This window comes from Streptomyces eurocidicus, from assembly GCF_002891295.1.
GTDB lineage: Bacteria > Actinomycetota > Actinomycetes > Streptomycetales > Streptomycetaceae > Streptomyces > Streptomyces eurocidicus.
On record NZ_LGUI01000003.1, the window covers coordinates 283278 to 338147 of the forward strand.

Annotated in this window: 55 protein-coding genes and 1 pseudogene (2 of these 56 running past the window's edge); 22 read left to right on the forward strand and 34 right to left on the reverse strand. The window is 70.6% G+C overall.

The window, feature by feature from the left end:
- Both folP and AF335_RS11055 read right to left on the reverse strand, forming a co-directional pair.
- Positions 1-362, reverse strand: the start of a protein-coding gene (folP, locus tag AF335_RS11050) for a dihydropteroate synthase (protein WP_102918168.1). The gene continues 550 nt to the left of window position 1, outside the view; the window shows 362 of its 912 coding nt (coding positions 1-362); it begins with the start codon at positions 360-362; the stop codon falls past the left edge of the window.
- Positions 363-512: 150 nt separating this feature from the next.
- Positions 513-2366 carry a phosphatidylglycerol lysyltransferase domain-containing protein gene (locus AF335_RS11055; protein WP_102918169.1) on the reverse strand — a complete coding sequence of 618 codons (1854 nt, stop codon included), beginning with the start codon at positions 2364-2366 and terminating at the stop codon, positions 513-515.
- Positions 2367-2535: 169 nt separating this feature from the next.
- On the opposite strand from AF335_RS11055, the gene AF335_RS11060 reads away from it, so the two are divergent.
- Positions 2536-3645, forward strand: a complete 1110-nt coding sequence (locus AF335_RS11060) for an alpha/beta hydrolase (RefSeq protein ID WP_102918170.1) — start codon at positions 2536-2538, stop codon at positions 3643-3645.
- Positions 3646-3658: 13 nt separating this feature from the next.
- On the opposite strand, the gene folE is transcribed toward AF335_RS11060, so the two are convergent.
- From folE to dacB, 6 genes are all read right to left on the reverse strand, one after another.
- Entirely contained in the window at positions 3659-4264 is a 606-nt protein-coding gene (gene folE, locus AF335_RS11065; protein WP_102918171.1) for a GTP cyclohydrolase I FolE, read from the reverse strand.
- Positions 4265-4399: 135 nt separating this feature from the next.
- Positions 4400-6394 carry an ATP-dependent zinc metalloprotease FtsH gene (gene ftsH / locus AF335_RS11070; protein WP_102918172.1) on the reverse strand — a complete coding sequence of 665 codons (1995 nt, stop codon included), beginning with the start codon at positions 6392-6394 and terminating at the stop codon, positions 4400-4402.
- A 263-nt stretch (positions 6395-6657) separates the two neighbouring features.
- Complete coding sequence (gene hpt, locus AF335_RS11075) at positions 6658-7197, reverse strand: hypoxanthine phosphoribosyltransferase (protein ID WP_102918723.1); 540 nt, start codon at positions 7195-7197, stop codon at positions 6658-6660.
- A 92-nt stretch (positions 7198-7289) separates the two neighbouring features.
- Positions 7290-8312, reverse strand: coding sequence for a tRNA lysidine(34) synthetase TilS (gene tilS / locus AF335_RS11080; protein ID WP_102918173.1), 1023 nt, complete (start codon positions 8310-8312; stop codon positions 7290-7292).
- A 190-nt stretch (positions 8313-8502) separates the two neighbouring features.
- Positions 8503-9675 carry a zinc-dependent metalloprotease gene (locus AF335_RS11085; protein ID WP_102918174.1) on the reverse strand — a complete coding sequence of 391 codons (1173 nt, stop codon included), beginning with the start codon at positions 9673-9675 and terminating at the stop codon, positions 8503-8505.
- 86 nt (positions 9676-9761) lie between these two features.
- A complete protein-coding gene (dacB, locus tag AF335_RS11090) occupies positions 9762-11168 on the reverse strand; it encodes a D-alanyl-D-alanine carboxypeptidase/D-alanyl-D-alanine endopeptidase (RefSeq protein WP_342353953.1) in 1407 nt (468 codons plus the stop codon).
- 152 nt (positions 11169-11320) lie between these two features.
- On the opposite strand from dacB, the gene AF335_RS11095 reads away from it, so the two are divergent.
- Positions 11321-11818: an inorganic diphosphatase gene (locus AF335_RS11095; RefSeq protein WP_087926944.1), complete on the forward strand. Its 498-nt coding sequence runs from the start codon at positions 11321-11323 to the stop codon at positions 11816-11818.
- A 196-nt stretch (positions 11819-12014) separates the two neighbouring features.
- Here the strand turns inward: AF335_RS11095 and AF335_RS11100 are convergent, their stop codons facing one another.
- Positions 12015-13697, reverse strand: coding sequence for a threonine/serine exporter family protein (locus AF335_RS11100; RefSeq protein ID WP_102918176.1), 1683 nt, complete (start codon positions 13695-13697; stop codon positions 12015-12017).
- A gap of 131 nt (positions 13698-13828) precedes the next feature.
- Positions 13829-14524: a DedA family protein gene (locus tag AF335_RS11105; protein ID WP_102918177.1), complete on the reverse strand. Its 696-nt coding sequence runs from the start codon at positions 14522-14524 to the stop codon at positions 13829-13831.
- A gap of 225 nt (positions 14525-14749) precedes the next feature.
- On the opposite strand from AF335_RS11105, the gene AF335_RS11110 reads away from it, so the two are divergent.
- The gene (locus AF335_RS11110; protein WP_087926947.1) at positions 14750-15115 is read left to right on the forward strand and encodes a YbjQ family protein; all 366 of its coding nucleotides are present in this window, start codon (positions 14750-14752) and stop codon (positions 15113-15115) included.
- Between the two features lie 82 nt (positions 15116-15197).
- Complete coding sequence (gene gad, locus AF335_RS11115; RefSeq protein WP_102918178.1) at positions 15198-16613, forward strand: glutamate decarboxylase; 1416 nt, start codon at positions 15198-15200, stop codon at positions 16611-16613.
- Positions 16614-16837: 224 nt separating this feature from the next.
- Here the strand turns inward: gad and AF335_RS11120 are convergent, their stop codons facing one another.
- The 4 genes from AF335_RS11120 to AF335_RS11135 form a co-directional block, all read right to left on the reverse strand.
- Positions 16838-17434: a PadR family transcriptional regulator gene (locus tag AF335_RS11120; RefSeq protein WP_102918179.1), complete on the reverse strand. Its 597-nt coding sequence runs from the start codon at positions 17432-17434 to the stop codon at positions 16838-16840.
- A gap of 79 nt (positions 17435-17513) precedes the next feature.
- Positions 17514-18095, reverse strand: coding sequence for a DinB family protein (locus tag AF335_RS11125; protein WP_102918180.1), 582 nt, complete (start codon positions 18093-18095; stop codon positions 17514-17516).
- 118 nt (positions 18096-18213) lie between these two features.
- A complete protein-coding gene (locus tag AF335_RS11130; protein WP_102918181.1) occupies positions 18214-19671 on the reverse strand; it encodes an aldehyde dehydrogenase family protein in 1458 nt (485 codons plus the stop codon).
- A gap of 86 nt (positions 19672-19757) precedes the next feature.
- Positions 19758-20621, reverse strand: a complete 864-nt coding sequence (locus AF335_RS11135) for a helix-turn-helix domain-containing protein (protein WP_102918182.1) — start codon at positions 20619-20621, stop codon at positions 19758-19760.
- A 313-nt stretch (positions 20622-20934) separates the two neighbouring features.
- Between AF335_RS11135 and AF335_RS11140 the strand changes: the two genes are divergently transcribed.
- Entirely contained in the window at positions 20935-21429 is a 495-nt protein-coding gene (locus tag AF335_RS11140; RefSeq protein ID WP_102918183.1) for an ATP-binding protein, read from the forward strand.
- 12 nt (positions 21430-21441) lie between these two features.
- Here AF335_RS11140 and AF335_RS11145 read toward each other — a convergent pair whose 3' ends face one another.
- The 5 genes from AF335_RS11145 to rpmG form a co-directional block, all read right to left on the reverse strand.
- Positions 21442-21681, reverse strand: coding sequence for a DUF397 domain-containing protein (locus AF335_RS11145; RefSeq protein WP_102918184.1), 240 nt, complete (start codon positions 21679-21681; stop codon positions 21442-21444).
- A 194-nt stretch (positions 21682-21875) separates the two neighbouring features.
- Positions 21876-22118 (reverse strand): 30S ribosomal protein S18, encoded by a 243-nt coding sequence (gene rpsR, locus AF335_RS11150; protein WP_102918185.1) that lies wholly within the window; start codon positions 22116-22118, stop codon positions 21876-21878.
- 12 nt (positions 22119-22130) lie between these two features.
- Positions 22131-23342, reverse strand: coding sequence for a CobW family GTP-binding protein (locus AF335_RS11155; RefSeq protein WP_102918186.1), 1212 nt, complete (start codon positions 23340-23342; stop codon positions 22131-22133).
- A complete protein-coding gene (locus tag AF335_RS11160) occupies positions 23342-23596 on the reverse strand; it encodes a type B 50S ribosomal protein L31 (protein WP_102918187.1) in 255 nt (84 codons plus the stop codon). The genes AF335_RS11155 and AF335_RS11160 overlap by 1 nt, the downstream gene beginning before the upstream one ends.
- 5 nt (positions 23597-23601) lie before the next feature.
- Positions 23602-23766 carry a 50S ribosomal protein L33 gene (gene rpmG, locus AF335_RS11165; RefSeq protein WP_102918188.1) on the reverse strand — a complete coding sequence of 55 codons (165 nt, stop codon included), beginning with the start codon at positions 23764-23766 and terminating at the stop codon, positions 23602-23604.
- A 74-nt stretch (positions 23767-23840) separates the two neighbouring features.
- Between rpmG and rpmB the strand changes: the two genes are divergently transcribed.
- Positions 23841-24077 carry a 50S ribosomal protein L28 gene (gene rpmB / locus AF335_RS11170; protein ID WP_102918189.1) on the forward strand — a complete coding sequence of 79 codons (237 nt, stop codon included), beginning with the start codon at positions 23841-23843 and terminating at the stop codon, positions 24075-24077.
- Positions 24077-24382 (forward strand): 30S ribosomal protein S14, encoded by a 306-nt coding sequence (gene rpsN / locus AF335_RS11175; RefSeq protein WP_102918190.1) that lies wholly within the window; start codon positions 24077-24079, stop codon positions 24380-24382. Before rpmB ends, rpsN begins: the two co-directional genes overlap by 1 nt.
- A 98-nt stretch (positions 24383-24480) precedes the next feature.
- Here the strand turns inward: rpsN and AF335_RS11180 are convergent, their stop codons facing one another.
- The gene (locus AF335_RS11180) at positions 24481-24816 is read right to left on the reverse strand and encodes a UBP-type zinc finger domain-containing protein (protein ID WP_102918724.1); all 336 of its coding nucleotides are present in this window, start codon (positions 24814-24816) and stop codon (positions 24481-24483) included.
- 90 nt (positions 24817-24906) lie between these two features.
- On the opposite strand from AF335_RS11180, the gene AF335_RS11185 reads away from it, so the two are divergent.
- From AF335_RS11185 to AF335_RS11195, 3 genes are all read left to right on the forward strand, one after another.
- A complete protein-coding gene (locus AF335_RS11185; RefSeq protein ID WP_102918191.1) occupies positions 24907-26592 on the forward strand; it encodes a bifunctional 3'-5' exonuclease/DNA polymerase in 1686 nt (561 codons plus the stop codon).
- 191 nt (positions 26593-26783) lie between these two features.
- Positions 26784-27809: a rod shape-determining protein gene (locus AF335_RS11190; protein WP_102918725.1), complete on the forward strand. Its 1026-nt coding sequence runs from the start codon at positions 26784-26786 to the stop codon at positions 27807-27809.
- A 311-nt stretch (positions 27810-28120) separates the two neighbouring features.
- A complete protein-coding gene (locus AF335_RS11195) occupies positions 28121-28576 on the forward strand; it encodes a tellurite resistance TerB family protein (RefSeq protein ID WP_102918192.1) in 456 nt (151 codons plus the stop codon).
- A 95-nt stretch (positions 28577-28671) separates the two neighbouring features.
- On the opposite strand, the gene AF335_RS11200 is transcribed toward AF335_RS11195, so the two are convergent.
- Positions 28672-29769 carry a type III polyketide synthase gene (locus AF335_RS11200; RefSeq protein WP_102918193.1) on the reverse strand — a complete coding sequence of 366 codons (1098 nt, stop codon included), beginning with the start codon at positions 29767-29769 and terminating at the stop codon, positions 28672-28674.
- 10 nt (positions 29770-29779) lie between these two features.
- The gene (locus AF335_RS11205; protein WP_102918194.1) at positions 29780-30988 is read right to left on the reverse strand and encodes a cytochrome P450; all 1209 of its coding nucleotides are present in this window, start codon (positions 30986-30988) and stop codon (positions 29780-29782) included.
- Positions 30989-31426: 438 nt separating this feature from the next.
- On the opposite strand from AF335_RS11205, the gene AF335_RS11210 reads away from it, so the two are divergent.
- From AF335_RS11210 to AF335_RS11225, 4 genes are read left to right on the forward strand one after another with little or no spacing between them, the layout of a single operon-like run.
- Complete coding sequence (locus tag AF335_RS11210) at positions 31427-31612, forward strand: hypothetical protein (RefSeq protein WP_102918195.1); 186 nt, start codon at positions 31427-31429, stop codon at positions 31610-31612.
- A complete protein-coding gene (locus AF335_RS11215; RefSeq protein ID WP_102918196.1) occupies positions 31609-32337 on the forward strand; it encodes a hypothetical protein in 729 nt (242 codons plus the stop codon). The genes AF335_RS11210 and AF335_RS11215 overlap by 4 nt, the downstream gene beginning before the upstream one ends.
- A complete protein-coding gene (locus AF335_RS11220; RefSeq protein WP_102918197.1) occupies positions 32334-33260 on the forward strand; it encodes a DUF6895 family protein in 927 nt (308 codons plus the stop codon). The genes AF335_RS11215 and AF335_RS11220 overlap by 4 nt, the downstream gene beginning before the upstream one ends.
- The gene (locus AF335_RS11225; protein ID WP_102918198.1) at positions 33257-34351 is read left to right on the forward strand and encodes a serine hydrolase domain-containing protein; all 1095 of its coding nucleotides are present in this window, start codon (positions 33257-33259) and stop codon (positions 34349-34351) included. Before AF335_RS11220 ends, AF335_RS11225 begins: the two co-directional genes overlap by 4 nt.
- On the opposite strand, the gene AF335_RS11230 is transcribed toward AF335_RS11225, so the two are convergent.
- Positions 34253-35155: a LysR family transcriptional regulator gene (locus tag AF335_RS11230; protein ID WP_102918199.1), complete on the reverse strand. Its 903-nt coding sequence runs from the start codon at positions 35153-35155 to the stop codon at positions 34253-34255. The genes AF335_RS11225 and AF335_RS11230 overlap by 99 nt on opposite strands.
- A 409-nt stretch (positions 35156-35564) precedes the next feature.
- Positions 35565-36332, reverse strand: a complete 768-nt coding sequence (locus tag AF335_RS11235; RefSeq protein ID WP_102918200.1) for a thioesterase II family protein — start codon at positions 36330-36332, stop codon at positions 35565-35567.
- 233 nt (positions 36333-36565) lie between these two features.
- Here AF335_RS11235 and AF335_RS11240 point away from each other — a divergent pair, with 233 nt between their 5' ends.
- The 3 genes from AF335_RS11240 (at position 36566) to AF335_RS11250 (ending at position 38534) form a co-directional block, all read left to right on the forward strand.
- Positions 36566-37426 (forward strand): metallophosphoesterase family protein, encoded by an 861-nt coding sequence (locus tag AF335_RS11240; RefSeq protein ID WP_102918201.1) that lies wholly within the window; start codon positions 36566-36568, stop codon positions 37424-37426.
- On the forward strand, positions 37423-38145 hold the full coding sequence (locus tag AF335_RS11245) for a 4'-phosphopantetheinyl transferase family protein (RefSeq protein WP_102918202.1): 723 nt from the start codon (positions 37423-37425) through the stop codon (positions 38143-38145). Before AF335_RS11240 ends, AF335_RS11245 begins: the two co-directional genes overlap by 4 nt.
- A gap of 176 nt (positions 38146-38321) precedes the next feature.
- A complete protein-coding gene (locus AF335_RS11250) occupies positions 38322-38534 on the forward strand; it encodes a hypothetical protein (RefSeq protein ID WP_146045498.1) in 213 nt (70 codons plus the stop codon).
- A gap of 68 nt (positions 38535-38602) precedes the next feature.
- Here AF335_RS11250 and AF335_RS11255 read toward each other — a convergent pair whose 3' ends face one another.
- Positions 38603-39916: a sugar transferase gene (locus AF335_RS11255; protein WP_102918204.1), complete on the reverse strand. Its 1314-nt coding sequence runs from the start codon at positions 39914-39916 to the stop codon at positions 38603-38605.
- Positions 39916-40446 carry an RNA polymerase sigma factor gene (locus AF335_RS11260; protein ID WP_170127663.1) on the reverse strand — a complete coding sequence of 177 codons (531 nt, stop codon included), beginning with the start codon at positions 40444-40446 and terminating at the stop codon, positions 39916-39918. Before AF335_RS11260 ends, AF335_RS11255 begins: the two co-directional genes overlap by 1 nt.
- Positions 40447-41224: 778 nt before the next feature.
- Between AF335_RS11260 and AF335_RS11265 the strand changes: the two genes are divergently transcribed.
- A complete protein-coding gene (locus AF335_RS11265; protein ID WP_102918726.1) occupies positions 41225-41545 on the forward strand; it encodes a hypothetical protein in 321 nt (106 codons plus the stop codon).
- A gap of 7 nt (positions 41546-41552) precedes the next feature.
- The gene (locus AF335_RS11270) at positions 41553-41783 is read left to right on the forward strand and encodes a hypothetical protein (RefSeq protein ID WP_102918206.1); all 231 of its coding nucleotides are present in this window, start codon (positions 41553-41555) and stop codon (positions 41781-41783) included.
- A 276-nt stretch (positions 41784-42059) separates the two neighbouring features.
- Here AF335_RS11270 and AF335_RS11275 read toward each other — a convergent pair whose 3' ends face one another.
- The 6 genes from AF335_RS11275 to AF335_RS11300 form a co-directional block, all read right to left on the reverse strand.
- On the reverse strand, positions 42060-43052 hold the full coding sequence (locus tag AF335_RS11275) for a helix-turn-helix transcriptional regulator (protein WP_146045499.1): 993 nt from the start codon (positions 43050-43052) through the stop codon (positions 42060-42062).
- Positions 43053-43888: 836 nt separating this feature from the next.
- Positions 43889-44506, reverse strand: coding sequence for a hypothetical protein (locus AF335_RS11280; RefSeq protein ID WP_102918208.1), 618 nt, complete (start codon positions 44504-44506; stop codon positions 43889-43891).
- A 340-nt stretch (positions 44507-44846) separates the two neighbouring features.
- Complete coding sequence (locus AF335_RS11285) at positions 44847-45140, reverse strand: hypothetical protein (protein ID WP_228773265.1); 294 nt, start codon at positions 45138-45140, stop codon at positions 44847-44849.
- A 40-nt stretch (positions 45141-45180) separates the two neighbouring features.
- Positions 45181-49152, reverse strand: a complete 3972-nt coding sequence (locus AF335_RS11290; RefSeq protein ID WP_170127664.1) for a glycosyl hydrolase family 18 protein — start codon at positions 49150-49152, stop codon at positions 45181-45183.
- Between the two features lie 911 nt (positions 49153-50063).
- Positions 50064-51560 (reverse strand): alpha/beta hydrolase, encoded by a 1497-nt coding sequence (locus AF335_RS11295; RefSeq protein ID WP_102918210.1) that lies wholly within the window; start codon positions 51558-51560, stop codon positions 50064-50066.
- A gap of 158 nt (positions 51561-51718) precedes the next feature.
- Entirely contained in the window at positions 51719-52678 is a 960-nt protein-coding gene (locus AF335_RS11300) for a hypothetical protein (RefSeq protein ID WP_311775599.1), read from the reverse strand.
- Between the two features lie 216 nt (positions 52679-52894).
- Between AF335_RS11300 and AF335_RS11305 the strand changes: the two are divergent.
- Positions 52895-53035, forward strand: a pseudogene (locus AF335_RS11305) (MerR family transcriptional regulator); the annotation flags it as partial.
- Between the two features lie 91 nt (positions 53036-53126).
- Here the strand turns inward: AF335_RS11305 and AF335_RS11310 are convergent.
- On the reverse strand, positions 53127-53471 hold the full coding sequence (locus tag AF335_RS11310) for an EthD domain-containing protein (RefSeq protein WP_170127665.1): 345 nt from the start codon (positions 53469-53471) through the stop codon (positions 53127-53129).
- 563 nt (positions 53472-54034) lie between these two features.
- Here AF335_RS11310 and AF335_RS11320 point away from each other — a divergent pair.
- Positions 54035-54433 carry a DUF3592 domain-containing protein gene (locus AF335_RS11320; protein WP_170127666.1) on the forward strand — a complete coding sequence of 133 codons (399 nt, stop codon included), beginning with the start codon at positions 54035-54037 and terminating at the stop codon, positions 54431-54433.
- A gap of 170 nt (positions 54434-54603) precedes the next feature.
- Here AF335_RS11320 and AF335_RS11325 read toward each other — a convergent pair whose 3' ends face one another.
- The gene (locus tag AF335_RS11325; protein ID WP_102918213.1) at positions 54604-54813 is read right to left on the reverse strand and encodes a hypothetical protein; all 210 of its coding nucleotides are present in this window, start codon (positions 54811-54813) and stop codon (positions 54604-54606) included.
- Here AF335_RS11325 and AF335_RS11330 point away from each other — a divergent pair.
- Positions 54812-54870 carry the start of a hypothetical protein gene (locus tag AF335_RS11330; RefSeq protein WP_102918214.1) on the forward strand. Its footprint extends 211 nt past the window's final position, so only the first 59 of its 270 coding nucleotides appear in the window; it begins with the start codon at positions 54812-54814; its stop codon lies beyond the right edge, outside the window. The two genes, AF335_RS11325 and AF335_RS11330, sit on opposite strands and share 2 nt — an antisense overlap.

Consider the following 54870-nt stretch of genomic DNA (forward strand, 5'->3'; position numbering starts at 1 on the left):
CTCACATCGTTGACCAGCACCGCGCCGGCCTCGACCGCCGCCTCCGCGACCGCCGCGCGCATGGTGTCCACCGAGACCACCACACCCTCGCCCGCCAGCCCCCGGACCACCGGGATCACCCGGCGCAGCTCCTCGCGCTCGTCCACCCGGGGTGCGCCCGGCCGGGTGGACTCGCCGCCCACGTCGACCAGGTCCGCGCCCTGGGCCACCAGGTCCAGACCTCGCTTGACCGCCACCTCGGTGTCGAACCAGCGACCGCCGTCGGAGAACGAATCGGGCGTGACATTGACCACGCCCATCACCGCACAGCGGTCCCACTCCGGCAGACCGACGGGCCCGAATCGACCGCGCAACGTACTCATGCCGACAAGCCTAGGGCGTGCCGCCAAGGGGGCGCCGCCCGCCCGGCGGCCGGATCCGGCCGCCACCGGCCACGGGCGGGCCGGGATACGCCGAAGGCCCCGCCGGGGCGCCTGGGGCGCTCGGGCGGGGCCTTCGGATCACTTACGCGGTCAGGCCGCGCGGGTGACCTCCGAGGCGGAGACGGCGTCCTCGTCGTGCAGGAGCGCCTTGGGCTCGGCCGGGCGGCGGCGCAGCAGGCGCGGCAGCTCCAGGAAGCCCTCGGCCTGCATCATCGCGAAGCCGATGCGCGGCAGGTCCCGGCTGTTCGGGAAGACGATGAAGCGCGGCTCCCAGCGCGGCCGGAACTTCTCGTTGAACTTGTAGAGCGACTCGATCTGGAACCAGCGCGAGAGGAAGACCAGCACGGTGCGCTGGATACGGACGACCGGGCCGGCGCCCAGCTTGCCGCCGCGCTCCAGGGCGGAGCGGAAGAACGCGAAGTTCAGCGACAGGCGCTTGATCTTCAGCTCCGGCGCGGCCTGCAGGAACGCCACGATGAGGAGCTCGTTCATGCCCGGGTCGGCGCTGCGGTCGCGGCGCATCAGCTCCAGCGACTGGCCGTCCGGGCCCCACGGCACGTAGTGCTGCATGGCCTGCAGGTCACCGAAGGGGCCGGGCGCCTCGCCCTCCTCCGGGGCCTTGTGGGCGGTGGCGATGACGGCGTCGAGGTCCTTCGGGTCGCCGATGCGGCCCAGGGCCATGGAGAAGCCGCGCTCGTCCTCGGTGTCGCGCCATGCCTCGGCGGCCTTCTGCACGGCCGTGAGCTCCTCGGGGCTCAGCTCGCCGACGCGGCGCACCTTGGTCTCGTAGCCGTTGCGCTCGATGCGCTTGACCATCTGGCGGACGTTGCGCATGGAACGGCCGGTGAGGGAGAAGTCGGCCACGTCGACGATGGCCTCGTCGCCCATCTCCAGAGCGTCCAGACCGGTCTCACGGGTCCAGACCTCGCCGCCGGTCTCGCTGCAGCCGGCGACCGCCGGGGTCCAGGAGTGGCGCTTGGCGAGCTCCATGAACTTCTCGATCGCGCCCGGCCACGCCTCGACGTCACCGATCGGGTCACCGCTGGCGAGCATCACACCGGAGACGACGCGGTAGGAGACGGCGGCCTTGCCCGACGGCGAGAAGACGACGCTCTTGTCGCGGCGCAGCGCGAAGTGGCCCAGCGAGTCGCGGGCACCGTGCTTGGCCAGCAGCTCGCGCAGCCGGTCCTCGTCCTCCTCGGTCAGCACCGCGGCCGGGTAGGCCGGGCGGAAGGCGAGGAAGGCGGTGGTGGCGACGGTCAGCAGACCGAGGGCGCCCAGGGAGTAGCCGACGGTGTAGTCGACGCCGCCGGTGTAGCGGATCGAGCCCTCGAAGCCGAAGAGGCCCCAGATCACATGCTCGATCTGCTCCAGGACCGGCGGGTCGCCGATCATCTGCTTGGGGTGCGAGCCGACGATCACCCAGCCGAGGCCGAAGCTGGCCGCGCCCATGAGGACGAAGTTGGCCAGGGCCTTCCAGCGGCTGCGCGGGTCGGGCAGCGCGAAGAACGCCTTCCGGTGCCACACCAGATAGGCGAAGACCAGCAGGGAGAGGACGGCGCCGGGGTACGAGTGCCGGTAGATCAGCTGGGCGGCCGCGCCTATGGGCAGCAGCACGACCGCGGCGAGCCACGCCTGCTGCTTGGCCCGCTTGAGGCCGTGGGCCAGCATCAGGAGCAGGATGCCGACGATGATCGAACCGGCCGCGGCCAGCTGGGTCACCGAACCGGGCAGGACCTCGGCGAAGCTGTGGACACGGCTCCAACGCCACCGCGGGACGACTCCCGCCAGGATGTCGAGCAGGCCGATGACGGCCGCGACCGTACCCACGACCGCGGGCACGTGCTCAGGCCGTGGCCCCTTGAGGATGCGCGCAAGCCTCGACAGTCGCTTGGTCCCCTCGGGAACCCCATCGGACTTTTTGCCATCTACCCTGACAGACATCTCTTCCCGTCGTCCTGTCGAGTGGTCCTGCGCCATCTGGCGGCAGCGCCCGGACAATGTGCGCCCTGTAGGACGACGGTTTCGGGGTTGAGGTTCCGCCGGGGGCCGAGCCCGGAAAGAAGTAACCATTCCGCGACCCCCTGCCGGGTCGCACGGCAGAAAGCACCTCATGGGTCTCACCAGCATGGCGGTTCTGCTGCTTGCCATAGCGGCGGCGGTAGTGCTCTTCGCTCTGACCATTTGGCTCTGGCCCCGTCTGGGCAAGAAGAGTATCGGGTCCGTCCTCGGGCGGATCGGCATGATGTTCGCCACCCAGCTGACGCTGTTCGCGGCGATCGGCCTCTGGGCCAACCAGTCCTTCGGGTTCTACGGCTCCTGGGCGGACCTCTTCGGCCAGGTGAAGTCCGAGGGCGTCGTCGTCGACCACAGCGCCAGCGGCAAGCGCGTGCAGGTCGTGAGCACCCAGGGCGTGAAGGTCCCGCGCGGTGATGTGCCCCGGGTCGGCGGCAAGATCGAGAAGATCATGGTCGCGGGCGTGGAGTCGAAGATCAACGGCCCGGCGTACGTCTACCTCCCGCCGGAGTACTTCCAGCCGGAGTACGCGGACAAGAAGTTTCCCGCCTCCGTCGTGCTGACCGGCTTCCCCGGCACCTCCGAGGCCCTGATCAAGGGCCTGGACTACCCGGTGCGCGCGCACAAGCTCGTCAAGGCGAAGAAGATGCAGCCGACCATCCTGGTCATGATGCGCCCGTCCGTGGTGGGCCAGCGCGACACCGAGTGCATCGACATACCCAACGGCCCCCAGGCCGAGACCTTCTTCGCCAAGGACATCCGCAAGGCGATATCCCAGCGCTACCGCGTCGGCGACAAGGCCGCGAACTGGGGCATCATCGGCAACTCCACCGGCGGCTACTGCGCGTTGAAGATCGCCATGCGCCACCCCGACGCCTATGGAGCCGCCGCCTCGCTCTCCGGCTACTACAAGGCCCTCCAGGACCCCACGACCGGTTCTCTCTTCAACGGCAGCAAGAAGCTGGAGAACGAGAACGACGTGATGTGGCGCCTCAAGCACGAGAAGACCCCGCCGATCTCGGTGCTGGTGACCAGCAGCAAGCAGGGCGAGCACAACTACAAGGACACCCTGAAGTTCATCGAGGAGGCCAAGGGTTCGGCCCGGGTCTCCTCGATCATCCTCGACAGCGGCGGCCACAACTTCAACACGTGGCGCCGTGAGCTGAACCCCACCCTCCAGTGGATGGGCAGCCGCCTGAGCGCGTAAGGCGCCGGCCCGCTCAGCGGGCCATGATCAGGCTCATCGCCTCGGCCCGGGTCGCGGGGTCGCGCAGCTGGCCCCGCACCGCCGACGTCAGCGTCTTGGCACCGGGCTTACGGATTCCGCGCATGGACATGCACATGTGCTCGCACTCGACGACCACGACGACGCCGCGCGGCTCCAGTATCTCCATCAGCGAATCGGCGATCTGCGTCGTGAGCCGCTCCTGCACCTGAGGGCGCCGGGCGTAGACATCGACCAGCCGGGCCAGCTTCGACAGACCCGTGATCTTCCCGCTCGTCGCCGGGATGTAGCCGACGTGCGCCACACCGTGGAAGGGCACCAGGTGGTGCTCACAGGTGCTGTACACCTCGATGTCGCGGACGAGCACCATCTCGTCGTGGCCGAGGTCGAACGTGGTGGTCAGCACGTCCTCCGGCTCCTGCCACAGGCCCGCGAATATCTCCTTGTACGCCCGTGCCACCCGCGCGGGCGTCTCGCGCAGGCCCTCGCGGTCCGGGTCCTCGCCCACCGCGATCAGCAGCTCGCGGACGGCGTTCTCGGCACGCTTCTCGTCGAATTCACCGATGGAGTTCTCGGCGTCCAGCGTCACCGGGTCGGTCATGGGGTTGCCTCGTTCTCTCGTACGTACAGCCGGCGGCGGCCGGACATGCGGAATGCCGCGCCCCCAAGGCTAATAACCTGGGGGGCACGGCATCCATTCCGGTCCCCGGCGGGGTCCGGATCGAGCTCAGGGTGCTCAGACCTCCGGACGGGAGTCGTCGGGGAGGTCGACGGACTCGACGGCCTGACCGCCGTTGCTCGGCGCGAGCTCCTTGGGGGAGAGCACCGGCGGGCGGGTGGAGGGCGTACGGCGCGAGGAGCCGGTCCACGCCGGGCGGGCCGGGCGCTTCACGATGTGCTTGAAGACCTCGGCGATCTCCTCCTTGTTCAGCGTCTCCTTCTCCAGGAGGGCCAGAACCAGGTTGTCGAGGACGTCGCGGTTCTCGACGAGGATCTCCCACGCCTCGTTGTGCGCGGTCTCGATGAGCTTCTTGACCTCTTCGTCGACCAGGCCCGCGACCTCTTCCGAGTAGTCGCGCTGGTGCGACATCTCGCGGCCCAGGAACGGCTCGCTGTTGTCCGAGCCGAACTTGATCGCGCCGAGCCGCTCGGTCATGCCGTACTGCGTGACCATCGCGCGGGCCGTGGCGGTGGCCTTCTCGATGTCGTTGGCCGCACCGGTGGTCGGGTCGTGGAAGACGAGCTCCTCGGCCGCGCGGCCGCCCAGCATGTACGCCAGCTGGTCGAGCATCTCGTTGCGCGTGGTGGAGTACTTGTCCTCGTCGGGCAGGACCATGGTGTAGCCGAGCGCGCGACCGCGGGACAGGATCGTGATCTTGTGAACCGGGTCGGAGTTCGGCGAGGCCGCCGCGACCAGGGCGTGACCGCCCTCGTGGTACGCGGTGATCTTCTTTTCCTTGTCGCTCATGATCCGGGTCCGCTTCTGCGGGCCGGCCACGACGCGGTCGATCGCCTCGTCCAGGGAGTGGTTGTCGATCAGCTTCTTGTCGCTGCGGGCCGTGAGCAGCGCGGCCTCGTTCAGCACGTTGGAGAGATCGGCACCGGTGAAGCCGGGGGTGCGGCGGGCGACGGCCGAGAGGTCGACGTCCGGAGCGACCGGCTTGCCCTTCTGGTGAACCTTGAGGATCTCCAGACGGCCCTGCATGTCCGGGCGGTCGACGGCGATCTGCCGGTCGAAGCGGCCCGGGCGCAGCAGCGCGGGGTCGAGGATGTCCGGGCGGTTGGTGGCGGCGATCAGGATGACGCCGCCCTTGACGTCGAAACCGTCCATCTCGACCAGGAGCTGGTTGAGGGTCTGCTCGCGCTCGTCGTGACCGCCGCCGAGGCCCGCGCCGCGGTGCCGGCCGACGGCGTCGATCTCGTCGACGAAGACGATGGCCGGGGCGTTGGCCTTGGCCTGCTCGAAGAGGTCACGGACGCGCGAGGCGCCGACACCCACGAACATCTCGACGAAGTCGGAGCCGGAGATCGAGTAGAAGGGCACGCCCGCCTCGCCGGCGACGGCGCGCGCGAGCAGGGTCTTGCCCGTACCGGGCGGGCCGTAGAGCAGCACACCCTTGGGGATCTTGGCGCCGACGGCCTGGAACTTCGCCGGCTCCTGGAGGAACTCCTTGATCTCGTGGAGCTCCTCGACCGCCTCGTCGGACCCGGCCACGTCGGCGAAGGTCGTCTTGGGGGTGTCCTTGGTGATCAGCTTGGCCTTGGACTTCCCGAAGTTCATGACCCGGGAGCCGCCGCCCTGCATCTGGTTCATCAGGAACAGGAAGACCACGACGATGAGGACGAACGGCAGCAACGAGAGAAGCACCCCGATGAAGGGGTTCTGCTTCGACGTCGAGACGTTGTAGCCCTCCGGGATCATGTTCTTCTCGGAGTTGGCCTGCAGGGTCTTGGCCAGATCGACGCCCTGGACGTCGATGTAGTTGGCCTGGACCTTACTGCTGCCCTTGACCTTCTGGCCGTCCTTGAGCTCGACCTTGATCTTGTTCTCGTCGCCGGTCGTCAGCTCGGCCGATTTCACCTGGTCCTTGGCGATCGCCTGCACGACCTGGCTGGTGTCCACCGACTTGTAGCCGCCGGACGAGCCGACGACCTGCATCAACACGACCACGGCGAGGACGGCCAGCACGATCCACATGACCGGCCCACGGAAGTAGCGCTTCACGTCCATCCATACGGGGCGCGGGCGCCCCGTCCCTCCTGCCACAGTGAGGCACGGCTGCCCCTCGGGGGGTGCCTGTGCGTACGGTGTTCTGCTCGACCTTGCGGTGCTCGAAAAAAGAATGCTTGAAAAGGCTGACCTTCGGACGGTACCCCAGCATTGTCACCCGACGCTGCCGCAGACGGTCAACCAACCCGCCTTCCCATGCTCCAACGGCGGAAACCGGTGTTCGGTTCCCGCCCGCCGGAGGGCCCGTCCGGGGCCCGTGGGCTCTAGCCGCCGTAGACGTGCGGTGCGAGCGTGCCCACGAAGGGCAGGTTGCGGTACTTCTCGGCGAAGTCCAGGCCGTAGCCGACCACGAACTCGTTGGGGATGTCGAAGCCGACCCACTTCACGTCGATCGCGACCTTGGCCGCCTCCGGCTTGCGCAGGAGCGTCACGACGTTGAGGGAGGCGGGCTCGCGCGAACCCAGGTTCGACAGCAGCCACGACAGCGTGAGGCCGGAGTCGATGATGTCCTCGACGATCAGGACGTCCTTGCCCTTGATGTCGGTGTCGAGGTCCTTCAGGATGCGCACCACCCCGGAGGACTGGGTGCCCGCGCCGTACGAGGACACCGCCATCCAGTCCATCGTGAGGGGGGTGGACAGCGCACGCGCCAGGTCCGCCATCACCATCACGGCGCCCTTCAGGACGCCGACGATGAGCAGGTCCTTGCCCGCGTACTCCGCGTCGATCTTCGCGGCCAGCTCCGCCAGCTTCGCGTCGATCTCTTCCTTGGTGATGAGCACCGACTTGAGGTCGGTGCCCATGTCCTTGTCGTCCACCCGCGTCACTCTCGTTTGGTTACGGCTCATCCGGCTTTGATTCGAGGCGAGCCAAGGCTCATTCGCACTCGTTCGAATCAGCCCTGCCGGAGCACCAGTCTGCCACCCTGCCTGCGGACCGCGACCCGCCCGGGGAGGTTGATGGCTCCTTGGCCGCGCCAACCGGTGATCAGCCGGTCGACTTCCTCGATGTGCCGGGCGAAGAGCGAACCGGCGGGAGAGCCCGCCGAGATGGCCGCGCGGCGCAGCACCCGGCGGCGGACCGCGGGGGGCAGCGCGAAGAGCTTGGCGGCCTCCAGGGCCCCCGTGTCGTCGCGCACGGAGGGCTCCACGGCGGCGGCCCAGCCGTCGAGGGCGTCCGCGTCGTCGCGGGAGAGCTGGGCCGTGCGGGCGAGGGCCTCGACGACCCCCTTGCCCAGGGCCTTCTCCAGGACGGGCAGGGCCTCGTGGCGGACCCGGGAGCGGGTGTAGGCCGGGTCGGCGTTGTGCGGGTCGTCCCAGACCGGCAGGGACTGCACCATGCACGCCTTGCGGGCGGTCTGGCGGTCCAGGCCCAGGAAGGGCCTGCGGTAGCGGCCGTCGACGCCGGAGGCGACGGCCATGCCGGACAGCGAGCGGATGCCGGAGCCGCGGGCGAGGCCGAGGAGGACCGTCTCGGCCTGGTCGTCCCGGGTGTGGCCGAGGAGGACCGCGGCGGCGCCGTACCGCTCGGCGGCGGCGTCCAGCGCGGCGTAGCGGGCGTCGCGGGCGGCGGCCTCGGGGCCGCCGTCCCGGCCGACCCGCACCGTGACGGCCTCGACGGGGTCGAGGTCGAAGGCGGCCAGCCGGCTGACGACCTCGGCGGCGCGGACGTCGGAGCCGTGCTGGAGGCCGTGGTCGACGGTGACCCCGCCGGCCCGGATGCCGAGCCTGGGGGCCTCGAAGGCCAGGGCGGAGGCCAGCGCCATGGAGTCGGCGCCGCCGGAGCAGGCCACCAGGACCAGCGGCGGCCGGTCCGAGGGGGTGGGGGTTACGGATGCGGGCGAGGTGGGGGTGAGGACGTCGTGGAGTACGCGGCGGACCGCCAGGCGTATCGCGGCGACCGCGGGATGTGGACCCATGTCCGTGTGTCCAATCGTTCCATATGGAGATCGTTCGGAGCTGCGCGAGCTTCGATGGCCTCAGTCACGCTGTGTGCGTCGATGGTGACAGAAGCGAGCCATTACCCGAGCATCGCACGCCCACCCCTGGCTCACGGTCCCTCGGAAGGGTGATTACGAAGGCGTTCTACCCGGAGGGGGAGCTTCCGCTTCACTGCTCGGGCCTGCCGTGCACCCTCGTGACCCAGTCCGCCGGTTTGGCGATCTCCGCCTTGGTCGGGAGTGTGTTCGGGGAGGTCCACACACGGTTGAAACCGTCCATGCCCACCGCGTCCACGACCGCGCGCACGAAGCGCTCACCGTCACGGTACTGCCGCAGCTTGGCGTCCAGGCCCAGCAGCCTGCGCAGCGCCGCGTCCAGCCGGCCCGCGCCGTTCGCCCGCCGCTGCTGGAACTTCTCCCGGATCTCGGCGACCGAGGGCACCACCTGCGGGCCCACACCGTCCATCACATAGTCGGCGTGCCCCTCCAGCAGGGACATCACCGCCGTCAGCCGGCCCAGGATCTCCCGCTGGGCGGGCGTCTGGACCAGGTCCACGATGCTCCGGCCGCCGCGCTCCGCCGCCCCCTCACCGGCCTCGGCGGCCTCCTCCTGGCCGGCCGGACGGCCGCCCGCCAGCGACTGCGCGGCCTCGCGGATCCGCTCCAGCAGCGTCGCCGGGTCGACCTCGGTCTCGCCGAGGAACGCCTGGATCTCGCCCTCGATGTGGTCGCGCAGCCAGGGCACGGCCGTGAACTGCGTGCGGTGCGTCTCCTCGTGCAGGCACACCCACAGCCGGAAGTCGTGCGGATCCACCTCCAGCTCGCGCTCGACGTGCACGATGTTCGGCGCCACCAGCAGCAGCCTGCCGCCGTTCGCCGCCCCGGGCAGCTCGCCGGTCGCGGGCGCGAACGTCTCGTACTGGCCGAGCACGCGGGAGGCGAGGAACGACAGCAGCATGCCCAGCTCCACACCGGTCACCTTGCCGCCCACGGCGCCCAGGACCGCGCCGCCGGGCACACCGCCCCGCCGGTCCTGCATCTTCTCCAGCAGCGGGGTGAGGACGGCCCGGAAACCGGCCACGTTCGCCTTGATCCACCCGGCCCGGTCCACCACCAGCACCGGGGTGTCGCGCGCCGCCGGATCCTCCGGGCCCCCTGGCGGCGGTGCCATCCGGGTGAACGCCCGGACGTGCTCCTCCGACGTCTTCGCGTGCCGCCGCAGCTCCGCGACGACCTCCCGCGCCTCGTCGCGGCCGACTTCGGGACCGGGCCGCACGAGCCGGGTCGCGGTCGCCACCGCGAGCTTCCAGTCGACCATCTCCGCACCACCGATGCTCGTCATGGCTTCACCGTACGTGCACCGCTCCGCTCGGGGTAGCGCGGTCCGGCGGCCTGTGGATAACGGGGGGCGGGAGTGGACGGGAGGGGTCAGCTCCGGCAGCCGCAGTCCGCCACCTTGGCGGCCAGCCGGTCCAGGGCCCGCTGCGCGGCGTCCGCGTCCCCGGTCCCGGAGGCCATGAACGCGAACGTCACGACCCTGCCCTCGGCGTCGACCACCGTCCCGGCCAGCGTGTTCACGCCCGTCAGCGTGCCGGTCTTGGCCCGGACGAGGCCGCGGCCCGCCGCCTCGTCCCCGTACCGGCCGCGCAGGGTGCCGGTGAAGCCCGCCACCGGAAGGCCCGTGAGGACCGGGCGCAGCTCGGGTCGGCGCGGGTCGGCGGCCCGTACGAGCAGCCGGGCGAGGAGGTCCGCGGAGACCTGGTCGGCGCGGTCCAGGCCGCTGCCGTCGGCGACCTTGGCGCCGGACAGGCCGAGCCCGTCCAGCCGCCCGGTGACCGCCCCGGCCGCGCCCTCGAAGCTCGCCTCCTGTCCCGAGGCGAGCGCCGTCTGCCGGGCCAGCGCCTCGGCGATGTCGTTGTCGCTGTTGGTGAGGGTCCGCTCGACGAGCGCGGCCACGGTCGGCGAGGACACCGCGGCGAGGCGCTCCGCCCGGTCGCCGGCGCGGCGGGCCGCTACGTCGCCCTCGACGCCGACGCCCTCGTCGCGCAGCAGGCCGGCGAACTTCCCGGCCGCGTCGGCGACCGGGTCCGTGGAGCGCTCGGCCGGGCCCCGGTCGGAGTCGTCGAGGCGGCCCTCGTCGACCATCAGGGCGCTGACGGGAGCGATGTTCTCGTTGGGGCCGATGGGGTGGACGGCGGGGCCGGCGTAGCGGGAGGCGTCGTAGCCGACCGCGACCCGGTCCTTGCCGCGCGCCTTGAGCGCCCGGGCGGTGCTCCGGGCCAGTTCCCTCAGGCTCGCGGGCCGCTGCGGCCCGGCCCCGGCGCCGTCGCGCGCCGTGAGAGTGGGGTCTCCCCCGCCGACGAGCACGATCCCGCCGTCGCCGTCGGCCACGACCGTCGTGTCGACGCGGTGGTCCGGGCCCAGGGCCGAGAGCGCCGCCGCGGCGGTGGCCAGCTTGACGGTGGAGGCGGGGGTGTACGCGGTGCCCTCGTCGGAGCCGTACAGCCGCTCGCCGGTGGCGGCGTCGTAGACGGCGGCCGAGTGCCGGTCGCCGAGCGCGGCGTCCTTCAGCAGCGGTCCGAGCGCCTCGGCGAGGCCGTCCGGGGCGCCCGCGCGGGCGGCGCCGCGCTCGCCGGCGCCCACCAGGACGGGGGCGCGGCGGGGTGCCCGGGCCGCCCGCCCGGCCTCCGGCCGCTCGGCGGCCCGGTCCGCGCCCGCGGCGGCGGCCCGGTCCCGCTCGGCCACGCGCCGGCCGCCCTCCCAGGGGCCCGCGGCGCCCACCGCGCCACCGGCGGCGACCAGTCCGGCCAGGGCGGAAACCGCGACGAAACGCACGGTCCGGCGTTGTACAGGCGGGACGTCACGCCACCGCCCCGTCCGCCACGACCCGGCCTCAGGCACTTCGGACCAGCCCCTTTCGCCACCACACACCCGCGTGAGAGACACTTAACCACCAGACGTATGTGTTGATCATGGAGGAGCCACCCGTGGAGTTCGACGTCACCATCGAGATCCCGAAGGGTTCGCGGAACAAGTACGAGGTGGACCACGAGACGGGTCGCATCCGCCTGGACCGTCGACTCTTCACCTCGACCAGCTACCCGGCCGACTACGGCTTCGTCGAGAACACCCTCGGCGAGGACGGCGACCCGCTGGACGCCCTCGTCATCCTGGACGAGCCGACCTTCCCGGGTTGCCTCATCAAGTGCCGCGCCATCGGCATGTTCCGCATGACGGACGAGGCCGGCGGCGACGACAAGCTGCTGTGCGTCCCGGCGAACGACCCGCGCGTGGAGCACCTGCGCGACATCCACCACGTGTCGGAGTTCGACCGCCTGGAGATCCAGCACTTCTTCGAGGTCTACAAGGACCTGGAGCCGGGCAAGTCCGTCGAGGGCGCCGACTGGGTCGGCCGCGCCGAGGCCGAGGCGGAGATCGAGGCGTCGTACAAGCGCCTCGAGGCCGCCGGTGGCGCCCACCACTGAGCCTGACGGCTCCATAGGACCCCGTGCGGCGCGCGCCGCCGCGCGGGGCTCCGCCCCGGACCCCGGTCCGGGGATTCCCCGGTCCCTCTAACGGGCCGGATCCGCCCGGCGCACCGGGCGGCACAAGCCCGGCGTTCGGGTACGCCCGCCCCGGGCACGTCCGTGCCGCACCCGGCGGGCCACCGGGCCCGCGAGGTCAGAACCCTCGCGTCCGCTTCGCCGCGCGGCGCGTGGCCGCGCCTCCCGGGACCTTGATGAACAGCCGGGCCGCCTCGGAGCCCAGGTTCACCCCGATCGCGATCGCCAGCGCGAGGGCCGCCGCCTTCGTGAGGCTGGAGATGCCGGTGTTCATGTCGTTCTTCGCGAAGTTCAGCAGCGCGAAGTACGTGGCGCTACCGGGCAGCAGCGGGCCGATCGCCGCCGTGACGTACGGCAGCGCGGACGCGTACCGATAGCGCGAGAGCAGCTGGCCGAAGAGGCCGACGAGCCCGGCGGCGATGGCCGTGGCGGGCACCGGATCGAGCCCCGCGGTGTCCGCGAGCGCCGCGTAGATGACCCAGGCGACGCCGCCGTTGAGCGTCACGGTCAGCACCGTGTGGCGCTCCTGCTGGAGCAGCACCGCGAAGGCGAAGACCAGCAGCATGGCCGCGATGATCTGGACGACCGGCCGTTCCTGCCGCTCCAGGGCCGCCTCCGGATTGAGGGTCCCGCCGCCGATGTGCACCCCTCCGTAGAGGACGACCAGCACGCCGCAGACGATGCCCGCGATCAGATAGCCCACTTCCAGCAGCCGGGCCGCGGCGGTGATGTAGTAGCCGGTCAGGCCGTCCTGCACGCCCGCCACCAGCGCCCGCCCGGGGATCAGCGCGAACAGTCCGCCGGTGATCACCGCGGACGCCTGGACGTGCGCGTGGCCGGCGCTGATCGCCACGCCCATCGCGGCGGGCGGCATCGCGGCGGCCACGAACTGGTAGAACTCCGGCAGCCCGCGCCCCGAGGCCAGCCAGGCCAGCCGGTCGCCGCACATCGCGCCCACGGCGGCCGCCAGGAAGACCACGACCCCGCCGCCGACGAGCATGCTCGCCGCACCGGCGAGCAGCCCGGAGGCGGCGGTCAGCGCCCAGCCGGGGTACGGGTGGCGGTTGCGGCGGATCTCGGCGAGGCGGCCGTACGCCTCCTCCAGGGTGAGCCCCCGGGAGGTGATGTCGTGGACGAGCCGGAAGACGGCCGAGAGCCGGTTGTAGTCGGTGCCGCGCCGGCGGACCGTGCGGTTGGCGGTGACGGGGTCGTCGACGAGGGACGGCTGATAGCTGACGGTCAGCAGGGTGAAGGTGACGGTCGGCTCGCAGCGGTCGAGCCCGTAGGCGTGCGCGACGCCGAACATGGCCGCCTCGACGTCCTCGGCGCCCTCGCCGCCCGCGAGCAGCAGCTCGCCGATGCGGAGGGTCAGGTCGAGCACGCGCGGGACGGGCGGCCCCGGCTCGTCCTGCTTCTCGGCCCGCTCGGGGGCGGGCCGCTCGCCGACCGGCATCCGGAGCATCGTGCGCATCCGGTCCTGCCAGGGCGCCTCCTTGGTCAGGCTGACCTTGGGTATGCCGTGCGGCGGGGTGAAGGCGGGGTAGGCCACGGCCTGCGGGCCGGTGGGGGCGGCGGTGCCCGGCGGGAGCGTGAAGGCCGAGCCCTCGGGTCCGGCGCCGGACTCCGGGGCGATGCCCTCGGGGACGGCGAACTCCGACGTCGGGTGGTCGTCCTCGGGCACCGGCGGGAGCGGGACGCCGAGCGGCGGGGTGAAGGCGCTGCGCGCCTCGTCGGACTGCGGCTTCCGGTCCTCGGTCCGATCCGCGTCCGCGGCGCCGCCGCCCCTCTTTCGATCCGCCACCACGCGACTCCTCTTACGCCTCCTGCCGCCCTGCTAGGGCCACCATGCCTGATCAGTGGCCCGTGTGCCCAGCGTGGCCCTGGGCACACCTCGGACGGCGGTGGGAGAGGGACTACGGCGGCGGACCGGGGTCAGCGCTTGGCGTGCCGGCCGCGCTGGACCGGCGGGCGGCCCTCGCCGTGGCCGCCCGAGGCGGCCTGGGCCTTCTTGCCCTTGGAACGGGCCCGCAGCAGCTCGATGGCGACGGGCACCACCGAGATCAGCACGATGGCGACGAGGATCAGCTCGATGTGCTTGTTGACGAACTCGACCTTGCCGAGGGCGGCGCCCAGCAGCGTCACTCCGGCGCCCCAGAGGACGCCGCCGATGACGTTGAAGATCAGGAAGGAGCGGTAGTTCATCCGGCTCACGCCGGCGATGATCGGCGTGAAGGTGCGGATGATCGGCACGAACCGCGCCAGGACCAGCGACTTCGGCCCGTACTTCTCGAAGAACTCGTGCGCCTTCTCGACGTTCTCCTGCTTGAAGAGGCGGGAGTCCGGGCGCTTGAAGAGCGCGGGGCCGACCTTACGGCCGAAGAGATAGCCGGCCTGGTCGCCGAGGATCGCGGCGAGCACGACCAGCAGGGCGACGAGCCACAGCGGCTTGTCGATCTGGTTGGTGGTGACCAGCAGGCCGGTGGTGAAGAGCAGCGAGTCGCCCGGCAGGAAGAAGCCGATCAGGAGGCCGGACTCCGCGAAGACGATGGCCAGGACGCCGATCAGACCGAATTGCTCGATCAGATAGTTCGCGTCCAGCCACTGCGGGCCGAGCGCGAGGGTGGTCATGGGGGTCACGGGTAGGTGGCTCCTGAGTCGTGGGCGCAGGCTCGTGCGAGGCCCGCGGGCACAGGCGGGGTGGGGTGGTGTGCGGCCCCAAGTTATCAACGTGTCCGCCGGCCCCCTGGTTCCAGAGCCCTCCCCGGCCCGAACCTCCGTTCGCACTCAACCGGCGCAGCCCCGCATGCGTCCGGGACAACAACCGACAAAACTGCACACACGGAGGTGGATGCGATGGGCATCGAGGAGTACGGCGGCGGCCAGTCCCAGTCGGATGTAATCGTGGTCACGACCAACGACGTACCCGGCTTCCGCGTCGACAGGGTGATCGGCGAGGTCTTCGGGCTGACCGTGCGCTCCCGGCACGTCGGCAGCCAGATCGGCGCGGGCCTGAAGTCGCTCATCGGCGGCGAGCTCAAGGGCCTGACCAAGACGCTGGTCGAGACCCGCAACCAGGCGATGGAGCGGCTGGTCGAGCAGGCGAAAGCGCGCGGCGCCAACGCCGTACTGATGTTCCGCTTCGACGTGACGGAGGCGGCGGACGTGGGCACGGAGGTCTGCGCCTACGGCACGGCCGTCGTGATCTCGCCCCGGGCGTGAGGAACGGCGGTGGGGCGGCCGGGCTCCCGGCCGCCCCACCGCGGGGTGAGCCGGCCGGTACGACCAGGAGGGCGTCCCTCTCATGGCACTGCACAAAGGCGCGGCCCACCGGGCCAGGGAGCGCGGCATCTCGGTCAACCCGTTCTACGGCGAGGCCGACCCCCTCGCCGGCATGACGGGCGACCCGCCCCGGCACCGCCTCCCGGATACGCCCATGGCGCCCCGGAGCGCCTACCGGCTCGTCCACGACGAGCTGATGCTGGACGGGAACTCCCGGCTCAACCTGGCCACCTTCGTCACCACCTGGATGGAGCCCCAGGCCGACGTGCTCATGTCCGAGTGCCAGGACAAGAACATGATCGACAAGGATGAGTACCCGCGCACCGCGGAGCTGGAGAAGCGCTGCGTGCGGATGCTCGCCGACCTGTGGCACGCCCCGGACCCGGCCACCACCGTCGGCTGCTCGACCACGGGGTCGAGCGAGGCGTGCATGCTCGCCGGGATGGCCCTCAAGCGGCGCTGGGCGCTCGCGAACGCCGGCCGCTACCCGTCGGCCGAGGCCCGGCCCAATCTGGTGATGGGCGCGAACGTCCAGGTCTGCTGGGAGAAGTTCTGCGCCTTCTGGGAGGTCGAGGCGCGCCAGGTGCCGATGGAGGGCGAGCGCTTCCACCTCGACCCCGCGGCGGCGGCCGGGCTGTGCGACGAGAACACCATCGGGGTCGTCGCCGTCCTGGGCTCGACCTTCGACGGGTCGTACGAGCCGGTGGCCGAGGTGTGCGCGGCGCTGGACGGCCTCCAGGAGCGCACGGGCCTGGACGTACCGGTCCATGTGGACGGCGCCTCCGGCGCGATGATCGCGCCCTTCCTCGACGAGAAGCTGGTCTGGGACTTCCGGCTGCCGCGCGTCGCATCGATCAACACCTCGGGCCACAAGTACGGGCTCGTCTACCCCGGCGTCGGCTGGGCGCTGTGGCGGGACCGGGCGGCCCTCCCCGAGGAACTGGTCTTCCGGGTCAACTACCTGGGCGGTGACATGCCGACCTTCGCGCTGAACTTCTCCCGGCCGGGCGCGCAGGTGGCGGCGCAGTACTACACCTTCCTGAGGCTGGGCCGCGACGGCTACCGCGCGGTGCAGCGGAACGCCCGGGAGGTCGCGTGCCGGCTCTCCCGGCACATCGCCGAAACGGGCGACTTCCGGCTGCTCACACGCGGCGACGAGCTGCCGGTCTTCGCCTTCACCACGGCCGAGGGGGTCACCTCCTTCGACGTCTTCGACGTCTCGCGGCGGCTGCGGGAACGGGGCTGGCTCGTCCCCGCCTACACGTTCCCGCCGAACCGGGAGGACCTGTCGGTGCTGCGGATCGTCTGCCGGAACGGGTTCTCGCACGATCTGGCGGACCTGTTCCTGGAGGACCTGCGGGCGCTCCTGCCGGAGCTGCGGGAGCAGCCGGGACCGCTGGGGAGGCCGGAGTCGAAGGCGACGGCGTTCCATCACTGAGGCGTTCCGGCGGCTCCCCCACGAAGGCGTTCGGTGCGGTGCTCCCGGCGGGTCCTCCGCCGAGGCGTTCGGTGCGGCGTTCCCGGCGACTCCACCACCAAGGCGCTCAGCGCGGCGTTCCCGGCGACTCCACCACCAAGGCGCTCAGCGCGGCGTTCCCGGTGGGTCCTCCACCGAGGTGCTCCCGGCGGCCCGCCCCCCTGCCCGAGCCTTCCCGGCTGCCCTCACGCGCCGGACGGGCCCGCCTCCCGGCCCCGCTCCGGCTCCTCCCCCGCCATCACATAGGCCCCGCCCCTGAGCCGCTCGATCAGCCCACGGGCCCATGCCTCCCCGCTCTCCGCCGTGTGCAGCCACATCCCCATGATCTCGGCGATGTGCCCCCAGTCCTCCCCCTCCGAGGGGGTCCAGTGCCGGCGGATCTCCTCGCGCCACGCGCGCAGCGCCTCGACGCGCCGCTCCAGCAGGGCGACGGCCTCGGCGCGCGGCAGGTCGACGAGGAAGCCGACGCCCGCCGTAAGGACGTCGACTTTCTGGTCGTGGGCGGAGAGGGACTCCCGAAGGAGCCGGAAGTACTCGTCCTCGCCCGCCGCCGTCAGCTCGTACTCCGTGCGCGGCGGGCCGCCGGCCTCGCTCGGCGCGACATCGTGGGCGATCAGCAGTCCCTGCTTCGCCATGGCCTTGAGCGCGTGGTAGATCGAGCCGGGCTTGGCGTTGGACCACTCGGGCGCGCCCCAGTCCTCCAGGTCGTTGCGCACCTGGTAGCCGTGCGCCCGGCCGTGCCGGCGCACCGCCCCCAGGACCAGCAGCCGGATCGCCGACATCGTCTCCTCATTCCACCGCGCCGCCCGCTCTTCCGCGGCCCAGACTAGGCGGCGGGAGGGCCGGTGTACGGGGAGGGCGTCACTCCGCCCGCGCCGCTCCCCCGGTCTCCGCCTCCGCTTCCGCCTCCGCCTCCGCCTCCGCCACGAGCGTGAACGCCGTCTTCCCGTCGAGGGACTCGCGGATGATGTCCGCGTGCCCGGCGTGCCGGGCGATCTCCTCCACCAGATGCGTCAGGAGCCAGCGCATCGACACCCGGGAGTTCGGCGGGAACCAGGGGGCGTCGGGCAGCGGGAAGGTGTCCTCAAGACTGGGGACGGCGTGGATGAACCGCTCGGTCTCGGCGGCGACGCGGTCCCAGTAGGCGAGCACGCCGGCGACGCTCTCGTCCTCCAGCATCCGGAAGCTGTCCGCCCAGTTCGACTGGTCGCGGGGGACCTCGGGGGCCACGCCCTGCGCGCGCCGCACCCAGGTGTCCTCGGTCTCCGCGACGTGCTTGAGGAGCCCGCCGAGGGTCAACTCGCTGGCGGTCGTACGCCGCGCCGCCTGTTCGTCGGTCAGGCCGAGCAGCGTCCTGCGCAGGCCGCCGCGCTGGGCCGCCACGAACGCCAGCAGGGTGCCGCGCTCGTCGGAGGGGTTCTTCTCGATCACGTGCGTCACCATGGGGTCCGCCTTTCGTCGTACGTCGGCCTCGTCGACCACAGGCTAGGACCCCATGAGGACGGATCCGGTCCTACATGGACGCCGACCCGCCCTCGAATCCCTTGTTTCCCGAGGGGGATCAGAACGGGAATCTGCTGCGCCCGTGCTGGATGGATATCCACTTGGTGGTGGTGAAGGCATCGACCATGGACTCGCCGTTGAGCCGCCCCACGCCGGAGTGCTTCTCACCGCCGAAGGGCACGATCGCCTCGTCGTGCACGGTGCTGTCGTTGACATGGATCATTCCGGTGTCGATGCGCTTGGCGACGCGGACGCCGCGCTCGACGTCCCCGGTGTGGACCGCGCCGCTCAGCCCGTAAGGCGTGGCGTTGGCGATCCGGATCGCCTCCTCCTCCCCGTCGAAGGGGACGATCAGGGCGACCGGGCCGAAGATCTCCTGGCACAGGACCGGCGAGTCGGCCGGCAGACCGGTCAGCACCGACGGCCCGACAAGCGTCCCGTCCGTGCCGCCCCGCAGCAGCGCGGTGGCGCCGTCGGCGATGGTCTGCTCGACCAGGGCGTTGATGGCCTCGGCCTGACCGGCGTGGATCAGCGGGCCGATGTGGGTCGCCGGATCGCCCGGGTCGCCGACCTTCAGGGTCTTGACCTTGGCGACGAACTTCTCGGTGAACTCCCGCTCCACCGACCGGTCCACCAATACCCGGTTGGCCGCCATGCACACCTGGCCCTGGTGGATAAAACGGCTGAAGACCGCCGCGTCGACGGCGTAGTCCACATCGGCGTCGTCCAGGACGATCAGGGCGCTGTTGCCGCCGAGTTCGAGGATGACCCGCTTGAAGTGCGCGGCCGCGACGGTCGCCACATGGCGGCCCACCTTGTCGGAGCCGGTGAACGAGATCACCTTGGGCACCGGGTGCTCGATGAGCGCGTCGCCTATCTCCGCGATGTCGGTGACGACGACGTTGAGCACCCCGGCGGGCAGCCCGGCCTCCTCGAAGACCTTCGCGACCAGGCCGCCGCCGCATATCGGCGTGTTCTGGTGCGGCTTGAGGACGACGGCGTTGCCCAGCGCGAGCGCCGGGGCGACGGACTTCACGGAGAGCAGGAACGGGAAGTTGAAGGGGCTGATCACCCCCACGACCCCGACCGGCAGCCGGTAGAGGCGGTTCTCCTTGGTGTCGTCCGGCGAGGGCAGGATGCGGCCCTCGGCCCGCAGCGCGAGGTGCAGCGCCTCCCGCAGGAACTCCCGGACCAGGTGCAGCTCGAAGGCGGCCTTGACGGCCGTGCCGCCGCACTCCGCGGTGATCGCGGCGGACAGCTCGGCCTCCCGGTCGTCGACGATGCGCAGCGCCCGCTCGAAGACGAGCCGCCGGGTGTACGGGCTGGTGGCGCCCCACTCCCGCTGGGCGCGCTCGGCGGCGCGGTACGCCTGGTCGATCTCGGCCACCCCGGCCACGGTGATGGAGGCGAGCTTCTCCCCGTCGTAGGGGTTGAAGTCCACGATGTCCCAGGAGCCGGTGCCGGCCCGCCACTCGCCGTCGATGTACTGGAAAGCCAATTCGTCGAAATAGGACATGCGCCATCCCTGCCTGGAGATACGGGGGCGCTCGTGGCGCCCGAACCGGTATGCGACTCCTGATGGGACGTCATCGTACTGATGTGTCACACGAGTTGAAGCAGACGCCTCAGCAAGTCCCTGGTGGCGGCGGGCCGGAGGCTGTCCGTGTGCAGCCGCTCCATCGCCTTGCCGTACTGCGCCACCTCGTCGGGCTTGTCCAGGTAGAGCGCGCTGGTGAGCTGCTCCAGGTACACCACGTCGGACAGGTCCGACTCGGGGAACCGCAGCATCGTGAAGGCGCCGCTCTCACCCGCGTGCCCGCCGTGCGCGAAGGGCATCACCTGGAGCGTCACATTGGCCTGCTCGGAGATGTCGATCAGGTGCTCCAGCTGCCCGCGCATCACGTCCCGGCCACCGTACGGGCGGTGCAGCGCGGCTTCGTCGAGGACCGCGTGAAAGTGCGGGGCGCGCTCCGAGAACAGCAGCTTCTGGCGCTCCATCCGCAGCGACACCCGGCGCTCGACCTCGGCCTCCTCGGCCGTGGGCTGGCCGCGCACCACGACGGCCTGGGCGTACCCCTCGGTCTGGAGCAGGCCGTGCACGAACTGGACCTCGTAGATGTTGATGTGCGAGGCGGCGCCCTCCAGGCCGACATACGTCTGGAACCAGCCGGGCAGGACGTCGCCGTAGCTGTGCCACCAGCCCGCGACATTGGCCTCACGGGCCAGGCCCAGCAGCGCCTCGCGCTCCAGCTCGTCCGTGACCCCGTAGAGCGTGAGGAGATCCTCGACGTCCCGCGCCTTGAAGCTCACCCGCCCCAGCTCCATGCGGCTGATCTTCGATTCGGACGCCCTGATCGAGTAGCCGGCCGCCTCGCGGGTGATCCCCCGCGACTCCCTCAGCCTCCTGAGCTGGGAGCCCAGGAGTATGCGGCGCACCACAGAACCGCTCGACTCGCTCGTGGCCATCTCTGCGACTCCTCCTCTTCCGGTTCCTGTACCGGTCGTGCCGCTTCCGCGCCCTTCCGGGGCGACCCCCGCTACCCCCGGCCGTGAAGTCTGCCATCTCCGGGCTCCGTTGAGTGTGCATCCGATTACTCGGCCATGTGCAGTTCGGACAACGTACGCAGGAGGGCGTAGGAAGAATTACCCCCTAACAGGATCGTGCGCCCCCAAAACCCCCATGTGCACGTGCATCTGCCCTTGCATCCGCCACCCTCATTGGGAACCATGGGGGACGCACACGTGCGTGTCACGTCCACGATTGCCAGGAGTGCCTCGGATGGGTACCGAAGGATCGACCGTGCTCTCACCGCTGTGGCGAGGGCTGCCACCGATCGCCCCCTCCGCCGTCTCCAACTCGGCCTCCTGCGCACTTCCTCCCCGCTTCGAGGCGGTCCGGACCGCCCGGCGGTTCACCAGGTCCACACTTCAGCAGTGGGAACTCCAGGGGCTCTTCGACGACGTCGCGCTCGTGGTCTCGGAACTGGTCACCAATTCCATGCGGTACGCCCTGCCCGCCGACCCCATAGGCTCCGGCGCCGAGCCTCCGGTACGGCTGCATCTGATGCGCTGGACGTCGCGGCTGGTGTGCGCCGTGCGCGATCCCAGCGAGGAGGGCCCGGTCACGGGGGAGGCCGACGCCTCGGCCGAGTGCGGGCGCGGGCTGTTCCTGGTGGAGTCCTTCAGCGACACCTGGGGCTGGCACCCCCTGGCCGGGGCGCTGCGCGGCAAGGTCGTCTGGGCGCTCTTCCGCCTGCCGGACGACCGGGACTGACCGGCCGGTGCCTCAGTCGCTCACCAGATAGTCGAACTCGCCGTCCTTGATCCCCAGCAGCATCGCCTCGATCTCCGCCGGGGTGTAGACGAGGGCCGGGCCGTCCGGATGCCGGGAATTGCGCACGGCGACCCCGCCGCCCGGCAGCTTCGCGAACTCCACGCACGAGCCCTGCGAGTTCGAGTGCCGGCTCTTCCGCCAGACGACGCCGTCGAGGTCCGCGGCAGCCATGCCGTTGTACGCGTGAGGCACAGGACTCTCCCGGAGCATTGCAGGGGGCACCCCGGCACGAACGGTGGGGATGACAACTACTCCGGATCATAGCCGCGTTCATGTGCTTCTGCATGGGCGAATGCACGTGCACTTTCGGTGTTCCCGTCACTACTTCCCGGCGCGTCACAGGAAGCCTTCGCCGCGGAAGACTTCACTACCGGAAGACTTCTCGTCTACTTCCCGTTGCCCGAATACGGCAGGAGCCCCATCTCCCGGGCATTCTTGATCGCACGGGCCAGCTGTCGCTGCTGCTGAGCGGTGACCCTGGTCACCCGGCGGCCCCGGATCTTCCCCCGGTCCGAAATGAACTTCCGCAGCAGATCGGTGTCTTTGTAGTCGATGTAGGTGATGCCCGCGGTTTCCAGGGGATTCGGGCGTGGCTTGAGGTTCTTGCGGTGTTCGGGGCGGCGGGACATGGAGAAGTCCTTTCAGGAAACGGGATCGAGAAGTGCGTCGAAAGCGGGGGAGAGCAGACGCCAGGCAGCCGGGCCCGCCGCGTATTCGGCGTCGGTCAGCAGACACGACTCCAGCAGCGCGCACAGCCCGTCGCGGTCGAGCCCGGGCGAGGTGAAGGTGAGGTGCTGGGTCCGGTCGCCGTGCTCGGGGTGCCAGTCCAGCGCGGCGGCCACCCGGCGGGAGGCGGGCACCAGCTCCCAGGCGGCGTCGGGCAGGGCGGCCAGCCAGGGCCCGGCGCCCTCGACGCACAGGGCGCCGCCGGCCGCGTCCCAGGCGAGCAGGGTGTCCGGCCGGTCGGCGAGCCAGAACCGGCCCCGGCTGCGGGCGGCGGCGCAGGTGAGGTCCTCCAGCGCCGCGTACAACCGCCCGGGGTGGAAGGGGCGGCGCCGCTTCCATACGAGCGTGGTGACGCCGTCCGCGTCGGCCTCCTGCGGCAGCAGGGCGCAGGCGGGGTGCTGCCGGTCGGCGGCCGCCGCCACGTCGAATCCGGCGACGGCCGCGGCGGCGAGGTCGACGGAGTCGGCGGGGATCCTGCGGGCGGTGGGGACGAGTTGGTCGAGCAGGGCGAGGTCGACGGCGTCGGCGGGTTCCACGGGCGCGCCGAAGGCGGTGGCCCCGCCGGACGGGTCGCCGGGGGGCGCGACGGCGGTGTCCGCCACCAGCGCGAGCACGCTCGCGTACTCCAGCTGACGGGCGAAGGTGTCCGCGACCGTCCGCCGGTCGGTGGCGGCGGCCTGGAGGCCGGCCTCGGCGAGGTCGTCGCCGCAGCCGAGGGCGGGCAGCACCAGGGCCGGGTCCACGGCCGTGACGACACCGGTGAGCCGTACGCGCTCGCCGCCGTGGGCGGCCACGACCTCGGCCATGGCCTTGGGCTCGACGGAGTCCCACAGTTCGACGACGGCGAGCCGGCACCCGCCGCCGGCGGCGAGCCGCTCCAGCTCGGGCACCAGGTCCTCGCGCAGGGCGCAGCAGGCGCAGTCGTCGACCAGCGGCGTCTCCCCCTCGTCGAGGGTGCCGGTGCGGTCCCGCACGGTCCTGCGGACCGTGCCGGCGGCCGCGGCCGTCAGGTCGTGGTGCAGGGCGACGCTGCCCGGCACGGTGTGCAGCAGCCGGTCGACCGCGGTGCGGCGGGCGTCCGCGTGCAGACCGCCCACCAGCACCACGGACAGCGGGTCGGAGGGCATCAGCGGCCCCCGCGCCCGCCGTAGCGGCGCTCGAAGCGCTCGACCCGGCCGGCGGTGTCCAGGACGCGGGCCGTACCCGTGTAGAAGGGGTGGCTCGCCGAGGAGATCTCCACGTCGACGACCGGGTAGGTGTTGCCGTCCTCCCACTCGACGGTCTTGTCACTGGTGGCCGTGGAGCGGGTGAGGAAGGCGAAGTCCGCGGCGCGGTCGCGGAAGACGACCGGGCCGTAGGGCGGGTGGATGCCGGGCTGCATCGCGCTCAGCGCTCCTCTCGGAAGGTGACGTGGCGGCCGACGACCGGGTCGTACTTGCGCAGTTCCATGCGGTCGGGGTCGTTACGGCGGTTCTTACGGGTGACGTAGGTGAATCCGGTCCCGGCGGTGGACCGGAGCTTGATGACGGGGCGTAGCTCGTTGCGGGCCATGCGGGCTACTATACAGAAATGGTTTCCATTTTCATTAGGCTCGTGAGGGCCGCCCCGGATCCGGAGGTCTGACCATGTCCGCCCACTGCCAACTCACGGGCCGCGAGCCCGGCTTCGGCAACACCATCTCCCACTCGCACCGGCGCACGTCCCGCCGCTTCGACCCCAACATCCAGCGCAAGCGCTACTGGCTCGCGAGCGAGGGCCGCCATGTGCGGCTGACGCTGAGCACGAAGGGGATCAAGACGGTCGACGCGATCGGCGTCGAGGCGGCCGTGGCCCGCATCCGGGCCCGAGGGGGGAAGGTCTGATGGCGAAGAAGAGCAAGATCGCGAAGAATGAGCAGCGGCGGCTGACGGTCGCCCGCTACGCCGCCCGCCGGGCCCTGCTGAAGGCCGTCATCCGCGATCCGCGGGCGCCGGAGGAGGAGCGCCTGGCCGCCGGGCGCGAGCTGCGGCGCCAGCCGCGCGACGCCGGCGCGACGCGGATCCGCAACCGCGACGCGGCGGACGGCCGCCCCCGCGGCTACTTCCGCGCCTTCGGGCTGTCCCGGATCAGCCTCCGCGAACAGGCCCACGCGGGTCACCTGCCGGGGGTCCGCAAGTCGAGCTGGTAGCTCCGGCCGCAAACGCCGCGTCAGCGCGGAGGGGGGGCCGGGGGCGAAGCCTCCGGTTACGGGAAGGGGCGGGTAGGGGAAAACGCCCCCGCCCACCCCTACCGCACCGGCAGCAACAGCAACTGATCCGCGTAACACCAAGCCCAGTCCTCCCCCGGCTCGAACGACCGCGCCAGATCATGCCCGGACTCCGCACGCGCGTGCGCCGCCGCGTGCCGGTTCGGCGAACTGTCGCAGCAGCCGATGTGCCCGCAGCTCAGGCACTCGCGCAGATGGACCCAGGTGCCGCCGGTGCGCAGGCAGTCCTCACAGCCCTCCGTCGTGCTCGGCTCCACCTCGCGGGCCTCGCCCACATGGGCGCAGGCACGATCCGTGGGCCGGCCCTCGACATCGGCGGTGACCTGCCAGGCCGGGCGGCCGGTCGGCTCGCTCATGTCCTTCACCCTAGGCCGATCGGCTCCGCCGCGCGCGGCGGAGCCCGGCGCCGGGGCCCGTTGTCAGACCCCGCTGGCAGACTCACGGACATGAGGTGGGCGGTGGCGGAGACGGGCGACGGGGGTGTCCGTCTCCGCCCCGTCGACCCCTCGGGCGCACCGGCCGGCCCGGTGGAGTCCGCGGCCGGTCTGGCCGAGGCCGTGCGGTCCCGGCCGGAGGCCGAGCGGTGGGTGTGGCGGTCCACCGCGGAGGCGTATCCCCGGCTGCTCGCGGCCGGCGTCCGGGTCGATCGCTGCCATGACGTGGAGGCCGCCGAGGCGCTGCTCATGGGCCACGCCGAGGGCCAGTCGGGCCAGCCGCGCTCGCTCGCCGCGGCCTGGGCGCGGCTGCACGGCCTGCCCGTGCCCGCCGATCCGCCCGCGCGGGCGGCCGGGGGCCAGCCGTCGCTGTTCGAGCCGGGCCCGGTGCCGCTCCCGCCGGGCACCGACCCGCTGGAGGCCCTGGTCGCCGTGCACGCCGGGCAGCTGGCCCGCGCGGACGCCACCCGGCACCCCGGCCGGATGCGGCTGCTGCTGGCGGTCGAGTCGGCGGGCACGCTGGTCGCGGCCGAGATGAACCGCGCGGGCCTGCCCTGGCGGGCCGACGTGCACCACGAGCTGCTCACGGAGCTGCTCGGCGAGCGCTATCCGGGCGGCCTGGAGCCCCCGCGGCTCACGGAGCTCGCCGAGGAGGTGTCGCGGGCCTTCGGCGGTGACGTGCGCGTACGCCCCGACCTGGCGGCCGACATCGTCAAGGCGTTCGCCCGCCAGGGCATCCGGATCTCCTCCACCCGCGCCTGGGAGCTCGAGCGGCTCGACCACCCGGCCGTGGAGCCCCTGCTGCGCTACAAGAAGCTGTACCGCCTGCACACCGCGCACGGCTGGTCCTGGCTCCAGACCTGGGTCCGGGACGGCCGGTTCCGTCCCGAGTTCGTCCCGGCCGGCTCCGTGACCGGCCGCTGGACCACCAACGGCGGCGGCGCCCTCCAGATCCCCCGGGTCGTCCGGCGCGCGGTCGTCGCCGACCCCGGGTGGCGGCTCGTCGTCGCCGACGCCGACCAGATGGAGCCGCGGATCCTCGCCGCCGTCTCCCGGGACCCCGGCCTGATGGAGGTCGCGGGCGACGACCGCGACCTCTACACGGCCCTGTCCGACCGGGCCTTCTCCGGCGACCGGGAGCACGCCAAGCTCGCGCTGCTCGGCGCGGTCTACGGCCAGACCTCCGGCGACGGCCTGAAGAACCTCGCGGACCTGCGGCGCCGCTTCCCAGCCGCCGTCGCCCGGGTCGACGAGGCGGCCCGCGCGGGCGAGGAGGGCAGGCTCGTCCGGACCTGGCTCGGCCGCACCTGCCCGCCCGCCTCCACCGCGGCGCCCGACGAGGCGGGCATCCCCCAGGAGGAGGACGCCACGGACGGCCCCGGCGCCCACGGCGGCAGCGCCGCGAGCCGCGCCCGGGGCCGCTTCACCCGGAATTTCATCGTCCAGGGCAGCGCCGCCGACTGGGCCCTGGCGATGCTCGCCGCGCTGCGCCAGGAGCTCGCCGGGCTCCGGGCCGAGCTGGTCTTCTTCCAGCACGACGAGGTCATCGTGCACTGCCCCGAGGAGGAGGCGCCCACCGTCACCGCCGCCGTCCGCACCGCCTCCGACCGCGCCGGCCTGGTCTGTTTCGGAGACATCCCGGTCCGTTTCCCCTTCACCACGGCCGTCGTGGAGTGTTACGCCGACGCCAAGGGCTGAGCGCCCCGGCCCACCCCGGCGGACGCCCCCCGGCCGGGCGCGCGCCGACTCGCGCTGACGGCACGTCACTGCCCCTCCCCCATGCGGCCCAGTTCAGCGGGCAGCGACACGCCGGGCCGCGCAGGATTGCCGGAGGGTCGTCGACACCCGGACGGCCCGTTCCGTCGGCCCCCTGGGGAGGACCCGTCGTGCTGTCCTACAGTCTTGAGCAGCTGCGCCGTTGCACCGTCGCCGTCGACCTCGGGGCCGCGCGGACTCGCGTCTACGTCAGGGACACCGGGCTGATCGTCGACGAGCCCAGCATCGCGGCCGTCAACACCCGCACGGGCTCGCTGATCGCGGTCGGCTCCATGGCACAGGGCATGGCGGGCCGGACCCCCCACCACATCCGGGTCGTGCGGCCCATCTCCGGCGGCACCGTCGTCGACATCGAGATGGCCCAGCGCATGCTGCGCTTCCTCGTCCATCACAAGATCCGCCGGGCCTGGCGGCGCGGGCCGCTGCTGCGCGCCGCCGTCTGCCTGCCGCACGACGCCGAGCCGATCGCCCAGCGCGCGGCCATCGAGACCCTGACGGGGCTGGGCGCGCGGCGCGTCGAGCTCGTCGACACCCTCGTCGCCGCGGCCGTCGGCTGCGGGCTGCCCGTGGAGCAGCCCGAGGCGACGATGATCGTGGTGTGCGGGGCGGCGTCCACACAGGTGGCGGTGTTGTCCCTGGGCGCGATCGTGGCGGCGGAGAAGGTCCTGGTCGGCGGGGACGCCATCGACTACGCCGTGATCCAGCACCTGCGGAGCCGGCACGAGCTGATGCTGCCGACACAGGGGCTGCACCCGCTGCACCTGGCGCTGTCGGCGGACCCGGTGGAGGAGGGCGCCGAGGTCCGCGGCCGTGACGTGGCCACCGGGCTGTCCCGTACGGTCATGGTGAGCACCGCCCAGGTCCGCGAGGCCATCCAGACGCCGCTGACCGGGGTCATCGACGCGATCGGCCGGGTGCTGCGGGCCTGCCAGCCGGATCTGGTGGCCGACCTCGTGGAGCGCGGGGTGATGCTCGCGGGCGGCAGCGCGGTGCTGCCGGGCCTGGACCGCATGATCGCGGAGGCCACGGGGATGACGGTCCGCATAGCGGAGAACCCGGACGTGTGCGCCGTGGTCGGTCTGGGCGCGATATTGGAGGGCAAGGTACGGCCGCTGCACCTGGAGCAGTTGCGCACCTGAGCCCGCATGTACCACTGAGCCCATACGCACCGCACGTACTGCCCGTACTGCCCGTACTGCCCGTACTGCCCGTACTGCCTGCACTGCCTGCACTGCCTGCACTGCCTGCACTGCCTGCACTGCCTGTAGTACTGCCCCTCCCTCCGCCTCTCCGTCCCGTCCGTATCGCCCCTCCCCACTCCTCCGTCCCACCGCTTCCCTCTCCCGCTCGCCCTTGAAGGCCCACCCCCGCCTTTTTGCCCCTTTGGGAACTTCTTTACCGCTCGGAACAGTTCTGTCTGTGCACCCCTGATTGACGAGGAGATACACAGATGGCGCTCTGGGACCGGCTCAAGGACTCCGCGGTGACGATGCAGGGTCAGCTGGTGGCGAAGAAGAACGACCTGAAGAGCGGCGCATTCCGTGACGCGAGCATGGCGATGTGCGCACTGGTGGCCGCCGCCGACGGTTCGATCGACGCTTCCGAGCGGCGACGCGTCGCCTCGCTGATCGCCACCAACGATGTGCTGCAGAACTTCCCCGCCGACGACCTCCAGACGCGGTTCAACGACTACTGCCAGAAGCTGTCGACGGATTTCGACTTCGGCAAGGTCAGCATTCTGCAGACCATCGGCAAGGTGCAGAAGAAGCCCACCGAGGCGCGTGCCGTCATCCAGATCGGCATTGTCATCGGCGGCGCCGACGGCGACTTCGACAAGACGGAGCAGGCCGTGGTCCGCGAGGCGTGCTTCGCGGTGGGCATCGACCCGGCGGAGTTCGACCTCTAGCCGGACGGCTCCGGTCGTACGCGGGCGCCCAGGCGCCTCCTCGCGCCCGGGCAGCTGAAGCGCGGGCCACCCTTGCGGTGGTCCGCGCTTTTCCGTCAGGCCGGCAGGCCCACCGGCCGCAGGCCCCCGTGCCCGGCGGCCCGGCCGGGCTCGGTCCAGGTGCCCAGCGCGATCTCGGCCGTGATGCCCGGCCCGAAGCCGGCGATCACGCCGCGCGCGGAGTCCTCGGCTCCGCCGTCCTGGAACAGCCGCTCCAGGGCGTCGAAGATGACCGCGCTGGCGATGTTGCCCCGCTCGGTGAGCGTGGCCCTGCTGTAACGGAACATCTCCGGCGGCAGGTCCAGGTACTTGCACAGGTCGTCCAGGATCCTGGGGCCGCCCGCGTGGACGATGTAGAAGTCCAGCCCGGAGACGTCCCAGTCGTGGGGCTCGGCCATCGCGCGCATCGCCGGAGCGAGCATGGCCATCGTGCCGGGCACCCGTTTGTCCAGCATGAAGTGGAATCCGGTGTCCCGGACGCCGTACGAGATCCAGTCCTCGGTGTCGGGCACGAGGTGCGAGCCGTTCTGCTCCAGCCGGACCCCGACGCCGCCCTCGCCGCGCACGACCGCGCAGGCGATGGCGTCGCCGAAAAGGCCGTTGGAGAGGAGATTGCCGACCCCCAGGTCGGTGGGCTGATAGCAGAGCGAGCAGAACTCGCAGGCCACGATCAGCACGTTCGCCCCGGGATAGGCGTTGCAGAAGTCATGGGCGCGGTTGAGCGCGGCGCCGCCCGCGGCACAGCCGAGCTGGGCGATCGGCAGCTGCCGGGTCTCGGACCGGAAGTCCATCGTGTTGATGAGCCAGGCGGTCATCGACGGCATCATGAACCCGGTGCAGGAGACATAGGCGATCATGTCGATGTCCCGGGCCGTGAGCTCCGCGTGGTCCAGCGCCCGGAGGATCACCTCCGGCACCCGCGCCTTGGCCTCGATCTCGTAGCGGGCGTTGCGGGCGGTGAAGCCGGGGTGCTTGAGGGTGTCCTCGATGGGCTGCACCAGATGGCGGGTCTGCACCCCGGTGTTGCCGATCAGGCGCAGTGCGAGCTGCAGCTGAGGATGGTCGGCGTGCAGGGTGCGGGCGAGCTCCAGGGTCTGCTCCCTGGTGATGATGTGCTCGGGGACCGCGATGGCCGGTCTGCACAGAGTTGCCATGACGCACTCCTTACCAGGCGACCGGCAGAGTGAGCGGATAGCGCCAGATCGAGTTGGTGTTCCACCGCACCTCCTCCACCGGTACGGCGAGCCGCAGTTCAGGGAATCGGTGGAGCAGGGTGCCGATGGAGACCTGGAGCACCATGCGGGCCAGATGGGACCCGAGGCAGTGGTGGCTGCCGTACCCGAACGCCATGTGCGGCAGGGGCTCGGCACGCTCGAAGTCCAGGTCGTCCGGGCGCTCGTAGGCGAGTTCGTCGCGGTTCGCCGTCAGGTAGGACACATGGACCGTGTCGCCCGCCTTCACGGTGACGCCGTCGAAGTCGACGTCCTCCAGGGCGACCCGGGGGATGCCCACGCCCTGGCGGAAGGGGATGTAGCGCAGCAGCTCCTCGATGGCCTGCGGCAGCAGGTCGGGACGGGCCCGCAGCTGGGCCAGATGGTCCGGGTACGTCAGCAGGGTGTAGACGATGTTGCTGATGTCGTACGTGGTGGTGTCGTGGCCGGTGACGACCAGGAGCATGGCCAGCACCGACAGTTCGGCCGGCTCCAGCGCCTCGTCGCCGATGCGGGCCGTGGCGAGCGCGCTGATCAGGTCCTCGCCGGGCTTCCTGCGGCGCTCGGCGGTCAGCTCGTCGAAATAGCCGCGCAGCCCGGCCTTGGCCTCCGCCGCGGACTCCTTGTCGGCGACGCTCATGGACATCATCGCCATGGCCCAGCGGCGCAGCTGCGGGCGGTCCGCCTCCGGGACGTCCAGCAGCTCGCTGATCGTCATCAGCGGGATGCGGCCCGCCAGATGCTCGGCCACGTCGGCGGGCGAGCCGTGCTCGGCCATCTCGTCCAGCAGGGCGTCGGTGGTGCGCTGCGTCCAGGGGCGCAGCGCCTCGACCTTGGGCGTGGTGAACGCCTTGATGATCAGCTTGCGGACCCGGTTGAGCGCGGGCGGGTCCATGAGGTTGATCGCCTCGGACTGGGCGATGGGCGCGGGAGTGATCCGCGGGAAGTCCCGGCCGATCAGCGCGGAGCGGCTGAAGCGCCTGTCCGACGTCACCGTCTGGACGTCCGCGTAGCGCGTGACGAGCCAGCAGTCGCCCTCGCCGTACGGCATGAGGACGCGGGTGACGGGCGCTTCGGTGCGCATCCGGGTCATGAACGGATCGGGCTCCAGGGCCTCGTCATGTCGGAAGGGACACGTTCGAACGGAGTCCGAAGTGGTCATCGCAGCACTCCCTCAAGCCCAGGGCCCCGCCGATGGCGTGCCAGCCTATTTTCTGACCATGCCGCAACTTCCAGCGCGCCACACACAAGCATTCACAGTTCACCCAAATGATGGATTTTTCTGCGAATCGCCTGGCACATCCCCCTCTCCGGCCTCTTTCCCCTCTTTAATTCCCCACCCACCTGGGACCCCCGGCCGGCCCGGCACCCACCCGCACCCGTCCGCGCCCACATCCTCCGCCGCGCGCCCGCGCCTTCGGAGCGACCCGCGCCCCTCCGCCGCCCGCCGCGCCCGCCGGTCCGGTCACGGCCGCCGCCGGCAGCGCTCGAACACCGCATCCCCCGTCCGCTCTTCTCCGGCTGCGCATCCCAAAGGCCGAACCTAGACTCAAACCGGCATCACCGAACAAGTGATGACATTTCCCCTCAAGGAGGCGAGATGCTCGCTCAGAAAACGGCCCGAATCATCGCGACCCCGGCCGAGGCGGCAGCGATCGGCTCGATGATGGTGGAGCCCGAAGCCACCGTCAGCGACCCGCCACTTCCGGCTCCGGAGGCCGCGGGGTTCATCCTCGCGCTGCTCCTCATGTCCCCCAAGGAGCCGAAGGAGCCGAAGGGCAAGTGACCACCCGGGCGGACTTCGCCGCGGCTGCAGACGAATTCGCGAACCGTGTCCTCGGCGCCCTGCGCGGCGCCGGGGGCACGGCTCTCGTCGCCCGGCACATCGACAGCGCGCCCGACGCCCTGGCGGCCCTCGCCGCCGTAAGGGTCCTGGGCGCGGACACCTTCTCCCCCCACCTCCTGGCCGGCGCCCCCTTCCACGCGGACGACGCGGCGGCCGTGGCCCGGTCCTTCGACGCCTTCCCGACGCCGGTGGCCGGGCCTTCGGCGCGCCCGGAGGAGCGGACCGTCGCCGCCTGGCGCGACTGGGCGACCACCCAACTCCTCGGCCGGTTCGGCGGGATGGACTCCCCACCGGCGCCACCGGGGCCCGCGGACGACCTCACCGACACCACCGACTGGCAGAGCTGGTCCGTAAGGATGGCCCAACTCGCCACCCTGGCCACCCCCGGGCTCGACGGCCCTGTCCACGAGCTGGCCCGCGGCGCGGCGTTCCCGCTCGCCCGCGGCGTCACCCGCTCGGTCCTGCGCCGTGACTTCCCCACCGCCGTAAGGCTCGTCCGCTGGCTGGCCTGGCTCGCCCACGAAGGCGTCGCCCTGCCGCTGGACCCGGCGCCCGTCCACGAACACGTCCGCCTGCTGGGCGGCGCGAGCCCCCGCACGGCCCTGGACCTGGCCGTCACGGACCACCTGCTCACCGCGAGAACCCCGGAGGCGGTACGGACATGACGGTTCCCGAACCGGTGGCCGCGGCCGCCCGGAGCATGGCCGACCGCGCCCTGTCCTGGCTGCACGCCCACCGCGCCCTCGGCGCCCTGCCGCCCGGCACCACCGAGGAGCTCGCCGACCCCGACAGCGTCTACAAGCCCCTGGGTGAGACCGCCCTCGCGGCCTCGCTGCTCCTGCGCGACGGCGTCGCGGGCCCCGGCCAACTGGCCGCCGCACAGAGCCTTATGGAGTTCACCTGGGACCAGTTCCGCCAGGGCGACATGCTCTACGAACGCCAGCTCCGCCACACCCTGATGACCGACCCGCTGGAGGTCTACGCCCCCTTCGTCCGCTGCGGCTTCCGCCACGCGGACCTGGACCGGCTGCTGGCCCACCGCGCGCGGCTGCGCTCGGTGGACGGCGTGGAACTGCTGCCCAACCGCCGCCTCGCCGCGGCCAACGCCGCCCGCGTCGTAGGACTCGACCGGGAGACCGGCCGGCGGGAGGACTGGGACGGCATGGCCCGCGCCACCTGGCTGGGCGCCCGGCCCGAGCCCTGGGCCATCAACTGGATCACCGCCTACGCGATGACCCACACGGTCTTCCACCTCACCGACTGGGGCCGGCTGCCGCAGGGCCTGTCCCCGGACCTCACCGCGTACGTACGGACCTGGCTGCCGGTGTGGATCGACATCTGGCGCGAGGTCCAGCAGTGGGACCTGGTCGTCGAACTCCTCATCGTCGGAGCCTCCCTGGACGAGCCGTACTGCCGGCCGGAGGACTGGGAGACCATCGCGGCCCTCCAGCACGAGGACGGCCTCGTACCGCGCGACGGCGACCCGGTCGACGACGACCCGCGACAGCGGTTCACGGACCACCAGCACACCGTCGTCGTCACCGCCGTCGCGGGCTCCATCGCCCTCGCGCGGGCGGCGGGCCGGTGACGCCCGCGCCGCTGGAGTCCTTCCTGGCACCCCTGCTCACCGCCGCCCGCGGCGCGGACGCCGTGGCCGTGGCGGCCGTGCGCGGCGGTGAGCGGCTGGTGGCCCGGCGGGGGTCCGCCGGGCCGGGCACCCGCTTCGAGACCGGCTCGCTCACCAAGACGTACACGGCCCTGCTGCTCGCCGAGCTCGCCGCCCGGGGCGAGGTCCGCTACGACGACCCCGTCGACCGCTATCTGCCGCACCGGGTCCCCGGACCGCCGGTCACCCTGCTGCACCTGGCCACCCACACCTCCGGCCTGCCGCGGCTGCCGCCCGGCCTGGTCGCCCGCTCCGCGCGGCGCGACTGGTTCGGCAACCCCTACGCGGCCTTCTCCCCCGGCGACCTCATGGCCGCGCTGCCCCGCACCCGGCTGCACCACGCCCCGGGCACCCATGTGCGCTACTCCAACTTCGGCGCCGGGCTGCTGGGTCACGTCCTGGCCCGGGCGGCCGGAGGCGAGGGCGGCGACTACGCCGGGCTGCTCGCCGAGCGCGTGCTCGTACCGCTCGGCCTTACGGACACCGACTGCGATCCCCTGCGGCCCCAGGCTGTCGGCCACTGGCACGGGCGGCCCCGGCCGCCCTGGCTCATCCCCGCGCTGCCCGCCGCCGGGGCCCTGCGCACCAGCGGCCGGGACCTGCTCCGGCTGCTGACGGCGCTGCTCGCCCCGCGCACCGCGGGCCCGCCGAGCCTGCGCGCCGCGCTCCGGGACGTCCAGCGGCCCCGGCTGGCGCTGCCCCGCACGGGACACCGCCTCTGCCTGATCTGGAACCTCCGCCCCCGCGCGGGGCGCCCGCTGTTCCACCACTCGGGCGGCACCCGCGGCTTCACCGCCTTCGCGGGCTTCCTGCCCGGCTCCGGCACCGCGGTCGCGGCCCTCGCCAACGCCTCGCCCACGCCGCTGGCCCCCTTCGTCCAGGCGGCCTACGGGACGCTGTGCGCGCTGGACGCCTCAGTCGCGGGCGACGTGGCGGACGACGGTGTCGGCGAACTGCCGGGCGGCGGGCGAGAGCGCGGACCACTGACGGGCGGCCCAGCCCACGTCCAGTGACGGGATGCCGGCGACCGGGATCAGCCGGACGCCGTCGCCGCACTGGCCGACCAGCCCCGGCACCGCGGGTATCAGGGCGTGCCCCAGCCCCATCTCGGCGAGCAGCAGCGCGGTGTCCCAGTCGGTCGCCCGGGTGGTGGTGGCGCGCGGCGGGAGGCCGTGCGCCCCCAGGTAGTCCTCGACCCGGCGGCCCGAACTCGTGCCCGTCGGCGGCCGGATGAGGCGGGTACGGGCCAGGTCCTCCGCGGCCAGGGCGGCCTCCCCCGCGAGCGGGTCGTCGGCGCGCACGGCGAGCACCCACTCCAGGCTGATGACCGCCCGCTGCTCGACGCCCTGGGCGCCGGCCGCCTCCTCCGTGATCGTCACCCAGGCCAGGTCGACGGCACCGGTCCGGAGTGCCTCCAGACAGCGGTGGCTGGAGCGCTCCGTGTGGAACTCCAGGCCCACCTCTGGGTACTCGCGGCAGAACTCCCCTATGGCCGCGCCCAGGAAGTTGCGGATGGTGGTGGCGCCCGTGGCGATGACGACGCCACCGCCCTGCCCGGTCCGCAGCTCCTCCAGCAGCCGCAGCCCCTCCCCCAGCGCGGTCAGCCCGTCGGAGGCCGCGCGCTGGAGGATCCGGCCCGCCTCCGTCGGCGCCACACCTCTGGACTGACGCTCCATCAACACGAGCCCGACCTCCTTCTCCAGGCGGCGGACGTGCTGACTGACGGCCGACTGGCTGCAGTTCATCTCACGGGCCACGGCACTGAGGTTGCGGGCCTCGCACACCATGACGAACACCTTCAGGTCATCAAGCGTCACCCGCCCAACATACAAGGCATTCCTTGGGTAGTTCGAGCCTCCTCATAGGATTGACTTGGTTACCGGCCGCCCGCATGATCTCCATGAATGGCGGCAACCTGTCCGTGGCCTCACTCAGCACAACGCGCCGGAACTGAGCATGCGCAGCACCGGTCACTGTCGTCGCCGCGGACGGGTGCCGACCATGGGGGCGAAGCGCCCACCGGGGGCGCGGGCCGCCGATGACGACGGCGGCACCCACGCCCTCGCCGGGCCGACCGGGCCGCGTCCTTACGGAGTGTTCTTACGGGGCCGTCCTCACAGCGCGTCCTTACGGAGCTTCCTTACGGAGCTTCCTTACCGTGCGTTCTTACCGAGCATCCTTACGGAGCGTCCTTACGGAGCCGCGGCCCGTCGGAACCGCCGCCCGTCAGGCGCCGGCCTTCGTGCCCAGCAGCTCCGCAAGCGTCCGCTGTACGACCTCCGTCTCCTGCTCCCGCAGATAGAAGTGCCCGCCGGAGAAGGTACGGACGTCCACCGGCCCGCGCGTCGTGTGCCGCGCCCACCCGGTCAGCGCGCCCGCCTCGGCCAGGGCCGTCTCGCCGTCCCCGGCCAGGACGGACAGCGGTACGGGCAGCGGCGCGTGGCCGCTCCAGACGTACTCCTCCAGCACCGTGTAGTCGGCGCGCAGCCCCGCCGTCGCCATCGCCCGCAGCTCGGGGTGGTCCAGCACCTCCGCCGGGATGCCGCCGTGCCGCCCGTTGACGGCCGACAGCAGCTCGTCGTCCGGCAGCCGGTGCATGCCGGAGCGCTTGCGGGGCGTGTCGGGCGCCGGACCGCTGGAGACGATGAGCCGCTCCGGCAGCGGACGTCCGGCGTCCCGGAGCGCGCACGTCACCTCGTACGCGACCAGGGAGCCCATGCTGTGGCCGAAGAAGGCGTACGGACCGGTGAACTCCTCGTCCAGCAACGCCCCGACCAGACCCTCCATGGAGGTCACCGCGGGCTCCGCGAAACGGGTGGCGCGGCCGGGCGGCTGGATCGCGTACACCTCCGCCCCCGGAATGCGCCTGCCCCAGCGCAGGTACTCGGCGGCCGACCCCCCGGCGTGCGGGAAGCAGTACAGCCGCAGCGGAGCCTCCACGGCCCCTCCGACGATCCACCCGGACGTCACCGCGAAGCGCCCTTGCCGATTCATGCCTTCTCCTGTCCAGCCGTGCCGAACGCCCCCGTCTGGGTGCGTGTCCACGCTACTGACCTGCCGCGGCCGGAAAAGTGGTGTGGGCAACTACCGGACCGTGACGCCGCTTACAGCGGGCGTTCCCGGGAGCGCGCTTCCCCGGCGTGCCCCGGTTCGTCATGTCGCGGCGCTTGCTAGGGGTTTCATCGCGCGTGTGATCGTATATAGGTACGGACTGGGGAGGACGTCGGATGCCCAACGGAAAACTGCTGGCGATCAGCGACCTGCATATCGTCTACAAAGACAACCGTGAGCTCGTCGAGACGCTGCGGCCGGAGACCGACGACGACTGGCTGATCGTGGCCGGGGACGTCGCCGAGCAGTACGCGGACATCGAGTGGGCGCTGCGGCTGCTCAGCGAGCGCTTCGCCAAGGTGATCTGGGCACCGGGCAACCACGAGCTGTGGACCCACCCCAAGGACCCGGTCGACCTGCGCGGCGAGAAGCGCTACCTGCATCTGGTGGAGCTCTGCCGGAGCCTCGGCATCGACACCCCCGAGGACCCCTACCCCGTCTGGCACGGCGAGGACGGCCCGGTCGCGGTGGCCCCGCTGTTCGTGCTCTACGACTACTCGTTCCGGGTGCCCGGCGCGCACACCAAGGAGGAGTCGCTGCGTCTGGCCTACGAGGCCGGGATCGTCTGCACCGACGAGCACTTCCTCTTCCCGGACCCCTACGCCACGCGGGACGACTGGTGCCGCGCCCGGGTCGAGCTCACCGAACGCCGCCTGGCCGCCGTGGACCCCGGCCTCCGCACGGTCCTGGTCAACCACTTCCCGCTGGTGCGCGAACCCACCCGGATCCTGCGCTACCCCGACTTCGCCCAATGGTGCGGCACCGAGCTGACCGCCGACTGGCACATCCGCTTCCGCGCCGCCGCCGCGGTCTACGGCCATCTGCACATCCCCCGCGTCACCTGGCACGACGGCGTCCGCTTCGAGGAGGTGTCGGTCGGCTATCCCCGCGAGTGGCGGCCCCGGCCGCCGCGCCGTCCGCTGCGCCAGATCCTGCCCCGCCCGATCGGCGAGACCGTCCCGGGAGCCGCACGGTGATCGAGCGGATCCTGCCCGCCTCCGCCGTCGCGGAGGAGACCTTCGCCGACCCGGCCGGCGCGGCCGACGCCCTCTTCCCCGAGGAGGCCGCCGTCGTGGCGCGCGCGGTGCCCAAGCGGCAGCGCGAGTTCACGACCGTGCGGCTGTGCGCGCGCAAGGCGCTCGGCCGGCTGGGACACCCGCCCGCCCCGCTGCTGCCCACCCGGCGCGGCGCGCCGCAGTGGCCGGACGGGGTGGTGGGCAGCATGACCCACTGCGAGGGCTACCGCGCGGCCGTGGTGGCCCGGGCGGCCGACGCCACCTCGATCGGCATAGACGCCGAGCCCAACGGGCCCTTGCCGGACGGGGTGCTGGAGAGCATCGCGCTGCCGGGCGAGCGCGCGTGGGTGCGCGCCCTGGCCGCCCGGCGGCCCGAGGTGAGCTGGGACCGGCTGCTGTTCAGCGCCAAGGAGAGCGTCTTCAAGACCTGGTACCCGCTCACCGGCAAGGAACTGGACTTCGTGGAGGCGGAGCTGGAGGCCGACCCGGACGCCGGGACCTTCTCCGCCCGGCTCCTGGTCCCCGGCCCGGTGGTCGGCGGCCGCCGTCTCGACGGCTTCACGGGCCGCTGGCTCGCCGACCGGGGGCTGGTCGTCACGGCGATCGCGCTCAAGGCGTCGGCGGCGCCCTCCGAGGGGGACGGCGGGGGTCTGCCGGGGGCTTCGGCGCGGACGGCGTAGCCGTCCGGGCTTTCCGGCTCTTTCCGCTCTTTCGAGGTGGTGCCCGGCGGCCGAGGGGCGCGCCGGCGGCCGGCGGGGTCGCACGTATCCGCCGGCTCGCGGCACTCATCTACGAAAAGGGAAACGAGGAGGCCCGGGTCGGCCAGGGCCCGGGCCCCCCGACGGAAAGGCTGTTCATGGGAATGAACCGGCGTGGTACGACCGGGAAGTCCGCTGCTAATCCCTCGAAAATCACCCCCACCTCGATCGGCGCGACCTTCGGTTCCGTGACCGCGGGCGTCAGCAGCGCCTACGTGGCCACCGGATCCGTGCTGATCACCTGTGTCGCCGGCGGCCTCGGGCTGGCCGTCGTGGCACTGCTCATCGCGGTGTTCCTCATCGCCCGCTGACCCGCCCGCTCCCGCCGGGGGATCGCCTACGGGATTCCGTGAGCGGTCCCCCACCGGGAATTCCCTGCTCACTGCCAGACCGTGAGACTGACGAGGCAGCGCTTCTCCCAGGGCTCCCGGTGGGGCCGCGGAGTGGCGGCGGGTTCCGCGACCGCCACGCCCTTTCCGCCACCGGCCTCTTCCTGACCGCCCCCGGAGTACGCCGTGAAGGAATTGGAACTGAAGAGCATTCCGGAGATGAGCCGGAAGGTGCCCCAGGCCGAAAGGGAGTCGTAGAAACCACGGTCGACCATGACGCGTTGCGGCACGACCACGTCCAGATAGTGCCGCCAGGCGTCGGACCCGGGCTCCAGGTCGTCGTCGGCCCCTCCGTATCCGTCCCACAACGGGCCCGCGATCCCCGGCCGGTAGGAGAACACCCAGCGGCATCGCGCCGGATACGAGACGGCCATCGCCGGATGCTCGGCCGGCGGGCCCAGCAGGGTGACATCGCCCCGGAAGAGGTTCCACAGCCGGGGCAGCGTCTCCAGGCCGAGCTCTTCCAGGAACGCCCCCGCCCTGGTCTGCCGCCCGGTCGCGTCCCGGGTCCGGAAGTCGTACAGCTGGAAGACCCGGCCGGCCGCGCCGACCCTGGGATGGCGCACCAGGGCCGGGCCGTGCGAGGTGAGCCGGATCCAGAGCGTCACGGACACCAGCATGGGCAACGAGAGCCACAGCAGGGCGGCGCCGACGAAGACGTCCAGCGCGCGCCGGCTCCTGCTCATGGGTGCGGGCGGGTCGGCGACCTCGACGGCCTGGGGCCGCAGCCGCGCCAGGGCTTCGGGCTGCAGGCCATCCGGCCGCCGCTCACGCAGATCCCGCAGGTGGATCGCCGTGAACAGGGCGGTCGACGCGATCATCCCTAAGCCGACGGACTGCAGGAACGTCTGGAACCAGCGCGGCACGCCGTTGTCCGGCAGGGAGACCAGCGCCAGGGCGAGCGCCACGACCAGCAGGAAGCCCGACCCGAAATGCCACCACCACCGGCGGCGGCGACGGCCGCTGCGCGCGGCCGCCGCCTCGGGGCCGTGGGTATCCGGATCCGCTGCCCGGCCGCCTGACAGGGCGGCCAGGCTCAGGAACTCCTGAAGACCGGCACTGCCCGCCGGGTGGCCACGGACCACGGCCCGGCGGGCAGCCTCGATCTTGACCTCGATGAGCTTGCGCTCCACCGACTCCTCAGGGATTTCCGCCGCGAGCCCGGCGTCGAAGGCATCCTTGAACTCCCTCAGCCGCCTGTCGGCCGCCGCATTGTCCGGACCGCATGCCTGGGCATGCCCATTGATCGCGGCCATAAGATCATTGATCGTCTCGACGATACCTTCGTCGCCATGTGTGCTCATTACTCCTCCTCACCGTACCTATCAGCGGTGGCGCGGCTCTCCTGAAGAATGCGGTAGAGCTTTTCTCTGGCCGACCGCAGATTTGACCTTACCGTCGCCGCGTTATCCCCCGTGATCTCGGCGATCTCGGCGGGACTGAATCCGTCGTAGGTGTAGGCAATTACCTGCCGCTGCTTGTATCCGAGATTGCTCATCAGCGCGAGCACCTCCTCCTCTTCATGGCGCGAGGGGGAGTCGGGGCCGGGCAGCGTCTCACCGACCGCCCAGCCGCCCTTGAGGGCCCGGACGGATGCGTCCAGATCACGGGCGGCGGACCGGAGGTAGTGCCGCTCGGCGGTCTTGCGCACCCACGCGAGCGGGTGCTCGATCCCGGTCCAGCATTCCAGCGCCTTGATCATCGCGGCCGAAGCGGAATCCTCCGCTTCCTCACGTGTGGCACCGATGAACCTGAGAAAGCCGATCAGCTTCCGGTAGTCCGACCGGAAGAAGGCGTCGAAATCATTCCCGTCGGGGCCCCTGCGATGCTGCACGAGATATCCCTCCTCAGTTCTCAGCCGCTGCTGATGCAGGGGAGTGACACGAGGAAGGACAATCGTGTGATGCGAGCCGGGACGATATCCACTACGTCGCATAAATCTATGAAAGGCTTGGAACTCCGCCGGAAATCGCCCCGAACGTCCCGTCAGGACGTTCGAATCGCATCGGCGGGCGCGGGCCGTCCCCCCACCCACCGGCACAGGCAACCGCCCCCGAGGCCGTCCGTACATGACCTTCCTCTCCGGAGCAGCGAACCCCCACAGCACGGGCGACCGGCCGCACCGCCCGCAGGAGATCGCCGTCCCCCACCGACAGCCGTCCGCCGCCCTCACTGCTGAGTGCCACGAACCCGGCCCCGCGTGCGACGCGACCCGACCCTTTTTCCCCGACGCCGGGGGGGTTACGCCCGACAGGCCCGGGCCGGCCCTTCACAGCCCACGAAGACACCGGGAAAGAGGGGCCCGCCCCACACCCACCGACGCGGCGGAACGCGCCCGGCCCCATCACGCCTGGTCAGCCCAAGATCCGCTGATCACTCATCACGGTGGTCCACTCATCGGCACAGAACCTCAGGAAGACATCAAGAGTTGCCATTCCCGGCAACAACTCCGTCGAAAGAGGCCACACATGAGCAACCGTTCCACAGCTCGGACTGCCGCCGCGGTCGCCATGGCAGGCACGCTCGCCCTCTTACACCCGGCGCAAGCCCACGCCACCGCCATCGGCTCCACACCTGTCGCGGCCTTCCACTACCAAGTCGGCGGCGTCACCATGAAGATCCCGACAGGCTGCTTGTTCACCCACATCATCCGCGGTGGCGGCACGAACATCACCTACCAGAATGCCGGGGTCGACTGCGGCTTCGTCGGTGCCCTCAACAGCGGCTTCTGCAACTGGCGCATCGACTTCACCTACGCTGACACCGACAACAGGCGGTACCGCACCTCGCGTGGCAGAACCCACACCGAGTGCAAGATCGACCCCATGCGGAACAACGGACCCCAGAGGCTCCCCCGCTACGGGAGGGCGTGCGCCCACCTCAACATCAACGGCGTACGGCGGGTCAGCCAGTGCCACCACATCACCAAGTGAGCCGCGAATGACCACCGAGCCCACTTCCCAGGACCCCGGCCGGGAGTCCAAGCACCGGCGAGCCGGCATCCTCGCCTTCACCATCGGCGCCGCCGCAGTGCTCGCCGTCTTCGCCTTCTTGCCCGGCCTCCCCCACGTCATCGACTGGGGCGCCCTCCTCGTCGCCCTCGCCGGCGGCCTCCTCGCACGCCGGGCCTGGCAGGCCCGGACCGCGAAGAAGCGAGCGGGCAAGGATTAGTGCGGGAGCCCGGCCCCGGATATACACAAAGGCCAGGCCACCAGAGGTTACCTGGCCTTTGTGAACCGTCTTCGGAATTCGAACCCGAGATCTACGCATTACAAGGCGGTCAGGAGAGCTGGATCCGCCCGAACTTGATTATGATCACGTTGGCCGAAAGCCAGCGGCCCAGGCAGCTCGTGCCCTCATGGCCTCGTCCAATCGACCGACGCCGAGGACTTTCTGGGCTCTCCTCCGCTCAGGACGGGCAAAACACTCGGCAGGCGGCAGCCTGCCTCACCGTAAGCCGCCGCTCGCATGGAGGGCACCGTTCTCGATGTCGTCGACATGGACGATGGAATCCGAAATATCCTTGAAATGCATGAGAGCTCTCACGGAGACCTTGTAGCTCCGCCCCGCCCTCGCCACGGGGAACGGGAACTCCCCTGCCCTGATAAGTCGGTGTGCGGCAGACTCGGCAATTCCCATCACACCTGCGGCTTCCCGGAGCCCAATAAAAGATGGATAGAGGTCCGAGGCGTAGTAGTAGAGGTTTGGGTTGGAGATCCGCGATCGGGACAGCCCCGATGCCTTCACCGCTTGGCTGACCGATCCTGAACGGCGACCGGCGCGAATTTCGTCATGAAAACCCCGCACGACATCGAAGCAGCCCAGCCCCTGAAGCAGAGCCCCGAGCCGCTCGCCCCTGATCTGTTCTGCGACATCCGCGTCACGGATACTGTTGACATCGATGATCGACGATGCCATCAGCGCGGAGTCCTGGGCAGGGGTTTCCGGCCGGAATATTTCGATGTCGTCCATCGAGTACTCCGACGAGACAGCCTTCGCATACCGGAAGGACGCCTCGAAGGCCGCCTTCACCATCCGATCTCTGACATGGCGCGGCGGAACGCCCACGGCAGTGTCCGCCCATACCTCCAACGCGGTTGCCACCATGGCTGATCGGATCTCTTCGCGCTCCACTTGGAAATCACGGGCGATTCTCGTGGATAACGAACGGAAACAGGGAACGGTGCAGTCGAGGATAACCAGTAGCCATCTGTCGTCGCCATCCAACTCGCTCAACCTGCCCATGGCAATCATGGATTCCCACAGGCGGGAACTCGCAGCCGACCGAACTCCCGACGAGATCGCATCGGTGCGAAATTTCGAATAAGTTGGGTGCCGCTTGATCTCACATTCCTCAACATTTCCCACATGCACGCACACCGGACCTTCCCCGAAGACCTTCCGGACATTTAATTCGATACGACCGAAAACGTCTGGCACGATTCACACCCCAAAGCTCGCCGACTGCTCGCGAACGAGTATGGCGGGGGAGCGGGAATCGAACGCCCCTTCCTGGGTAAGGTCACCCAATCGTGTGAATAGATGCATGTATTTAGATTTCACGGCTTGCCCACTAGGGCTGCTTACTGTAATGCCGCCATCACCTTCATTGTTCAGCACTCCGATCGGGCAAGCATGAGTCCGCCATATCGCACTATTTCTCATCTGTGATGATTCCAGGTCGGGTTCGCGTGTCGGCTTTCGCGCTAGTGACACCGGGCTCCACGAATCCGGTGGCCTGCCGGGGCGGCCTCTCCCTCGACGCCCGGATCCCGTGCTCCGGCCCATCCGGATGGGCCGGAGCACGGGATCCGGGCGAAGATGCCCCTCGCGAACCGGCAGGGGCTCAAAGAGCTACTACTCAAAGAGGCCGGCCTCAGCGATCGCCACCTGTACGACGGGAGCCGCCACATCGCCGACACGATCCTGCCGTGCGCCGTACGGGCGACACCTTCATGCCCCTGGTCTCCCCCGCGATGAAACCGGAACTGAGACCACGGACCACCGGACGGCCCGTGCCCGGCTCCGTCGCCGCACCGCCGAAACAAGAAAGCCCAGCTCAGACTGGGTCTGAACTGGGCTTCTCCTGAGCCGCCTTCGGGATTCGAACCCGAGACCTACGCATTACGAGTTCAAGATCACTCGTGTTGAGGCGGTTCGCGTCATGCCGCCCGGTGGCTGTCTGTGCAGGTCAGCGCCGGGCGGCGGTGCGTGGAGGATCACGCGGTGACGACCTGTCCGAAGGCGTCCGGGCTCACACGGGGCTCACCCAGGGCTCACGGCGACAGCCACTGTGACCTGCATCGACAGGGGTTCTGAATGGGGTCTTCCGCCCCGCCATCGGCCATCGAGGCGCCGTCGACCGACAGATCCCCCGCCAGCCCGATCAGACGCCCCAACTCATCCAGACTCCCGACCCCCGCCTGCACCGGAGTGTCGCTCGGGCCGGACAGCTCCGTGCGGACCGGCTGGTCCAGGCCGAGGAGCCGACACTCGCGCTCGATGATGCGCACCGCCCGATCCGTGGCCCGGTAGTCCCCCGATCGCACCGCCAGCTGGTACATGGGAAAGAACAGGCGTTCCAGGCGCTTCATCATCAGCTGCCGCAGCTCGTCGGTGCTCCGGCTGAGCTCTGCAGCACGCTCCTTGAGAGCCTTGGAGACGTCCCTGCACGCCAGCTCGATCAACCGCTTGTCGCTGGGCGGTGCCAGCCCTTGCCTGTAGCGGTCGATGCCGTACCCCTGCGGGTAGGCGCGTTCGTCGGCGTTGATGGACGGGTCGGCGGCAAGCTTTCGGCCGATGGCCGGCCAGCCGACGCCCGCGACCCTGAGATCGACGGCGTCGGTGCGGCGCTGCGTGATGGCGGCTTGCACGGCGCGGTTGGGGCGACCCATGAACAGACTCCTGAGCCCCGCACCCGCCACCAAGGATCTCGCAACACGACAGGGAAGCCGACACATACGCCTTCGCCCCAGTTGGAGGAACCCGATCGGGGCGAAAGGATGCAGGCCCCAGGCCGTGTGGGACTCGAACCCACAACCAATGGATTAATAGTCCCGAGGAATCTGTCCAAGAGGACGAGCCGTAATCCAGTTCGGTGACTCAAGCGCAGGTCAGCAGGGGTGCAGCGTCCATCTGACGCAGGCTTATCCGGGCCCGTCCAAGGGCGTCCGTGGGATCCCAGCAGTACTCGCCGAAAAACAACGAAGTAGCCCCTGACCTGGGGATACTCCGTCAGGTGCCGTTGCTGAGGGCGTTGACGCGGTTCACGTACTCGCGCCGGGCCTTGCGCTGGGCCGGAATCGCCGCGGCGCCGTCGAGCGGCTGGCAGCGTTCGAGGAGCCGGCGGTGGACCGGGGGTACGGCGGTGACGCGCAGGGTGTATCCCTGGCCGCGGCGCACGGTCACGCCGTGGTCGAGCGCGGTCCGCTCGGGGGGTATCGAACTGGCATACGCCGGAAACAGGCAACAGGGCGTGCTCCGGGTGATGAGGGTGCCCAGGACGGTCGGCAGGACCGTCCTGGGCACCCTCATCGTGTTCTCGCAACGGGAACGGGACCGGCGGTGGTCAGTCGTTGGGGCTGATGTTCCGCCAGACCGGGGCGACGCCCGGTTCATCGCCCTTGTCGGCCCAGTACTGGGCGAGCCAGCGTTTGCCCTTGTGGGTGACCACGTCCCCCTTGTCGTAAGTTTTCTTCGGGTCCCACTTCACCGCAGAGCATTGAGCCGAGCCGGCGGGCGGCGCCACTGTTTGTGTGCCGTGGCGCCGGTCACCGGTGATGCCGAAGGTCTTGCCCTCGCTGGTGATCGTGACGTTCGCGGGACCGGTGGCGGGCAGGTAGTACTTGACGGGGATGTCCATGCTGCGCCCGGCCGGGATCTCCTGGCATTTCTCCAGGGTGATCGTGACCCGGTGGAACTCCCCCTTCAGGCCCCCGACGTTGGGCCCCAAGTGGCCGGGGTTGACATCCTTGTACGGCTGCCAGTTGCCGTCCTTGATGACGGACGGCGCTGACGTCGGAAGGTCGAAGGAGACCTTGGCGCCCCCGGCGATGGTCTTGTCGCCGCGGTTGGTGATCCGCAGCTTGGGCTGGAGCGGCCACAGGTCCTTGTTGTCGGTCGGGTACTTGGCGAACGTCATGTCCGCGTCCAGGACCTGGCTGGGCAGCTCGGTCTTCCCCGCGCGGGTCGCGCCGTAGGGCCCGGCACCGCGTTGGGCGTCGTCGAGTTGCCTGGTCAGGGTGTAGCCGGGCACGCACTGCCCCGACGTGTCGTCCGGGCACTCGTAGTCCCCGGCCAGTTCCCAGATCATCGCGCCGCCCGCGCCCTTGTTCTTGATGTAGTCGGCCTTGGCGGCAGTGTCCTGGGTGTCGTGGGTGGAGAGGAACACCTTCTTGTCCTTGTGCCACAGCCAGGACGCCTTGAGCGTGCCGTTCCAGTGGCGGGTATAGCCGTCGGTCCGGTTCGCGGGGTCCTTCGGGTCCAGACCGAACCGGGGCAGGTAGCTGGTCACAGCGCCCCGTTCCAGGTTCTTGGCGTGCCACATCGGGTTGGATCCGGCGGCCAGCTCATCGCCCGCGGCGGTCTGGTCGTGCCACAGGTTGTCGATGCCCGAGGCACCGGAGCCGCACTCCGTCGTACCGCCGTTGGGGCCGGTCCCGTCCGGGCACTGGGACTGGTCCTTGAGTTTGGAGATGCCCCACAGCCCGTTGCCCTGACCCCCCTGTACGTCCTTCCAGCCGCGTGTGTAGTACGGCACGCCCATGTTGATGCGCCCGGCCTGCAGTGCGCCGCGGAAGTAGTGGTAGGACCAGTCGGTGTTGAAGAAGCCCTCCTGCTGGTACTCGGGGTTCTTGGCCTTGTCGTAGATCCCGGTGGCGGCCAGCTCCACGTCCTTGCCGTCGTCGTAGAGCGGTGCCTGCGGGCCGACGTAGTTGTTCCACGAGCCGTGGTAGTCGTAGGACATCGTGTTGACGAAGTCCAGGTACTGCAGAGCGCGGAAGTCCTCCTGGCCGCGCAGCAGATAGCCGGACGCGGAGGCCGCCGCGGTGAGCTGGTAGTACTTGTTGTCCGCGGCGGAGGCCGCGTCGAGCTTCTCGCGCAGGGTCTTCATCAACGCGGTGTTGCCCGCGTTCAGGCCCTTGCGGCGGGGATTAGCGACGGGCCAGTCCTCCGGATTGCCCGCGTCCTTGAGAGAGGTGGGGTACTCGTAGTCGATGTCGACACCGTTGAAGCCGTAGGTGCGCAGGAACTCGACGACGGAGTCGGCGAAGGTGTTGATGGCGGCCTGATTGACGCTGCCGTCCGCCCTGTTGGTGACGGTGTACAGGCCACCGGACTTCTCCCGGCTGCCGTCGGGCTTCAGGATGCCGCCCGTCTCGGCCCAGCCTCCCACGGAGATCAGGGTCCTGACCCTGGGGTGCTGCTTCTTGTACTTGTTCAGGAGGTTGAAGTTCCCCTTGTACGGCAGGCTGGCGTCCATGTCGGCGCCGGGCACCTGGGGCCAGGTCATACCGGTGGCCGGGTTGTCCGGGTCGTTCACATCGCCCACCGAGATGCGGTTGTTCTTGTCGACGTGCGCGAAGGCGTAGTTGACGTGGCTCAGCTGACCCCAGGGGATGCTGCGCGGCAGGTACATGGGCTGCCCGTTCCGGCCGGTGCGCCAGCCGGTGAAGTACCCCACCGTCCGCCGCGGATGCCGTTCGCCCATGATCTCCCGACCCTGGTCGTCGTAGATCAGGCAGTACGGGGTGTCGACCCCCTTCGTCGCCGTCATCCCGTCCGGACGGCACGTGGCATGGTCCGCCGCGGCGGAGACGGACCGCGCTGCCCGGCCCTTGATCACGGGCTCCGGGTCGGGCGGCGGCGTGGGGCCATACCGCAGGGACCGTTGGAGCGGGTCGTTCTGGTCGGTCGCGGTGGAGTACGGAGCGAAGGACCAAATCTGCCAGCCAAGCGGGGAGGCACACTCCGTGGCCACCACGATGTCCCAGCGGTCTCCCGGATCGTCGTCCGCAGGCAGGGACAGGCACAAACCGTCCTGCCCCCCGGCCACCCTGCTCTGCAGCCGGAATGCCTCCCCCTTGTACGGGAGCACCTTCCACAGCTGCGCGGAGGAACTCGTGCAGGGCTTCAGGTCGACGCCGGCCGGCGCGTCACTGCCGGCAGGCGGATCGTCGATCTCGACGCACTCGCCGGCGGCGGGGCTGTGCAGCCGCAGGTACTCGCCCCGCCAGTCCATGGTCCACTCCGCCCTGGTGGGGGTGGGGAACGGTTCGCGCTGTTCGGCGCGGACCGTGGTGGCCGGCAAGCCGCGCGGGTCGCCGGTCAGCATCTGGCCCGTGTAGAGGTTCTGCAGGCCCTCCGATCCCGGGTAGGCGACCGGCAGATCCACCGTCTCGAAATCGGGTTCGCTCAGGTCCTGGTGGGTCTGCGGAAAGGTCCAGTGCTGTCCCGCGCCATCCCCACACGGATACAGGCCCGCCATGGTGCTCTCGCTGCTGAAGACTTCCAGGCATCGCCCGTAGCGCAGGTCACGGATCTGGTACTGGTCGTTGCCGAGCGAGACAAGGTCGAACCGTTGGTTCGAGGAGTTGGAGCAGTCGTACAGGGACACGGATTGCGGCACATTTTCGCTGACCGTTGCGCACTTGCCGCCGGGCTCGCGGATCCGGAATCCGACCTTATCGTCGAACTCGATGTCGAACCGCTGGGAGCTGTCCTCGGGATCACGCCTCTTCGGGTTGAGCCATTCGCCGCCCCACGGTGCCTTCTCGGGGGCCATCACCAGGCCGTACGGCACGCTCTCGATGTAATGGGGGTTTTCGAACAACGGGCGGGGCTCGGCCTGCGCACGCAGGCCGCCGACCGCGACGGCGAAGTGGTCGGCGCTGGCCCCGGGCTGCCGCGTCACCGGATGGTCGGCGATGTTGGCAGAGGACACGGCGTAGTCGAACTCCTTGCGGCCGATGTGCGTGGGCAGACCCGTGTTGTAGATGTACGAGCCGGCCGGGATGACGAGGTCGCTCGGCTCCCGGTTGAAGTCGCCGAGCACGGTCCACTCTTCGTTGCCCGGCCGCTGGCTCACGAAATCGTCGACGCGGGCCAGCATGGTCCGCGCGTCATTGCCGCCGCCGCTCATGGCGTGGTAGCTGAAGTACCAGGCGGTGCCGAAGCGGACCCCGATCATCGCGCGCCCCCCGCTGTAGGGGTTGGGGATCGCCGTGACTTCGTCGGCCTCCCGCTGGGTGACCAGCGCGACGTTGTTGCGGTTGCCGACGTAAGTGCCGCCGTTCTGGTCGGTCTGCAGGAAGTAGACCTCGTAGCTCTCGTGACTGAACCTCCAGCGGTGGTGCTGGATGTAGTTGGCCCGCCCGATCGCCGGCAGGCCCGGAATAGCGGCGCTGCGGTTGACGAACTCTCCGATCGGGATCGCTCCCGCCTCCTGCACCGCCACGATCTCAGCGGCCCTGAGGTAGCGGCCGATATTGGTGGTCCACTTACTCCCGCCGTCGGCGCCCAGCATGTTGTACGCGAGCACCGGCGTGCTCCGCAGCGGCGAGGCCTGGGCAGGGCCGGCCGGGAGCACCACGAGCGCCGCCGAGGCCACGAGTGTGGCCAGCGCGATGAATACAGCGGTGACGGCGCGCCGGCGCGGCCTGGTGCCGGCAGCCGGCAGCCCGCAGCTCCCTGGCGGGGCGCTACCCCGCCCTAAGGTTCTCCTCAGTCTCCTCATGCGTCTCCCTTGGATCGAACGGATCGGATGGTCCGGCTGGGCGGGCGCACCCGGGCGCAGTGCTCACCCGGCACACATCGGCCTTGGGGTGCCGTATGGACCACCCGGACACGGCCGGGACACACGCCCCAGTACTGATGCACATTGCCTCACCTTTACCCGGAGCCGGTTTCAAGGTTCCGTGTTCTGTGCGGTGCGCCGACAGGGCCCCTTCAGCCAAGTCCGCGTGCACTCTGCTCGTCGGGGTCCTGTCCCGGGTGCGCGTAGGCGTAGTCGGCGGGATCTTGCATGCCGTCAGGAACGCACGGCCGCCCGGTGGATGGCCTGCGCCGCGCTCTGACGGCACCCGAAGAATCGTTCCCCTTTGGGTCACCCGCACAAATATCCACCCTGCCGGCGCGAGGTTCCGCGTGGTCGATCGCGTCCATCTATCGACAGCTTGAATGAAGTGCAAGGCGAGCAGACCCGGCGGCGGGGCCAGTTCACCCGGCCGGAGTACGGGGCAGCGATGAGAGCCCGGAAGGCGCGAGGGCCACCACCCGGCGCCGGGCTCTCCGGCCTTCGGTACTCGGTACAGCGGTTATCGGCGAGATCGATCTTGGTCAGGGCGTGAGGGCGCTGACCCGGTTCACCAGGCGTGACTCGCTCCACCGCCCGACGGTGGGTGCTACTCCTTGATCAGGCATGTACTCCCGTTAGTCATGACTGCGCTCCCGTTACTTGGTCGGCTCGGCCGCGCAGGCGAGGTCCTTGGCCGGGCGCCGTCCGGTGGTCAGGAACGCGGTCGCTGTGTCGTTGGCGCAGGTGTTGCTGCCGAATGGGTAGACGCCGTGCCCGCCCTGGTCGGCGGTCACCAGCCTGGCCCGCTGGCCGAAGGCCTGCCGTAGCTCCTGAGCCCCGACCAGGGGTGTCCCAGGGTCGCGTTCGTTCTGCACCATCAGTACGTTCGACGGGCCTTGGTCATCGATGTGCACCGGCGGCTCGGGTCGCTCGTGGGGCCAGAACGCGCACGGGCCGATGGATCCCGTGGACCCGCCCACCAACGGGTACTTCGCCCGGTCGATCGCGGCATTGCGCTGGTACGTCCCGATCTTCGTGGGCCAGTGCGAGTCACCGCAGATCACGAGGAAACGGCTGGCCAGCAGGTTCTCCGAGACCGACGGGGGCGGCACCGGCTTGCCCTTGTCGAGCGCCTGCCAGGATTCGGCCAGTGCGGGCATCAGGACCTCGACGTAGAGGCGGTCGAAGGTCATCCCGCGAAACAGCGTCCCGTCCATGCCGCCGACCGGTTCGGCATCGAGACGCTTGGCGAGTTCGTGGAACTTGGCGGTCACCTGCTCCGCAGTGGTGCCCAGACCGTACCGGGGGTGCGCGGCCGCGAACTCGGCGAAGTCCGGGAACCGGTCCTCCATTCCGCGACCGAGCCGGCGGAAGGCCTCGAGGTCGTAACCGCCGGGACCAAGGTTGCTGTCGAGCAGGATCCGGTCGCCGCGCTCGGGGAACATCGAGGCGTACGCCGCGCCGAGGTAGCTGCCGTAGGAGGTGCCGAAGTAGGAGGCCTTCGTCTCGCCCAGCGCCGCGCGGATCAGGTCCATGTCGCGTGCGGTGTTCGCGGTGGTGATGTGCGGCAGCATCCACCCGGTCCGCGAGGTGGCGCACTGCCGGGCGACGGCCTGCGCGTTCTTCGCCTCCCGGGCGACGTCGACCGCGGTGTGCGCGTACGGCGGGAAGTTACCGCGTTGCTGCTGCCACGGTGTCAGGTCACAGGTGACCGGTGTGCTGCGGCCGACGCCCCGCGGGTCGAAGCCGATCACGTCATAGGAGTCGACGACGTCCTTCGGCAGCCCCGCATGGGCGAGGATCGCCGGGTAGGCGAGTCCCGCGGCGCCGGGGCCGCCCGGGTTGGTGAAGAGCACACCGCGGCGCTTGGCGGGGTCCTTGCTCGCCATCCGGGAGACGGCGATCTCGATCTGCCGGCCGTGGGGATGGCGGTAGTCCAGCGGTACGTCGAGCGTCGTGCACTCGAGACGGGGGGACGCGGCCTCCTTCGGGCACGGGCCCCATTTCAGGGATTGCGGCGTGGCCGCCACTGTGCTCGCGGTCGTCATCGTGTTCGTGGTCGCCCCCGGTGCCCCGGGAGCCACGACAGCGGCGACCGTGGTGGCGGCGACTGCGGTGCCCGCGAGGGCGAGGGACAGGGCTTTCCGGTACATGCGATGTCCTCCTGGGGGCGCACGAGGTGTCGGCAGGGGCGGGCGGGGTTGGCCGGTCGGCCGCGGGTTCCCCCGGTGTCACCGGCCTGGTCCGCGGGCTGTTCCGGGTGCGGTGCTTCTGCCGCTTCCGCCCGGGCGGAACACGCAGCTCCACGGCGCTAACCCCGCCACCGCATCCCCTGCCGTCGCAGCCGGTGGATTTCCCACCAGACCAGTGCCGTCACCGACACCGGGCCACCGAGGAACGCGCAGAGCGCGAGCGGCACCGGGCCCGGCGGCAGACCGCCCGACGACAGGCCAAGGAAGGCGAGCACCCAGACCAGGACGGCGGTGACCAGCGCGGGCAGCGCCGCGTGCACGGCGGCCAGGTTGAAGGCGTGGCGCAGCGCCGGGCCGGAGGCGAAGCAGAGGAAGAAGATCACCCACCAGAACGGCGCCCAGCACACGAACATCACGGACACCCAGAGCAGCACCCCGGACAGCCCGTTGGCGCTGCTGGGCAGCAGCCCCATCCCCTCGGCCGCGGCCACAAACAGCAGCGGCACCAGCGCCCAGGCACCGCAGTACCACAGGGCCGACCGGCCGGCCGGCCACAGCTCCGTCCGCATGGCCCGCCGCGTCTCGGGCCTGGCCGCCCAGAAGAGCAGCGCCACTGCCACCGCCGCACTCAACAGCGCCAGCCAGGGCGCGAACACCAGCTTTTGCAGAACATCCCCCGGCACGTCCTGCCAGCCACCGAACACGGCCAGCAGCACCCCCGTCATGGCGAGGGCCACCCAGGCCCGCACCCGCTGCACCCGGGCTACCTCGGGATCCTCGACGTGCCCGGCTGGGCGTACGGGGAAAACCCGGCGCGCCACACGGCGGGCCGTACGGGCCAGCTGGTAGCCGACCAGCAGCGGCACGGTCAGCCACCACAGGAACGGGAGGAGCAGCACCAGCAACATCCAGTGGGACATATACTCCCGCCGTCCCCGCAACACCTCGCCCAGCGGCGGCCATTCGTCCTCCCGCAGCCGTCGCCACAACGGCGTGTACGGCCGCGGCGGGTCACCCGCGGGCCGTGGCCCGCCGTTCGCGGGCGGCAGGCCGGACGGGCGGGGTGGGTCGATGCTCATGGGCATCCCTTCCACGGTCCCGGAAAAGGACGCGCCCCGACCCGGCCACGGTTCCCGACCGGACGCCCGTGCTGCCGGGGCGCTCCGCGCCGGCCCCGGTACCGGGCATGAGGCCCCGGTCCAGTCGCGCTTGACCATGCCGCGGCTGCATGATTTCGAATGGAGTGAGCCGGGCGGTGACGCCGACGCCTGAGCAGCCGGACGGAGTGCGAGGCGATGGCGTGGAGTACGCGTGAGGTCGCCAAGCTCGCGGGTACCAGCCTGCGGGCGGTACGGCACTACCACGAGGCCGGGCTGCTCGACGAGCCGGAGCGCCGTGTCAACGGCTACAAGCAGTACGGCGTGTCTCACCTGCTGGCGCGCCGTCACATCTTCGAAGCAGTCATCCGCCCACGGCCAGCACGAGCGCCCCGAACCCTGCGCGGTCGATATACCTCGGCGGTGGTGCTCAACCGACGATCGGGGTTTCGGTGGTGTAGAGGAAACGGGTCAGGGAGCGGTCGAGGAAGTTCTCCTCGTCGGCGGCGACGGTCGTGGTGAAGATGTCGGAGGTGAACCAGCGGGTGGCGTCGGCAATGTCGTCGAACCAGACCTCGACGACGCCGTCGTAGTAGGTGCTGCGCAGGCCGGGGATCTCGTCGTCGGTGGGCAGGAGCAGGACATGGCGCCGGACCGGTACCGCTCCGTCGGTCACGCTCGCGATCAGCGGCAGGTGCTTGTGCGTCCAGTACTCCACGAACTCCTCGTGGGTCAGGTCCGCGCGCCGGGTCAGGAAGATGCTGATCTTGATCACGGGACTCCTCAAGGCAGGTATGGCCTTCCTCAGTAACTCCTATGCTACGCACGCATCTTGCACGGCAGCGTATAGCCCCGGACGCAAGGCCACTCGGCCGGGACGGTACCCGTTGCGTCACCCATGGCCGGGCTGAGCGTGTATCCCCGAAGTGCTGCACGTATCGGGAGCTGAGGCTGGATGATGCAAACGTCGTCAGTGAGATCCGGCATATGCTCGCGGAGGACTTCGCGATGCCCACACCGGTGAGGTACCGCTCGACCGCCGCGGTGTAGGACGAGCGCGGAGCAGACAGGTACGAACCGGGCGCGCGTCAGCCGGAGCACGCCCCCGCTGACGGACTCGATCACCGGTTCGGACATCACGTCTGGCCCGCCCCTCCGGTGCTGCCGCAGTACGACCGTGTCCTACGCAGTGAGGCGTATGTCGGACCGTTACGGGCTCGTCGGCGTCTGCGCACTGCCCAGCGTTTTCACCGGCAACCGCCTCCAGCCGATGTGGCGTCCACCCCTGCGACAGAAGGTACCCGAAGAGTCGGGCACAGCAGGGAAGGGGAGGCAGCGGTGTGGGTTGCGATCACGCTACTGGCAGGTCTGACCTGCCTCGGGTTCGGTACCCATGAGGCCATGGTCCAGCACCGCCTCCAGCGCGAGGGGATCCGCGTCAGGGGCCTGGTGGTCCGCCACCATGTGGAAGGCTCCGAAATGGATGGTGGCCTTGTCTACTTCGCGGTGGTCGAATTCGTTGATGCGCAAGGTGGTCGGCACACGTTCCAGGCCGGGTCATCCGGAGTCAAGGGCCTTCCCGTGGGCGGTGAGGTCCCGGTGCGCTACCTTCCCCAGGCCCCGAACAGCGCGCGAATCGACCTTCGCAGGAGACGGATCGGAGAAGTCGCGGCTCGCTTCGCGGGCGGCACCCTGTTCACAGCCATCGGGATCTGGATGCTCGCCACCGGTCGTTGAGCTTGCTCCTCAGAGTCAGGCCGTGTGCTGCATAGTCGCCTAAGGAATCGCTTGCCCGCGTCGTGCATCCCGCCCGGCTGGGTACCCGCAGCCGGTTAAGAGGGGAGAGCCCACTGAGTGTTGACTGTGCCGTAAGGGCACGGTTTGCACTGGGGCACGGGGGCAGATCCCTAGTGCTGCCGCTGCACGCAGATCACGTACTGCCGCGTGCGGAAGTCCGTACGTTCAACGAGGACGGAGTAAAGCGTGCACACGATGAGAAAGTCTGTTCGGGGCGTTGTGGCCGTGATGGCCGTGGCGCCGATGCTTTTCCTGGCGACGCCGGCGGCAACGGCCTCGTCGGGGAAACCCGCCGCGGTGTCGGCGGCGAACGTGGACATGAAGATCGGTCCCGGATGCGGGGACCACACTATCTGCTTCGGTGACGACGTGCGCTG

Excerpts from the sequence above, each read along its gene's own strand:
- AF335_RS11055 (WP_102918169.1), bottom strand. The coding sequence starts at position 2,366 with ATGTCTGTCAGGGTAGATGGCAAAAAGTCCGATGGGGTTCCCGAGGGG.
- AF335_RS11060 (WP_102918170.1), top strand. The coding sequence starts at position 2,536 with ATGGGTCTCACCAGCATGGCGGTTCTGCTGCTTGCCATAGCGGCGGCG.
- folE (WP_102918171.1), bottom strand. The coding sequence starts at position 4,264 with ATGACCGACCCGGTGACGCTGGACGCCGAGAACTCCATCGGTGAATTC.
- ftsH (WP_102918172.1), bottom strand. The coding sequence starts at position 6,394 with ATGGACGTGAAGCGCTACTTCCGTGGGCCGGTCATGTGGATCGTGCTG.
- hpt (WP_102918723.1), bottom strand. The coding sequence starts at position 7,197 with ATGGGCACCGACCTCAAGTCGGTGCTCATCACCAAGGAAGAGATCGAC.
- tilS (WP_102918173.1), bottom strand. The coding sequence starts at position 8,312 with ATGGGTCCACATCCCGCGGTCGCCGCGATACGCCTGGCGGTCCGCCGC.
- AF335_RS11085 (WP_102918174.1), bottom strand. The coding sequence starts at position 9,675 with ATGACGAGCATCGGTGGTGCGGAGATGGTCGACTGGAAGCTCGCGGTG.
- AF335_RS11105 (WP_102918177.1), bottom strand. The coding sequence starts at position 14,524 with ATGACCACCCTCGCGCTCGGCCCGCAGTGGCTGGACGCGAACTATCTG.
- AF335_RS11110 (WP_087926947.1), top strand. The coding sequence starts at position 14,750 with ATGGGCATCGAGGAGTACGGCGGCGGCCAGTCCCAGTCGGATGTAATC.
- gad (WP_102918178.1), top strand. The coding sequence starts at position 15,198 with ATGGCACTGCACAAAGGCGCGGCCCACCGGGCCAGGGAGCGCGGCATC.
- AF335_RS11120 (WP_102918179.1), bottom strand. The coding sequence starts at position 17,434 with ATGTCGGCGATCCGGCTGCTGGTCCTGGGGGCGGTGCGCCGGCACGGC.
- AF335_RS11125 (WP_102918180.1), bottom strand. The coding sequence starts at position 18,095 with ATGGTGACGCACGTGATCGAGAAGAACCCCTCCGACGAGCGCGGCACC.
- AF335_RS11130 (WP_102918181.1), bottom strand. The coding sequence starts at position 19,671 with ATGTCCTATTTCGACGAATTGGCTTTCCAGTACATCGACGGCGAGTGG.
- AF335_RS11135 (WP_102918182.1), bottom strand. The coding sequence starts at position 20,621 with ATGGCCACGAGCGAGTCGAGCGGTTCTGTGGTGCGCCGCATACTCCTG.
- AF335_RS11140 (WP_102918183.1), top strand. The coding sequence starts at position 20,935 with ATGGGTACCGAAGGATCGACCGTGCTCTCACCGCTGTGGCGAGGGCTG.
- rpsR (WP_102918185.1), bottom strand. The coding sequence starts at position 22,118 with ATGTCCCGCCGCCCCGAACACCGCAAGAACCTCAAGCCACGCCCGAAT.
- AF335_RS11155 (WP_102918186.1), bottom strand. The coding sequence starts at position 23,342 with ATGCCCTCCGACCCGCTGTCCGTGGTGCTGGTGGGCGGTCTGCACGCG.
- AF335_RS11160 (WP_102918187.1), bottom strand. The coding sequence starts at position 23,596 with ATGCAGCCCGGCATCCACCCGCCCTACGGCCCGGTCGTCTTCCGCGAC.
- rpmG (WP_102918188.1), bottom strand. The coding sequence starts at position 23,766 with ATGGCCCGCAACGAGCTACGCCCCGTCATCAAGCTCCGGTCCACCGCC.
- rpmB (WP_102918189.1), top strand. The coding sequence starts at position 23,841 with ATGTCCGCCCACTGCCAACTCACGGGCCGCGAGCCCGGCTTCGGCAAC.
- rpsN (WP_102918190.1), top strand. The coding sequence starts at position 24,077 with ATGGCGAAGAAGAGCAAGATCGCGAAGAATGAGCAGCGGCGGCTGACG.
- AF335_RS11180 (WP_102918724.1), bottom strand. The coding sequence starts at position 24,816 with ATGAGCGAGCCGACCGGCCGCCCGGCCTGGCAGGTCACCGCCGATGTC.
- AF335_RS11185 (WP_102918191.1), top strand. The coding sequence starts at position 24,907 with ATGAGGTGGGCGGTGGCGGAGACGGGCGACGGGGGTGTCCGTCTCCGC.
- AF335_RS11195 (WP_102918192.1), top strand. The coding sequence starts at position 28,121 with ATGGCGCTCTGGGACCGGCTCAAGGACTCCGCGGTGACGATGCAGGGT.
- AF335_RS11200 (WP_102918193.1), bottom strand. The coding sequence starts at position 29,769 with ATGGCAACTCTGTGCAGACCGGCCATCGCGGTCCCCGAGCACATCATC.
- AF335_RS11205 (WP_102918194.1), bottom strand. The coding sequence starts at position 30,988 with ATGACCACTTCGGACTCCGTTCGAACGTGTCCCTTCCGACATGACGAG.
- AF335_RS11210 (WP_102918195.1), top strand. The coding sequence starts at position 31,427 with ATGCTCGCTCAGAAAACGGCCCGAATCATCGCGACCCCGGCCGAGGCG.
- AF335_RS11220 (WP_102918197.1), top strand. The coding sequence starts at position 32,334 with ATGACGGTTCCCGAACCGGTGGCCGCGGCCGCCCGGAGCATGGCCGAC.
- AF335_RS11235 (WP_102918200.1), bottom strand. The coding sequence starts at position 36,332 with ATGAATCGGCAAGGGCGCTTCGCGGTGACGTCCGGGTGGATCGTCGGA.
- AF335_RS11240 (WP_102918201.1), top strand. The coding sequence starts at position 36,566 with ATGCCCAACGGAAAACTGCTGGCGATCAGCGACCTGCATATCGTCTAC.
- AF335_RS11250 (WP_146045498.1), top strand. The coding sequence starts at position 38,322 with ATGGGAATGAACCGGCGTGGTACGACCGGGAAGTCCGCTGCTAATCCC.
- AF335_RS11255 (WP_102918204.1), bottom strand. The coding sequence starts at position 39,916 with ATGAGCACACATGGCGACGAAGGTATCGTCGAGACGATCAATGATCTT.
- AF335_RS11265 (WP_102918726.1), top strand. The coding sequence starts at position 41,225 with ATGAAGATCCCGACAGGCTGCTTGTTCACCCACATCATCCGCGGTGGC.
- AF335_RS11270 (WP_102918206.1), top strand. The coding sequence starts at position 41,553 with ATGACCACCGAGCCCACTTCCCAGGACCCCGGCCGGGAGTCCAAGCAC.
- AF335_RS11280 (WP_102918208.1), bottom strand. The coding sequence starts at position 44,506 with ATGGGTCGCCCCAACCGCGCCGTGCAAGCCGCCATCACGCAGCGCCGC.
- AF335_RS11295 (WP_102918210.1), bottom strand. The coding sequence starts at position 51,560 with ATGTACCGGAAAGCCCTGTCCCTCGCCCTCGCGGGCACCGCAGTCGCC.
- AF335_RS11300 (WP_311775599.1), bottom strand. The coding sequence starts at position 52,678 with ATGAGCATCGACCCACCCCGCCCGTCCGGCCTGCCGCCCGCGAACGGC.
- AF335_RS11325 (WP_102918213.1), bottom strand. The coding sequence starts at position 54,813 with ATGTCCACGTTCGCCGCCGACACCGCGGCGGGTTTCCCCGACGAGGCC.